This window comes from Vreelandella songnenensis (genome assembly GCF_003002925.1).
Classification (GTDB): Bacteria; Pseudomonadota; Gammaproteobacteria; order Pseudomonadales; family Halomonadaceae; genus Vreelandella; species Vreelandella songnenensis.
The window spans coordinates 344,116-401,786 of record NZ_PVTK01000001.1 but is presented as its reverse complement, the minus strand read 5'-3'; the positions used below and the strand labels follow the sequence as shown (position 1 = coordinate 401,786).

Annotated in this window: 46 protein-coding genes and 1 pseudogene (2 of these 47 only partly in view); 40 read left to right on the top strand and 7 right to left on the bottom strand. The window is 52.5% G+C overall.

Annotated elements, in window-relative coordinates; genetic code table 11:
* Both B0H98_RS01735 and B0H98_RS01730 read right to left on the bottom strand, forming a co-directional pair.
* Nucleotides 1-966: the beginning of an efflux RND transporter permease subunit gene (locus tag B0H98_RS01735; RefSeq protein ID WP_106373345.1), read on the bottom strand. 2,118 nt of this gene lie to the left of the window's left edge; the window shows 966 of its 3,084 coding nt (coding positions 1-966); its start codon is at nucleotides 964-966; its stop codon lies off the left edge, out of view.
* Nucleotides 950-2,077 (bottom strand): efflux RND transporter periplasmic adaptor subunit, encoded by a 1,128-nt coding sequence (locus B0H98_RS01730; protein ID WP_106373344.1) that lies wholly within the window; start codon nucleotides 2,075-2,077, stop codon nucleotides 950-952. Before B0H98_RS01730 ends, B0H98_RS01735 begins: the two co-directional genes overlap by 17 nt.
* Nucleotides 2,078-2,279: 202 nt before the next feature.
* On the opposite strand from B0H98_RS01730, the gene B0H98_RS01725 reads away from it, so the two are divergent.
* Complete coding sequence (locus B0H98_RS01725) at nucleotides 2,280-3,254, top strand: malate dehydrogenase (RefSeq protein WP_106373343.1); 975 nt, start codon at nucleotides 2,280-2,282, stop codon at nucleotides 3,252-3,254.
* Nucleotides 3,255-4,205: 951 nt separating this feature from the next.
* Here the strand turns inward: B0H98_RS01725 and B0H98_RS01720 are convergent.
* Complete coding sequence (locus B0H98_RS01720; RefSeq protein ID WP_106373342.1) at nucleotides 4,206-5,354, bottom strand: GGDEF domain-containing protein; 1,149 nt, start codon at nucleotides 5,352-5,354, stop codon at nucleotides 4,206-4,208.
* Between the two features lie 55 nt (nucleotides 5,355-5,409).
* Nucleotides 5,410-6,066 (bottom strand): histidinol-phosphatase, encoded by a 657-nt coding sequence (locus B0H98_RS01715; protein WP_106373341.1) that lies wholly within the window; start codon nucleotides 6,064-6,066, stop codon nucleotides 5,410-5,412.
* Nucleotides 6,067-6,278: 212 nt separating this feature from the next.
* On the opposite strand from B0H98_RS01715, the gene B0H98_RS01710 reads away from it, so the two are divergent.
* The gene (locus B0H98_RS01710; protein WP_018915529.1) at nucleotides 6,279-6,773 is read left to right on the top strand and encodes an RNA pyrophosphohydrolase; all 495 of its coding nucleotides are present in this window, start codon (nucleotides 6,279-6,281) and stop codon (nucleotides 6,771-6,773) included.
* Nucleotides 6,774-6,859: 86 nt separating this feature from the next.
* Nucleotides 6,860-9,121, top strand: a complete 2,262-nt coding sequence (gene ptsP, locus B0H98_RS01705; protein WP_106373340.1) for a phosphoenolpyruvate--protein phosphotransferase — start codon at nucleotides 6,860-6,862, stop codon at nucleotides 9,119-9,121.
* Here the strand turns inward: ptsP and B0H98_RS01700 are convergent.
* A complete protein-coding gene (locus B0H98_RS01700) occupies nucleotides 9,118-9,876 on the bottom strand; it encodes an NRDE family protein (RefSeq protein ID WP_106373339.1) in 759 nt (252 codons plus the stop codon). The two genes, ptsP and B0H98_RS01700, sit on opposite strands and share 4 nt — an antisense overlap.
* Before the next feature lie 157 nt (nucleotides 9,877-10,033).
* Here B0H98_RS01700 and B0H98_RS01695 point away from each other — a divergent pair, with 157 nt between their 5' ends.
* The 10 genes from B0H98_RS01695 (at nucleotide 10,034) to B0H98_RS01650 (ending at nucleotide 21,915) form a co-directional block, all read left to right on the top strand.
* Nucleotides 10,034-11,215, top strand: coding sequence for a response regulator (locus tag B0H98_RS01695; RefSeq protein ID WP_106373338.1), 1,182 nt, complete (start codon nucleotides 10,034-10,036; stop codon nucleotides 11,213-11,215).
* Nucleotides 11,212-12,009 (top strand): sulfite exporter TauE/SafE family protein, encoded by a 798-nt coding sequence (locus tag B0H98_RS01690; RefSeq protein ID WP_106373337.1) that lies wholly within the window; start codon nucleotides 11,212-11,214, stop codon nucleotides 12,007-12,009. Before B0H98_RS01695 ends, B0H98_RS01690 begins: the two co-directional genes overlap by 4 nt.
* Nucleotides 12,010-12,052: 43 nt before the next feature.
* Complete coding sequence (gene lgt / locus B0H98_RS01685) at nucleotides 12,053-12,841, top strand: prolipoprotein diacylglyceryl transferase (protein WP_106373336.1); 789 nt, start codon at nucleotides 12,053-12,055, stop codon at nucleotides 12,839-12,841.
* A 1,000-nt stretch (nucleotides 12,842-13,841) separates the two neighbouring features.
* The gene (locus tag B0H98_RS01680) at nucleotides 13,842-14,669 is read left to right on the top strand and encodes a thymidylate synthase (protein WP_106373335.1); all 828 of its coding nucleotides are present in this window, start codon (nucleotides 13,842-13,844) and stop codon (nucleotides 14,667-14,669) included.
* A complete protein-coding gene (locus B0H98_RS01675) occupies nucleotides 14,666-15,205 on the top strand; it encodes a dihydrofolate reductase (RefSeq protein WP_106373334.1) in 540 nt (179 codons plus the stop codon). Before B0H98_RS01680 ends, B0H98_RS01675 begins: the two co-directional genes overlap by 4 nt.
* A 19-nt stretch (nucleotides 15,206-15,224) precedes the next feature.
* Nucleotides 15,225-16,028, top strand: a complete 804-nt coding sequence (locus B0H98_RS01670; protein WP_106373333.1) for a ProQ/FINO family protein — start codon at nucleotides 15,225-15,227, stop codon at nucleotides 16,026-16,028.
* 269 nt (nucleotides 16,029-16,297) lie between these two features.
* A complete protein-coding gene (locus B0H98_RS01665) occupies nucleotides 16,298-17,371 on the top strand; it encodes a porin (protein ID WP_106373332.1) in 1,074 nt (357 codons plus the stop codon).
* Nucleotides 17,372-17,609: 238 nt separating this feature from the next.
* The gene (locus B0H98_RS01660) at nucleotides 17,610-18,638 is read left to right on the top strand and encodes a porin (protein ID WP_106373331.1); all 1,029 of its coding nucleotides are present in this window, start codon (nucleotides 17,610-17,612) and stop codon (nucleotides 18,636-18,638) included.
* Nucleotides 18,639-19,231: 593 nt separating this feature from the next.
* Nucleotides 19,232-20,614: an undecaprenyl-phosphate glucose phosphotransferase gene (locus tag B0H98_RS01655; RefSeq protein WP_106373330.1), complete on the top strand. Its 1,383-nt coding sequence runs from the start codon at nucleotides 19,232-19,234 to the stop codon at nucleotides 20,612-20,614.
* Between the two features lie 26 nt (nucleotides 20,615-20,640).
* A complete protein-coding gene (locus B0H98_RS01650) occupies nucleotides 20,641-21,915 on the top strand; it encodes an O-antigen ligase family protein (RefSeq protein WP_244182947.1) in 1,275 nt (424 codons plus the stop codon).
* Here the strand turns inward: B0H98_RS01650 and B0H98_RS01645 are convergent.
* The gene (locus B0H98_RS01645) at nucleotides 21,912-22,799 is read right to left on the bottom strand and encodes a glycosyltransferase family 2 protein (RefSeq protein WP_244182946.1); all 888 of its coding nucleotides are present in this window, start codon (nucleotides 22,797-22,799) and stop codon (nucleotides 21,912-21,914) included. The genes B0H98_RS01650 and B0H98_RS01645 overlap by 4 nt on opposite strands.
* A gap of 463 nt (nucleotides 22,800-23,262) precedes the next feature.
* Here B0H98_RS01645 and B0H98_RS01640 point away from each other — a divergent pair, with 463 nt between their 5' ends.
* The 8 genes from B0H98_RS01640 (at nucleotide 23,263) to rfbC (ending at nucleotide 33,606) form a co-directional block, all read left to right on the top strand.
* Nucleotides 23,263-24,093 (top strand): ABC transporter permease, encoded by an 831-nt coding sequence (locus tag B0H98_RS01640; RefSeq protein WP_106373328.1) that lies wholly within the window; start codon nucleotides 23,263-23,265, stop codon nucleotides 24,091-24,093.
* On the top strand, nucleotides 24,083-25,456 hold the full coding sequence (locus B0H98_RS01635; protein WP_106373327.1) for an ABC transporter ATP-binding protein: 1,374 nt from the start codon (nucleotides 24,083-24,085) through the stop codon (nucleotides 25,454-25,456). The genes B0H98_RS01640 and B0H98_RS01635 overlap by 11 nt, the downstream gene beginning before the upstream one ends.
* Nucleotides 25,453-29,136, top strand: coding sequence for a glycosyltransferase (locus B0H98_RS01630; RefSeq protein ID WP_106373326.1), 3,684 nt, complete (start codon nucleotides 25,453-25,455; stop codon nucleotides 29,134-29,136). Before B0H98_RS01635 ends, B0H98_RS01630 begins: the two co-directional genes overlap by 4 nt.
* Nucleotides 29,120-30,025: a glycosyltransferase family 2 protein gene (locus tag B0H98_RS01625; RefSeq protein WP_106373325.1), complete on the top strand. Its 906-nt coding sequence runs from the start codon at nucleotides 29,120-29,122 to the stop codon at nucleotides 30,023-30,025. Before B0H98_RS01630 ends, B0H98_RS01625 begins: the two co-directional genes overlap by 17 nt.
* 121 nt (nucleotides 30,026-30,146) lie before the next feature.
* A complete protein-coding gene (rfbB, locus tag B0H98_RS01620; protein WP_208623578.1) occupies nucleotides 30,147-31,205 on the top strand; it encodes a dTDP-glucose 4,6-dehydratase in 1,059 nt (352 codons plus the stop codon).
* A gap of 38 nt (nucleotides 31,206-31,243) precedes the next feature.
* A complete protein-coding gene (rfbD, locus tag B0H98_RS01615; RefSeq protein WP_106373323.1) occupies nucleotides 31,244-32,137 on the top strand; it encodes a dTDP-4-dehydrorhamnose reductase in 894 nt (297 codons plus the stop codon).
* A gap of 30 nt (nucleotides 32,138-32,167) precedes the next feature.
* Nucleotides 32,168-33,052, top strand: coding sequence for a glucose-1-phosphate thymidylyltransferase RfbA (rfbA, locus tag B0H98_RS01610; protein ID WP_106373322.1), 885 nt, complete (start codon nucleotides 32,168-32,170; stop codon nucleotides 33,050-33,052).
* Complete coding sequence (rfbC, locus tag B0H98_RS01605; RefSeq protein ID WP_106373321.1) at nucleotides 33,052-33,606, top strand: dTDP-4-dehydrorhamnose 3,5-epimerase; 555 nt, start codon at nucleotides 33,052-33,054, stop codon at nucleotides 33,604-33,606. The genes rfbA and rfbC overlap by 1 nt, the downstream gene beginning before the upstream one ends.
* A gap of 102 nt (nucleotides 33,607-33,708) precedes the next feature.
* On the opposite strand, the gene B0H98_RS01600 is transcribed toward rfbC, so the two are convergent.
* Nucleotides 33,709-35,046 (bottom strand): UDP-glucose dehydrogenase family protein, encoded by a 1,338-nt coding sequence (locus B0H98_RS01600; RefSeq protein ID WP_106373320.1) that lies wholly within the window; start codon nucleotides 35,044-35,046, stop codon nucleotides 33,709-33,711.
* A gap of 291 nt (nucleotides 35,047-35,337) precedes the next feature.
* On the opposite strand from B0H98_RS01600, the gene B0H98_RS01595 reads away from it, so the two are divergent.
* The 19 genes and pseudogenes from B0H98_RS01595 to pgi form a co-directional block, all read left to right on the top strand.
* Nucleotides 35,338-35,751, top strand: a complete 414-nt coding sequence (locus B0H98_RS01595) for a DVU3141 family protein (protein ID WP_106373319.1) — start codon at nucleotides 35,338-35,340, stop codon at nucleotides 35,749-35,751.
* Entirely contained in the window at nucleotides 35,751-37,472 is a 1,722-nt protein-coding gene (locus B0H98_RS01590) for a polysaccharide biosynthesis/export family protein (protein ID WP_106373318.1), read from the top strand. Before B0H98_RS01595 ends, B0H98_RS01590 begins: the two co-directional genes overlap by 1 nt.
* 124 nt (nucleotides 37,473-37,596) lie before the next feature.
* Entirely contained in the window at nucleotides 37,597-38,406 is an 810-nt protein-coding gene (locus B0H98_RS01585) for an ABC transporter permease (protein ID WP_106373317.1), read from the top strand.
* A gap of 3 nt (nucleotides 38,407-38,409) precedes the next feature.
* Nucleotides 38,410-39,507: a KpsE/RkpR family capsule polysaccharide export protein gene (locus B0H98_RS01580; protein ID WP_106373316.1), complete on the top strand. Its 1,098-nt coding sequence runs from the start codon at nucleotides 38,410-38,412 to the stop codon at nucleotides 39,505-39,507.
* A gap of 70 nt (nucleotides 39,508-39,577) precedes the next feature.
* Nucleotides 39,578-40,966 carry an MBL fold metallo-hydrolase RNA specificity domain-containing protein gene (locus B0H98_RS01575; protein WP_106373315.1) on the top strand — a complete coding sequence of 463 codons (1,389 nt, stop codon included), beginning with the start codon at nucleotides 39,578-39,580 and terminating at the stop codon, nucleotides 40,964-40,966.
* Nucleotides 40,967-40,999: 33 nt separating this feature from the next.
* On the top strand, nucleotides 41,000-41,809 hold the full coding sequence (locus B0H98_RS01570; protein ID WP_106373314.1) for an ABC transporter ATP-binding protein: 810 nt from the start codon (nucleotides 41,000-41,002) through the stop codon (nucleotides 41,807-41,809).
* Nucleotides 41,810-41,826: 17 nt separating this feature from the next.
* Nucleotides 41,827-45,237: a capsular polysaccharide export protein, LipB/KpsS family gene (locus B0H98_RS01565; RefSeq protein WP_106373313.1), complete on the top strand. Its 3,411-nt coding sequence runs from the start codon at nucleotides 41,827-41,829 to the stop codon at nucleotides 45,235-45,237.
* Nucleotides 45,237-45,917, top strand: coding sequence for a CatB-related O-acetyltransferase (locus tag B0H98_RS01560; protein ID WP_106373312.1), 681 nt, complete (start codon nucleotides 45,237-45,239; stop codon nucleotides 45,915-45,917). Before B0H98_RS01565 ends, B0H98_RS01560 begins: the two co-directional genes overlap by 1 nt.
* A gap of 9 nt (nucleotides 45,918-45,926) precedes the next feature.
* On the top strand, nucleotides 45,927-46,712 hold the full coding sequence (locus B0H98_RS16935) for a hypothetical protein (protein ID WP_146130227.1): 786 nt from the start codon (nucleotides 45,927-45,929) through the stop codon (nucleotides 46,710-46,712).
* Entirely contained in the window at nucleotides 46,709-47,281 is a 573-nt protein-coding gene (locus tag B0H98_RS01555) for a tetratricopeptide repeat protein (protein WP_106373311.1), read from the top strand. Before B0H98_RS16935 ends, B0H98_RS01555 begins: the two co-directional genes overlap by 4 nt.
* 120 nt (nucleotides 47,282-47,401) lie before the next feature.
* Nucleotides 47,402-47,644, top strand: a complete 243-nt coding sequence (locus B0H98_RS01550) for a hypothetical protein (RefSeq protein ID WP_146130226.1) — start codon at nucleotides 47,402-47,404, stop codon at nucleotides 47,642-47,644.
* A 71-nt stretch (nucleotides 47,645-47,715) separates the two neighbouring features.
* Nucleotides 47,716-48,888 carry a ParB N-terminal domain-containing protein gene (locus tag B0H98_RS01545; RefSeq protein WP_146130225.1) on the top strand — a complete coding sequence of 391 codons (1,173 nt, stop codon included), beginning with the start codon at nucleotides 47,716-47,718 and terminating at the stop codon, nucleotides 48,886-48,888.
* Nucleotides 48,889-48,899: 11 nt separating this feature from the next.
* Nucleotides 48,900-49,664: an acyltransferase gene (locus B0H98_RS16930; protein ID WP_146130224.1), complete on the top strand. Its 765-nt coding sequence runs from the start codon at nucleotides 48,900-48,902 to the stop codon at nucleotides 49,662-49,664.
* A gap of 2 nt (nucleotides 49,665-49,666) precedes the next feature.
* The gene (gene kdsA / locus B0H98_RS01540) at nucleotides 49,667-50,509 is read left to right on the top strand and encodes a 3-deoxy-8-phosphooctulonate synthase (RefSeq protein ID WP_106373860.1); all 843 of its coding nucleotides are present in this window, start codon (nucleotides 49,667-49,669) and stop codon (nucleotides 50,507-50,509) included.
* A 10-nt stretch (nucleotides 50,510-50,519) separates the two neighbouring features.
* Nucleotides 50,520-51,806 (top strand): 3-deoxy-manno-octulosonate cytidylyltransferase, encoded by a 1,287-nt coding sequence (gene kdsB, locus B0H98_RS01535; protein WP_106373308.1) that lies wholly within the window; start codon nucleotides 50,520-50,522, stop codon nucleotides 51,804-51,806.
* Nucleotides 51,807-51,831: 25 nt separating this feature from the next.
* The gene (locus B0H98_RS01530) at nucleotides 51,832-52,779 is read left to right on the top strand and encodes a KpsF/GutQ family sugar-phosphate isomerase (protein WP_106373307.1); all 948 of its coding nucleotides are present in this window, start codon (nucleotides 51,832-51,834) and stop codon (nucleotides 52,777-52,779) included.
* A gap of 190 nt (nucleotides 52,780-52,969) precedes the next feature.
* Nucleotides 52,970-54,049, top strand: a pseudogene (locus B0H98_RS01525) (IS3 family transposase).
* A 168-nt stretch (nucleotides 54,050-54,217) separates the two neighbouring features.
* Nucleotides 54,218-55,813 (top strand): phosphoglucomutase (alpha-D-glucose-1,6-bisphosphate-dependent), encoded by a 1,596-nt coding sequence (gene pgm / locus B0H98_RS01520; protein WP_106373306.1) that lies wholly within the window; start codon nucleotides 54,218-54,220, stop codon nucleotides 55,811-55,813.
* 400 nt (nucleotides 55,814-56,213) lie between these two features.
* Nucleotides 56,214-57,671, top strand: the 5' portion of a protein-coding gene (pgi, locus tag B0H98_RS01515) for a glucose-6-phosphate isomerase (protein ID WP_106373305.1). It continues 216 nt past the right edge of the window; only the first 1,458 of its 1,674 coding nucleotides appear in the window; the start codon lies at nucleotides 56,214-56,216; the stop codon falls past the right edge of the window.

The following is a 57,671-nucleotide window of genomic DNA, read 5'->3' as shown; positions in this document are numbered from 1 at the left end:
CGACTCGTCCAGAATCGTGGTCAGGTGCAGCGCTTCGGGCAGCAGGTCGCCGGCCTGGGCCACGCGTTCATGCACCGCCTCGATCGTGGCGATGATGTTGGCCCCCGCGCGCTTGGAAATCTCGAGCACCACCGCCGGCTGGCCGTCGATGCGTGCAAACCCCTGGGGCTCTTTAAAGGTGGGATGTATCCAGGCCACGTCGCCAAAGGTCACCACCTGGTCGCCGTCGATCTTCACGGGCATGTTCATCACGTCCTCGATCGACTCGATAATCCCCGGGACTTTCAGCGACAGGCGCCCCGCGCCGGTATCCAGGCTGCCCGCCGCCACCAGGCGGTTGTTACGCGATACCTGGTTGAACAAGGCGTCGAAATCGATGCCGTAGCTCTCCAGTACCAGCGGGTCGACCACGATTTCCAGCAGGTCTTCCTGATCACCGGCAATATCTACTTCCAGCACATCGGCAATGCCTTCGATCTCTTCTTTCAGGCGCCGGGCAATGGTGAGCCGTTCACGGGTATCCAGACGGCCGGAAAGCCCGATGGTCAGCACCGGAAACTCGGAGACATTGACCTCCATCACGCGGGGCTCTTCGGCCTCACTGGGCAGGCTGCTGCGTGCAATGTCCACCTGCTCGCGCACATCGGAAAGCGCGGTATCCGGGTCGAAACCGGCATCGAACTCAAGAGTGATGGAGCCATGGCCCTCGCTGGACTGCGCGGTAAACTTGCGTAGCCCTTCAATGCCGCGCAGCTCCTGCTCCATGGGCCGAATCAAAAGCCGTTCGCCATCCTCGGGGCTTACCCCCTCAAGGCTCAGCGAAACGTAGATCATCGGGATGGTAACGTCGGGATTGGCTTCCTTGGGGATCGCCTGCCAGGCGGCCAGGCCCGCAAACAGCAGCCCCACCAGCAGAAGCAGCGTAGTACGGGTATGCGTCAGCGCCGCATTAATCAGTGAGCGCATGGGGGCTTTCCTGGCCAGCGGTGGATGCCTCGTCGGTCACGGCCTGATCGACCATCACCGGGGTGACCTGCTCGCCGGTGGCAACCAGCCCCGCCCCCAGGGTAATCAAGCGCAGCGAGTCGGGCAGGCCGGTCACGTAGGCGCGCTCGATATCGGCACTCACCAGCTGCACCTGGGTCAGCTGCACGCGGTTCTCCTCATCCACGTGCTTGACGGCCAGCTGGCCCTCTTCATCAAGGCTCAAAAGCGCCGGGGAGAGCGTATGCACCTGGCGTGGGGGCAGCGTCGCGGTCAGCTCCGCGCTGCCGCCGGCCAGGTGCATGCGCTGCGGGTTATCCAGCGTCGCTTCGATATAGAAGGTGCGCGTCGACTCATCGGCGCGGTGGCTGACATGGGTTAGCGTGCCTTCAAGATGCTGGCCGTTCAACAGGCGCGCCGTCACCGGCAGGCCAACGCTCAGCTCGCCTACCTGCTGCTGGGATACCCAGGCCGCGCCGGTCAGCCGCCGGTCATCGATTAGCCGGCCCCACTCTTCGCCGGGCTGCAGCAAATCACCTAGCTCTACCTGAACGCGGTCAAGCACGCCGGCAAAGGGGGCCGTGGGGCGGCTGTCATTCAGCTGCTTTTCGAGCTGCGCCACCGAGGCGGCGCTGGCGCTCAGGGCGCTTTGCAGGCGCAGCAGGTCGGGTTGGGAAATCAGCTCGCGCTGGCGCAGGCGCTGGGCGCCGGCATATTCGGCCTGGGCAACCGCCAACTCATCGCGGGCCTGCTGCAAACGCTCGGGCAGGGCGTCGTTATCCAGCACCAGCAGTGTCTCCCCCTCGGCCACGCTCTGGCCCTGCATAATCGGCTTTTCCGCAACAAAGCCTGCCAGGTTGGCGCGCAGCGTGGTTTCGCGCTCGGCTTTCAGATGGCCCTGGATAATCTGCTGGGGAATGAACGGCGTACTCTGCTGTTCGCGCACCTCAACGCGCAGGGTATTCTCCTCGGTCGTGGCAGGAGCATCCGGCGCGGTGGTTTGAAAGCGTTGAAAATCACCAAGCACCAGCCAGATAACCAGCGCCAGCACCAGCACGCTTGCCAGCGCATAAGAGTAGGGGATTCGTCGCATGGGGTGTCTATATCCGTATCAACACAGGAGAAGGCGTGACTGCGCACACCATAGCGTAACTCGCTGTTGACGGCGAGTACCACGCGGGCGGGCGAATGGCTAGTCGCCGCATGTATGATTGAGTTTTTGTATCACTGAGCATACCATCTTGGCATCTTGAGTTCTGTCGACCCACCCTAGGCGAACCAACCAAGGAGCAATGATGAAAGATCCAGTACGTATTGCGATTACCGGCGGTGCCGGCCAGATCAGCTACTCTCTAATTTTCCGCATCGCCGCTGGCGACATGCTGGGAGCGGATCAGCCCGTAATTCTTCAATTGCTCGAAATTCCTCAGGCAATGGATGCGCTGAACGGCGTGGTGATGGAAGTCAACGACTGTGCCTTCCCGCTGGTGCAGGACATCGTGGCCACCGACGATCCGAACGTCGCCTTCAAGGACGCCGACTTCGCCCTGCTGGTGGGTGCACGTCCGCGCGGTCCGGGTATGGAGCGCAAGGATCTGCTGGAAGCCAACGCCGCGATCTTCTCGGTACAGGGCAAGGCGCTCAACGACCACGCCAGCCGTGACGTGAAAGTGCTGGTAGTGGGCAACCCGGCCAACACCAACGCGCTGATCGCGTCCTGCAACGCGCCGGATCTCGATAAAGGCCAGTTCACCGCCATGACGCGTCTGGACCACAACCGTGCCCTGACCCAGCTGGCGCAGAAAACCGGCAAGCACGTGAACGACGTCGAAAACATGATCATCTGGGGCAACCACAGCGCCACGCAGTACCCGGATATCGCCCAGTGCAAGGTAGACGGCAAGGCCGCTAGTGATCTGGTTGAGCGCGACTGGTACGAAAACGACTTCATCCCCACCGTGCAGCAGCGCGGCGCGGCGATCATCAAGGCGCGCGGCGCCTCTTCTGCGGCTTCTGCTGCGTCTTCCGCCATCGACCACATGCGCGATTGGGCGCTGGGCTCCAAGGGCATCGTCAGCATGGCGATCCCGTCCGACGGCAGCTACGGCATCGAAGAAGGCATCATCTACTCCTACCCGGTACGCTGCCAGGGTGGCAAGTACGAAATCGTCCAAGGCTTCGAGCTTGATGAATTCAGCCAGGAAAAGATGAAAGCCACCGAAAAAGAACTGCGCGAAGAGCGCGCCGCCGTCGAGCACCTGCTCGGCTAAACGCGCCCTGGCCCCGCCAGTAACGCAAACCCCGCCAACCACGTTGGCGGGGTTTTTTTATATCTTGATGTGGTGCAGGACCGTAGCGCGTGGTAAGCGCGCCAGGCGCACCCGCGAGAGCAGCGCGGAGAGCGCTGCCGGGGTTGGGTGACGAGGTGCACAATCATGCCTTGGGTGGCACATCCAGGGCGGCTAACCGCCGCCCATCCGCGGGTGCCTTATTTGCTCGTATCCTCGCAAAACGTTACCACGCGCTACGGGTTTGTCGCCGACTCTTGATTTGTTACGAAACCGTAGCGCGTGGTAAGCCGCCAGGCGCACCCGCGAGAGCAGCGCGGAGAGCGCTGCCGGGGTTGGGTGACGAGGTGCACAATCATGCCTTGGGTGGCACATCCAGGGCGGCTAACCGCCGCCCATCCGCGGGTGCCTTATTTGCTCGTATCCTCGCAAAACGTTACCACGCGCTACGGGTTTGTCGCCGACCCTTGATGTGGTGCAGAACCGTAGCGCGTGGTAAGCCGCTAGGCGCACCCGCGGATGCAGCGCGGAGAGCGCTGCCGGGGTTGGGTGATGTGGTGCACAAGCGAGCATGTGTGCCACTGGCCAGGGCGGCTAACCGCCGCCCATTCGCGGGTGCCTTATTTGCTCGTATCCTCGCAAAACGTTACCACGCGCTACGGGTTTGTCGCCGACTCTTGATGTGGTGCAGAACCGTAGCGCGTGGTAAGCCGCTAGGCGCACCCGCGGATGCAGCGCGGAGAGCGCTGCCGGGGGTTGGGTGATGTGGTGCACAATCATGCCTTGGATGGCGCATCCAGGGCGGCTAACCGCCGCCCATCTGCGGGTGCCTTATTTGCTCGTGCCTCGCAAGATTCGTTACCACGCGCTACGGGTTTGTCGCCGACCCTTGATGTGGTGCAGAACCGTAGCGCGTGGTAAGCCGCCAAGCGCTCAAGCGTTCACTAATATCTCAAGCCGGTCCCGGCCGTTGCGTTTGGCCTCGTAGAGGGCGCGGTCGCTTTGTTCCAGAAGGGTGGTGAGGTCTTTAGGAGGGTAGCTGAACAGGGTGGCGCCCAGGCTAAGGGTGACCGGGTGGGGTGTGTTGAAGGCCTTGGCGGCCACTTCACTGAAGCGAGCGCGAAGCTCGTCGGCCACGTGCTGGATCTGCTCTGCTGACGTGTCGCTGAGCAGAAAGGCGAACTCATCACCGCCCAGGCGCGTCTTGAGTGCTCCTTCGGGCAATATCTGACGGGTCAGATCGCTGAGCGTGACCAGCAGGAAGTCGCCCGCTGCATGGCCGTGCAGGTCGTTGGCGAGTTTGAAATGATCGATATCGATCAGCAAAAGTGCTGCAGGATTATCCGCCGTCACGTTTGCCAAACTGCGCCGAGCGCGAACTTCGAAGCCACGGCGATTATAGAGCGATGTCAGCGGGTCGCTCTCGGCCAGGTGCTTGATCAGGCTTTCACGCCGGTAGCGTACCGTGCCGGTCATGGAAAGGGCGATCAGCAGTATGGCCATCACGCCTTCAACCAGCGAAACGCGGATAATGACCCCGCGAAAGATGGAAAGATCGATCAGCGTGCCGGGTATGAGGGGTGTCGCCGCCTTGGCCATATAAAACGCGCCGTGAACCAGCAGCACGTAGTGCAGTTGGCGGGTCCCGACCGTCGCCAGGTCGGGCTCGAGCCTTAACAGGGCGCTGGCCCTGAGCGATACAAGCCCTACCAGCAGCGAATTGACGATCAGATAAAGCTTCGAGCTCTCCGGGCTTTCAGGAAGCAGGAGCAGCAAGCTCCACAGGACAGGCAGCAATGCCCATAAGCGCGACGGTCGCCCACCCACAAAGCGGATGACGCCCAACAGAAACATCCAGTGGGCAAAGATCAGCAGCCCGTTGGCGAACCAGACACCCACTACAAAATAGCCATAGGCACGCAGCAAGGAGAGGCTACAGCCAACGGTAATCGTGGCAAAGCCCGCTGCCCAATAGAGCAGGGCGCTGTCGCGGGCACTGCGCCACTCGATCAGCAGATAAAGCGCTGCTGCCGCTGCGATGGCAATGGTCAGGGTCAGTATCGTGGGTGGATCGAAGGCCATGGCGGGGTCAATCCGTACAGCCAGCGATAGGCGTAGTCAGGCGCATGGGTAGTCGTTAATCTCGCAGGCTCATGATGCGCCACTGTCGCTCTTCGGCGATCTTGCGCAAGGTATCATCCGGGTCAACGACCACGGGGTGGTCCACTACCTCGAGCAGCGGCAGGTCATTGTGCGAATCGCTGTAGAACCAGGCGCCGTCCAGTGTGAAATCCTTGTTCTCGAGCCACGCATTCAAGCGCGTCACCTTGCCTTCCCGGTAGCTCGGAATGCCGGATACGCGGCCAGTATAGCGGCCCTGCTCGACCTCTGGATTAACGGCAATCAGATAATCCACGCCCAGTCGTTCGGCAATCGGCGCGGTGATAAAGCGGTTCGTGGCAGTAATGATCAGCAGTGTATCGCCCCGGGTACGGTGGCGGGCCAGAAGCTCCTCGGCCTTGGGCAGAATATGCGGCTCGATCTTGCTTGCCATGAACTGCTGGTGCCAGGCTGCCAGCTGCTCTGGCGTATTGTCTGCCAGAGGTTTAAGTGCCATTTCCAGAAACGCGGCCATATCCAGCGTGCCGGCGTTGTAGTCGGCCAGAAAGCGTTCGTTGGCTTCACGGTAGGCCACCGGGTCCACGGCACCCTGTTCGAGCAGGAACTCACCCCACGCATGATCGCTGTCGATGGATATCAGCGTATTATCCAGATCGAAAATGGCCAGACTCACGGCGCTCCCCTTATGGTCGGTTATCAAAGGTGATTATTAGGTATGAACCGCTTGCGACAAACGGCAAGACAAAGCGCCGGATTATCGCAGAGTCATGTGTCCTTTCCTACCAATGCCGCCAAGCGTTGGCGAGTTAGCGTTATATTGTATTGATACGCTTGTAGCCCTTGTGGAAAAATGGGGACAACTGAAAATTTAATAAGGTGACGTCCGTGATCGACGCTGACGGCTTTCGTCCCAATGTTGGCATTATCATTACCAACAGCCAGGGGCAGCTGCTATGGGCGCGTCGTGTAGGGCAAAATGCGTGGCAATTCCCCCAGGGAGGCATCAAAGCAAGCGAGACACCACAACAAGCCCTTTTTCGTGAGCTTTTTGAGGAGATCGGCCTGACCGCCGACGATGTTGATATTGTCGCCTGCACCCGGGGTTGGCTGCGCTACCGTCTGCCACGACGCATGATTCGCACACATTCACGGCCAGTCTGTATCGGCCAGAAACAGAAGTGGTACCTGCTGAAAATCCGCTGCCAGGAGAATCAGATCTGCATGACGGCAACGCCCAAGCCGGAATTCGATGGCTGGCGCTGGGTCAGCTACTGGTATCCTTTGGGGCAGGTGGTACCGTTCAAACGAGAGGTGTATCGGCGCGCGTTGAGAGAACTGTCTCCCCGCGTTCAGCGCCTGGCACAAAATGACGAAGGATAACGCGTGCTCCACGGCTCTGGATGAGCGGTGAAAGTCTGTCGAAAAGATCCTCAGCGAGGCAAACAACAGTGAAAAGTAAAACGTCCATGCTTGAGGTACTGCGTCGTGTTATTCAGGAGGTCAATGGCGCGCGCACTCTAGACGCTGCGCTTTCGACGATGGTGCGCCGCATCCGCAAGGCGATGCAAACCGATGTGTGCTCTTTTTATCTGTACGATAAGGAGCTCGAATCGCTGGTACTGATGGAAACCATCGGCCTGCGCACCCAGGCGGTGGGGCGGGTAGTGCTGCCGCTGGGCGAAGGCCTGGTAGGTATGGTGGCCAAGCGCAGCGAACCGCTGAACCTTGAAGACGCCCGCTCGCATCCGCACTTTCGCTATTTTGAATCCACCGGCGAGGAGCGCTACTCGAGCTTTCTCGGCGTACCGATTATCCACCAGCGTCACATGCTGGGCGTGCTGGTCGTGCAGCAGGCTGAAAAACGCAGCTACGACGACGAAGACGAAGCCTTCCTGGTTACCATGGCCGCCCAGCTGGCGGGTGTGCTGGCTCATGCCCTGGCCACCGGCAACCTGGCCCGTCCGGCGCTGCCCGGCGGACAGGCCATGTTCAAGGGCGTGGCTGCCTCCCCGGGTGTGGCCATGGGGGAGGCGGTGGTGATTACCCCGCCCGCGGATCTCAATAGCGTGCCGGATTTGATCCCCAGCGACCAGGAGTACGAAATTGCCCGCCTGAAGGAGGCCATCGCCAAGACCCGCGACGAAATTCGTGCCGCCGCCGAGCGTCTGGTCAACCGTATCTCCTCTCAGGAGCTGGCACTGTTTGATGTTTACCAGCAGATGCTGGGGGAAGCGGCGCTTTCCGAAGAAGTCGAAAAGCGCATCCGTGAAGGGCAGTGGGCGCCTGGGGCGCTGGCCGATGTGGTCAGGCGCCACGTTCAATACCTGGAGCGGGTGGATGACGACTACCTGCGTGAGCGCGCCGCGGATATCCGCGACCTGGGTCGCCGAGTGCTGGCCCATTTGCAGGAAGACACCCCCTCGACACCGGAAACCTACCCGGACAACGCCATTCTCGTCGGCGATGAAATCAGCGTGGCCATGCTCGGGGAAGTGCCGCGGGAAAAGCTCAAGGGGCTTGTGTCGGTGCGCGGTTCGAGCACTTCTCACGTCGCCATCGTGGCCCGCGCCATGGGCATACCTACGGTGCTGGGCATGGTGGATCTACCGCTGCCGCGATTGAACGGCGCGCCGGTAGTGCTGGATGGCCACCGTGGGCGGCTATTCGTGCGCCCGGCGCCGGAGCTCACCTCGCGCTACGAAAGCCTGATTGCTGAAGAGAAGGCCCTGGGTGAACTGCTCGAACACGAGCAGGACCGGCCCAGTACCACCCAGGATGGCCATGAAATGCCCCTGATGGTGAATACGGGCCTGGCCGTGGATGCCTCGGCGCTTCTGAAAAGCCGTATTGCCGGGGTAGGCCTTTACCGCACCGAAGTGCCGTTCATGATTACCGAACGCTTTCCCGGTGAGAAAGAGCAGATGCGCATGTACCGCGAGCAGCTCGAAGGCTTTGCGCCGCTGCCGGTGGTCATGCGCACGCTGGATATCGGCGGCGACAAGGATCTGCCGTACTTCCCCATCGAAGAGGCCAACCCGTTTCTGGGCTGGCGAGGCATGCGGGTAACGCTTGATCACCCGGAAGTGCTGATGGTGCAGCTGCGCGCCATGCTCAAGGCCTCCCTTGGGCTTGACAATCTCTACGTGCTGTTCCCGATGATTACCAACGTCGAAGAGGTGGATGAGGCGCTCAAACTGCTGGATCGCGCGATTGTCGAGCTGGGCGAGGAGGGCAGTGCCATCAAGCGGCCCAAGGTGGGCGTGATGATCGAAGTGCCGGCCACCATCTATCAGATGGACGCTCTGGCAAAGCGGGTCGACTTCTTCTCGGTAGGCAGCAACGACCTGACTCAATACCTGCTGGCGGTAGACCGCAACAACCCGCGAGTATCGAGTTTGTACGATGCATTGCATCCGGCCCTGCTGGGCGCGCTTCAGGAGCTATCCCAGGATGCCAAGCGCCTGAACAAGCCGATTTCGCTGTGCGGGGAGCTTGCCGGCGACCCGGCGGGCGCATTGCTGTTGATGGCCATGGGCTTCACCGCGCTTTCCATGAACGCCCCCAGCCTGCCCAAGGTGCGCGCCGCCATTCGTCGGGTAACGCTGCACGATGCCCAGACACTGTTGGCCGAAATCATGCGTCTGGATACGCCCGCCCAGGTGCACAAGCATCTGAACAAGCGCATGGATGAGTGGCAGCTTTCGCACCTGCTCCCACCTAGAGACTAGATGCTCAGGGTCGTTTCACCTTCGAAACGACCCTGAGACCCGAAGCGCTTCTCGGTAATCGTCACCTGCCCCTGGCGGTCAAGCGTCAGCCACGAAGTGGCGCGCGTGCCGTAGGTTTCCCCCATGATGAACGCCGCCGACAGCTGGCGTTCCAGCATCAGCCCCACGCCCGTATCGGGCAACTGGGAATCCGGCGCCTGATAAGGATCATTGAGCGCTTGCCCGGTAGCCTGGCGCCAGTTGTCGGGTGCGCTTGTTGCCAGCGCATCGCGAACGGCATTGAGCTTGGGCCAGGGGGTATTCAGGTTTGCGTTGGAAAGCCCATGCACGCCAGATGGCGGATTAGTCAGCGTTACGCTCTCCTTGCCGCGATGCAAATGCCAAAGGCGTTTGGGGGTGGCAACTACCAAGTTGAAACCGGCATAGCGCTGCGCCCTGTGGTCGGTAAGCTCAAAGAGCCAGTCATCGATGTCATCACACTCAAGCGCCTGGGCCACCAGCTCGCCCCGGCTAGGTGCGTTGGTGGGCGTGAGAATGGCCGGGTCACGCACGTTGGTCAGCGCAGCGATCCTTCCTCCGCGCGCGGCGGCAAGCCATGAACCGCCTGCTTCGAGGTCGCGTCCGCCCAGCAGCGCCGGGTTATCCTTCCAGTAGTGAAGCGCTTGGGTTGGCCGGTCGTGGCGCTCATCGCGGTTTCCCGCCAGACGTAATGGCGTGGTTGTATCAGGCTGCCAGGCAAAGGCCAATAAACACATCGCGACTCCTTGGGATTCTTTTAAACCGGTCGGCTATTTTTATAAACCCATAGCGCAGCATGACAGCTACGGGGGCATAGTCGTACACTTGTACAGATAATTTAACGTACATCACCGTGCCGGTGGAGTTGATTCAGCCAATTCGGAAGGCGTACCCATGCAACGCGACCACGAAGAGCACTTCTGGAATGCTATTGTTTGGCCTATTCTCTGGCCAATGTTTCTTATCCAGGCAACGCTGATCGCGCTGTGCCTTCTGGTGGGCCTGGCGGTGTGGTGGATGTCGCCAAGCCAGGTGTCGTGGAGCACCACGCTGTGGCTTGCGCTGGCACTGCTGCTGGGTAGCACCATGAACGTGTGCGCGTTTTTGATGCTGGTCAAGATGCGTGCCCGGCAGAAAGACGCCCACTTCATGCAGGAGCTTGCCGAGCTTGAGCGCCACAGCGAATCCTTACGGTTCGCGGCCGTACAGATGCTTCCAGACAAGACCTTCTCGACCCCTGCCATCAGTCAGACGCCGGTACGCCCGCTCAAGCGGCTGGCACGCGTCAATGAAATGCTGGCCGGGCTCGAGCACTATATCAGCGGCGTTCAACGCCTCAAACAAACCACTGAGCCTGCCAAAGAGGACCAGGAGCAGGCGCTGCTGGATGACATTCACCATCAGCAGCAGCAGTTGAAACACCTGATTGCCGGCCGCGACCGCGCCCGAGAAGAGTCGCGTTTGAAAACCGGCTACCTATCGCTTCTGCAGCGGGAAACGGATGACCTGAACAATCACCTGGGCCGCATACTGGAAAGCGATGAGTGCAGGCTATGCCGTCAGCAGATTGTGGATATTCGCGAGCGCCTGGCCGATGCGCGTGCGCTGCTGGCCAACCTGGTCTATCAAAGCGTCAACGATGACAAGGCGGCGCCTGCGGCGTCGGCTGCCAGCCATGCCTTACGCATTCTCGTGGTGGATGATGGCCCAGTGAACTTGATGCTGGCCCGTCAGATGCTGGAAGCCCAAGGGCTGAACGTCGAAGGCGTCAGCAGTGGTGAACAGGCGCTGGAGCGCCAGCAGACTACCCAGTTTGATCTGGTGTTCATGGACATCTTCATGCCCACGCTGGATGGCCTGGAAACCACCCGACGCTGGCGCGCCTTCGAGCAGGCCAGCGGCAAACCGCGCAGTATCCTTGTCGCCTTGACGGCCAATGCCGACAACGCCGGTATTGCCGAATGCAACGAAGCGGGCATGGACGATTTGCTCACCAAACCGTACCAGCCGGAAAAACTGCTGGGCATGATCAGCAAGTGGCTACCTAATACTGCAGGAAAGGCATCGACACAATGAGCGTACTGGTAACACTGCTTGGCTATCTAGGATTGGGTGCCGCTGCTGGCACCATGGCCGGGCTGTTTGGCGTAGGTGGCGGCATCATCATTGTACCGGTATTGGTATTTGCCTTTGGGCTGCAGGGCATACCCTCTGACATCACCATGCACCTGGCCGTAGGCACCTCGCTTGCCACTATCGTGATAACCGGCGCATCTTCTGCGTGGGGGCATTTTCGCAAGGGCAGTATTCACCGGCCCTGGTTCATGGCCTTGTTACCCGGGCTGATGCTCGGGGCGATTGGCGGTGTGTTCATTGCCGGTAACCTTTCCGGCACCGTGCTGGGCACGCTGTTTGGCATTTTCGTGCTGCTGCTGGCGGCCAAGATGGTGCTTGGTCTTTCACCCAAGCCCGGCGCCATAGTGCCCGGCAAGTTCGCCATGCTGGTTGCCGGGGGGGTAGTGGGTGGCATTTCCGCACTGTTTGGCATCGGCGGTGGCGCCATGACCGTGCCTTGGCTTTCGCGGTGCGGCGCCAGCATGACCCAAGCCGTTGGTACCTCTGCGGCCTGCGGGCTGCCCATTGCCGCCGTGGGTGCCATCACCTTTATCATCATGGGGTGGGGCAACCCGCTTCTACCGGCCTGGGCCACGGGGTTTGTCATGTGGCCTGCGTTTTTCGCCATCGTGCTCACCAGCGTTCCCTTCGCCCGTGTGGGCGTTCGTCTGGCGCATATTTTGTCTCCCCGCGTGCTCAGGCTATGCTTTGCGCTTCTGTTGGCGGTGGTTGGGTTGCGCTTCGTATTGGCCTGACCCGCAGTGTCGTGTCTTCTTCTTCAGCAATTAGAGTATTTCCATGATTAATTACCCGGTAATTGACCCTGTGGTGTTTTCGCTTGGGCCGCTGCAAGTGCACTGGTATGGCCTTATGTACGTGGTGGGGTTTGTCGCCGCCTGGTGGCTGGGTTGCCGGCGCGCCCATCAGGTAGGGCTTACCAAGGACGATATCAGCGACCTGCTTTTCTACTGCGCAATAGGCGTGGTAGCCGGCGGCCGGTTGGGCTATGCGCTGTTTTACGGCCTGGGCCAGTGGTCCGCCGACCCGCTATGGATTTTCAAGGTATGGGACGGCGGCATGAGCTTCCACGGCGGCCTTCTAGGCGTGCTGCTGGCTGCCTGGTGGTTTGCCCGCCGCAAGCAGCTGGCGTTTTTTACCCTTACCGATTTCATTGCCCCGCTGGTGCCTATCGGCCTTGGCGCCGGGCGGATCGGCAACTTCATCAACCATGAGTTGCCGGGCCGCGTTACCTCGCTCCCCTGGGGCATGCCGTTCCCCGGCATGGGGCCGGAGCCTCGCCATCCTTCCGCGCTTTATGAGGCGCTGCTTGAAGGTCTGGTGCTGTTCGTCATCCTCTGGTGGGTATCCGCCAAACCCCGCGCTCGCGGCTTCGTCTCCGGCCTGTTCCTGCTCTTCTACGGTATCTTCCGCTTCATGGTCGAATTCGTACGCATGCCGGACGCCCATATCGGTTTCATCGCCTTCGGCTGGGTCACCATGGGCATGCTCCTCACCATCCCCATGATCGCCCTCGGCCTGCTGCTCATGGCCTGGTCACGCACCCAACCGGTCGATGCCAAGGCGTAAACCGCCCTCGCAAAACCTTGCCACCCGCTACGGATTTGCCATCGATATTCGATCAGGCACACCGTAGCGCGTGGTAAGCCGCCAGGCGCACCCGCGGGAGCAGCGCGGAGAGCGCTGCCGATTTGGCGTAAAAGCATGCATTGGGTGCCTTGGCCGGGGCGGCTAGTCGCCGCCCATCCGCGGGTGCCTCATTTGCTCGTGCCTCGCAAGATTCGTTACCACGCGCTACGGGGACTCCACCTTTATGCCTCGTGTGGCCTCACGCTCCGCTCAACGCAAATTGCCCAAACCCAAACCTGGCACACACCGTAGCGCGTGGTAAGCCGCCAGGCGCACCCGCGGATGCAGCGCGGAGAGCGCTGCCGATTTGGCGTAAAAGCATGCATTGGGTGCCTTGGCCGGGGCGGCTAGTCGCCGCCCATCCGCGGGTGCCTCATCTTGCTCGTGCCTCGCAAGATTCGTTACCACGCGCTACGAGGTCTCAACCTTTATGCCTCGTGTAGCCTCACGCTCCGCTCAACGCAAATTGCCCAAACCCAAACCTGGCACACACCGTAGCGCGTGGTAAGCCGCCAGGCGCACCCGCGGATGCAGCGCGGAGAGCGCTGCCGATTTGGCGTAAAAGCATGCATTGGGTGCCTTGGCCGGGGCGGCTAGTCGCCGCCCATCCGCGGGTGCCTCATCTTGCTCGTGCCTCGCAAGATTCGTTACCACGCGCTACGGGGACTCCACCTTTATGCCTCGTGTAGTCTCACTCTCTGCTCCACACAACCCAAATCCAAACCTGGCACACACCGTAGCGCGTGGTAAGCCGATAGGCGCACCCGCGGGAGCAGCGCGGAGAGCGCTGCTGGGGTTGGGTGGCTCACACACCGCGCCATAACACCGCCCCCATAATCCCCCCTCGCGCTAGATTCTCAAGGTCGCCCGGCCTAGAATACGTCTCCACATAGCCTGCAATTTTGGAAACCCTGTGACCGTTACAACGTCTACGTCAAATATGACGACGAACGCCAGCGCCCAGCCCGCGCTTGAACAGCCGTATTTGGATCTCATGCGTACCGTTTTAGAGCAGGGCGTTGACCGAAACGATCGTACCGGCGTGGGCACACGCTCCGTGTTTGGTCATCAAATGCGGTTTGATCTCTCGCGTGGTTTTCCATTGCTTACCACCAAGAAGCTGCATCTGCGCTCCATCATCCACGAGCTTCTGTGGTTTCTGAAAGGCGATACCAACATTGCTTACCTCAAGGAAAACGGGGTACGCATCTGGGATGAATGGGCTGATGAAGACGGCAACCTGGGCCCGGTATACGGCTACCAGTGGCGCAGCTGGCCCGACCTCAAGGGCGGAAGTGTCGACCAGATCGCCAAGGTACTTGAGCAGATCCGCACCACGCCCCAGTCGCGTCGGCTGATCGTATCGGCCTGGAACCCCGCGCAGGTGGATGAAATGCAGCTGCCCCCGTGCCACTGCCTGTTCCAGTTTTATGTAGCCAACGGGCGCCTTTCCTGTCAGCTTTACCAGCGCAGCGCGGATATCTTCCTGGGCGTGCCGTTCAACATTGCAAGCTACGCGCTACTGCTGTGCATGGTGGCGCAGGTAACCGGGCTTGAGCCGGGCGAGTTCATTCACACCCTTGGCGATGCGCACTTATACAGCAATCACGTTGAACAGGCCCGCGAGCAGCTCAGCCGCGCGCCCAAGGCAGCGCCTACGCTTACGCTCAACCCTCAGGTGAAAGACCTGTTCGATTTCACCTTTGACGATATTCAGATCGACGCGTACGACGCCCACCCCCATATCAAGGCCAAGGTAGCGGTATGAGTTCCTATAACAGCGAGATCGAGCCTTTGGTGTCCGTGGCCATGATCGTGGCCATGTCGAAAAACCGTATCATCGGGGTGGATGGCAACCTGCCATGGCACCTGTCCGAAGATCTCAAGTTCTTCAAGCGCATGACCCAGGCAAAACCGCTGGTGATGGGGCGTAAAACCTTTACCTCGATTGGCAAGCCGCTGCCTAACCGGCTAAACATAGTAATAACCCGCGACAAGACATTCGCGCATGACGGCGTACGAGTCTGCCATGAGCTAGCCGATGCCCTGACCCTGGCCGATCAGCAAGCGACTATCGATGCCGCTGAAGAAATCATGGTGATGGGCGGCGGAGAGATCTACCGCCAGGCGCTACCCTATGCGCAGCGGCTGTATATCACCGAGGTGGATATAGAGGTAGAAGGCGATGCTTCCTTCCCCGAGCTTGCCGCCGGCGAATGGCAGGAGGTACAGCGCGTTGCTGGAACGCCCGCTGAAGGTCAGCCATCGTATGACTTTGTGGTTTATGAGCGCACCGCCGACTGAAGAGGTTTAAGGAGAGGGTATGACCGCTAGTGTATTGCACCTATTAGATAGCCTGGAGTCTCGCCTCGAGCAGGCTCAAGCGGAATTGCATACCCTGCGTATGGAAAACGCGCAGTTGAAGCAACAGCTGGTAGGGCAGGCCGCCACACTGCAACGAACGCTTGATCAACCATCTGTCGCTATGCAAAGCGCCCCTGATGCTCAGGCACAACCGACTCAAGTCGCTGAAATAGAACCACCCGTCATGGAAGGGTCTAGGCCGGAGCCTGTCCAACAAGCAGGTGACCCGGATGCAGTTGAGGCGGAAATCACGGAGCAAGAAGATCCTGCCGCTGCGCCACCATCGCCACACAGCCTGTTGAAAGAGTGGTATCAGCGTTACCCGGAAGCCTTCTTCAAAGGGCATACCAAGCCACTAAAAGTAGGTATCCATCAGGATCTGGCCGCCCGCGAACCGTGGTCTGGAAAGCTGATTCGTCGCACGCTAGCCAACTATGTGAACCTGCCTCGCTACCTCAAGTCGGTACGCGAAGGAGTAGATCGCATTGATCTGGACGGACAATCAGCAGGAAAAGTGGATAAAGAAGCGGCTCTTCATGCCGCACAAAAACGCAAAGAGAAGCAGGGCGATGTTGATGTAAAATCCGAGCGCCAACCAGGCCAAAAAACGCCGTCTAAAGAAAGTGCTTATAAGGCTAAGCAGCAGCCGAAGCCTGAATTTACAGCGCCTCGAGCGGCGATAACCGAAAAAAGGGAATCGAAAAAGCCAATAAGCCTTGAAGATAAATTGAAAGGCCTTCAGCAAAAATTTGAAGGGCACTGAGACATAATCTATATCCATGGGTTCACTAAAAACGCTGAAAACATAAAAAAACACTGTTTTTTTCTATTGCGTTAACGGGAATCCCGGTATAGAGTTTGACGTGCGAGCATTGGACTATAACAAGGCTTGATTGAGGACATGCCACATACCGTTGGGAAAAACCAGCGGATGGGAAAAACGAGCATGGCCCGCTAGCCAACTGCTGAAGGCTCTTCAAAAAAGCCCGGCAGCTACGATCGAAACAGTAAGCTAGTTAAGGAACCTATATCATGAAAAAGACACTTTTAGCGACTGCTATCATTGGTGCCCTGGGCGCCTCTGCTGCCGCTCAAGCAGCTACTGTATATGACCAGGACGGCACCAAGCTGGACATCTACGGTCGTATCGCCATGGGTATCGCCGGTGGCGGCCCCGAGTTCAACGACGCTGGTCAGGAAATCGATGACGGTGCCGAGTTCGTAGACGTTTACTCACGTCTTGGCATGCGCATGAGCCAGGAAGTCACCAGCGACCTGACTGCTTTTGGTCGTCTTGAGTGGCGTTTCCGTGCGGACGAGCGTCGCAACGGCGAAGCTTTCCGTGAAACTCGTCAAAGCTACCTCGGCCTGCAAAGCGCCCAGTACGGTACTTTCCAAGCGGGTAACTTCGACAGCTTCTACAACCAGTTCGTTTCTCTGCCGTTCGATGTTTACATCGACCAAGGCCTCGAGTTCGCTGGTCACCCGAAACAGTCGCGTGGCGACTCTATCGGTTACTACACGCCTGACCTCGAAGGCTTCACTGCCTTCCTGCAGCTGAAACACTACAGCGAGCGCGGCGAACTTGAAGGCGTAACGACTACCGAAGAAGGTTCTGTCGTTGCACCGCAAGGTGGTGTTCGTTATGCACAGGGTCCGGTAACTGTAGGTCTGGGTTTTGTTGAAGACGTACAGCGTGGCGGCGGTAACGGCGAGATGATGTACGGCCTGATCGGTCAGTACCAGTTCACCGACCAGTTCTCTGCTCGTCTGGGTTACGAAACTCGTGACAACAACAGCGGCTACGACCTGCGTACTGCTAACGACGAAAACGGTTACGACAAAGTTGGCCTGGGTGGTACTTTCACCACTGGTCCTTGGGCGTTCACCGGTGACTTCTACAACATCGAGCGTGACGGTGCAGAAACCAGCAAGTCCTGGGCTCTGGGCAGCTACTACAAAGTTTCCAGCGCATTTGACGTGTTCGTTGAAGTTGCAGACGCTGATGCTTCCAACCGCATCAACAGCGACACCAATCTGGGCGACGTAATCCCGGATCTGACCGACGACGTATACTGGCTGACAGGCGCTCGTTACCACTTCTAAGCTTGGCTTAACTGCCACGCTTTGTAGGTAACCTGCCTAGCAGACCTAATAGAACCGGCCTCTTTCGAGGCCGGTTTTTTTATACCCACAGCTTGCTTATTGGCTTGATATAAATGAGAATTATTTTTCTTTTATGTATATTAAGCAATGTTATAATGTTTCATATATTGTAGGTTGTTACTACAAATGGTAGAAACAAGATTTTCTCGTTAATAAAAGCATCAAGGGATCATTAATAATGCAAAAGAAGCTGTTGGCTACTGCTATTACCGCCACGCTGTGGGCATCTACTGCCGAGGCAGCCAGGGTGTACGATCAGGATGGCTCTTCTCTGGATATCTATGGACGTATCTCCATAGGCGTTGCAGGTGGCGGGGCTGATTTTAATAGCAGTGGTAACAAGGTAAGCAAGAGCGCCGAATTCGTAGACGTATACTCGCGCCTTGGGTTTCGCATGAGTCACCAGTTAACGCCGGATTTAAAAGCATTGGGGCATCTCGAATGGCGTTTCGCGGGCGATGAGAACACCGAGCAAGGCTTTACTGAACTCCGCAAAAGCTATATTGGCCTGCAAAGCCATCAGTACGGTACGGTGCTGGCCGGCAGTTTTGATAGTGTCTACGCTCAGTTTGTTTCGCTGCCCTTTGATGTCTACCAGGACCGTGGGCTGCTTTTCAAGTCATCGGGCATTCAGTCACGCGGTGACTCACTCGCTTACTACACGCCAGAGCTTAACGGCTTTACTAGCTTCGTACAGCTCAAGCACTATAGCGAGCGTGGCTTGACGATTGATGAACAGAGCAGGGAAGGCAGCGTAGTGGCCGCACAAGGCGGCGTGCGCTATCAGCAGGGGCCATTGACCGTGGGCTTTGGTGCAGTGGAAGATATCGTGCGTGGTGGCGGTAACGGTGAAATGCTTTACGGCCTGATTGGTGCCTACAAGTTCTCTGACCTGTTCACGGCGCGCCTGGGTTACGAAACCCAAGATGAAAGCAGCGAATACGGTGGCGGCTTCGACACGGTTGGCCTGGGCGGCTCGATAGCCATGGGCCCCTGGGCGTTCACCGCCGACTACTACAACGTAGAACGCGAAAGCCGCGACAACAGCAACGCATGGGCCGCCGGTGCCTACTATAAGGTGAGTTCGTCGTTTGACGTACTGCTGGAGCTGGCGGATGGTGATGCCCCGCGTATCAATCGTGAAACCCAATTAGGTGAGCTGAGCGACAATGTATACTGGCTGGTAGGGGCCAGGTATCTGTTTTAATACCTGCTGATAAATTCTCATCTGTATGTAATGGATAATCTAATTAGCGAGCCTATTTTCAAGTTGATAAATGGCTAGCACTCAGGCCCGCACCTGTGACATGAAAGGTGCGGGTCGATAGCATCTAGAGATGTCAATATGTTATTCGCATGGCTAAGCGCGAGATCGCATGTGCAGGAAGAGTCATCTGGAGAAAATTACCCAGCGACAGAGGTCAATTGAAATTAGCAAATTTAAACATGCTACTCAGCAGCCTTAGAGTATGTCCGCAAGCTATTGAAATTAAATAGAATACTCAATCATTTTCTAATGTCATCGGCCATTTTTCTTCACAAGAAAGGCTTTCTTGCCACAAGATTTTCTTCTACAGGATAAGGTGTCTGGTATTCTGCTCTGGTATAATCTCTGGGTGAGAATTTTGCTAAGATAATTTAAATAGCTATTTATAATATGATGTTAGCTATTTAATAATGTGATTGCTCATTTAATTTTATTTAATAAGACGGTGGCGGTTTTAAAGGGGCTGCTTGCTAATAATCAATTATTGATTACACTAATTTAACAGTGTATCGCACATAAGATTGCCGTGACTCATGGATAGAAGATCAATAGGTATAGTTGAACGTTATCCGGCACAGATAATAGTGCCTATAGTGGATATTTTTTCCTTGTTGATTGCAGGGATGCTTGCTTACTTTATTCGGTTTCAAACATTCAATTTGCATGATAGATACTGGCTTGCCTTAGTGGTGATGGCTTTACTTGTCTTGCTTATAAATACTAATCGAGGCGGCTATATACGCTGGCGTATCGTTAATTTTTCAACACTTTTGCTTAATTTAGGTATTGTCTGGATTGCAGTGGCGATACTGATATCCTCCATAATCTATTTTGCACATGCATCGGGTGAGTATTCTCGGTTATGGATAGGATATACTCTGTTTCTTTCTTTTATAATAGCGGCAACACTTAGAGTGTCTGCTCAGCTGTTGCTTAAGTATGCAAGAAAGATAGGTAAAGCTAAACGACCAGTCTTTTTGATAGGTCCTTCGTTGCAAATAGTTCATGTAGGCAAAGGTATGCGAGATGCACCCTTTGAAGGATACTATATTGCCGGCATTGAGCGATTACGTGATAAGCCCGATGCCTTGTTTTACGAGAGATTGATAAAGCGTGTTATCGAGTCAGGTGCGCGTGAAGTCTGGATCTGCGTACCGCTGGAAATGGGCGGCTTGGTACGGTCTATATTCTACGAGCTGCGTTACCATACAGCAGAAGTGCGTTTTATACCCGACTTCGAAGGGATGCAGTTGCTAAATCACCGTATGAGCGAGGTGGCAGGCCATTTGGCAGTTGATCTCAGCGTTTCCCCACTGGATGGTGTGAATCGGATCGTCAAACGTATGGAAGATCTGATACTCGGTACGTTAATTAGTATTCTTATATTACCCGTCTGCCTGGTAATAGCACTTGTTATTAAATTAACTTCTCCAGGTCCTGTTCTTTTTAAACAATACAGAACGGGTGCTAATGGAAAGTTTTTTAAAGTTTATAAGTTCAGAACTATGTACGTTCACCAAGAGCCTGATGGATGGGTAACCCAGGCAAGCCCTGGCGATGAAAGAGTAACACCAGTAGGCGCTTTTCTTAGAAAGAGTTCTTTGGATGAGTTGCCCCAGTTTTATAATGTCCTGCAAGGCCGCATGTCTATTGTTGGTCCGCGTCCTCATGCATTGGCGCATAATGATTATTATAAAGATATTGTAGAGTCTTATATGAAACGCCATAAAGTAAAGCCTGGTATAACCGGGTGGGCGCAGGTGAATGGGCATAGGGGGGGGACCGATACTATTGAAAAAATGGAGAAGCGAGTAGCACATGACTTGTGGTATATCGATAGCTGGACGTTAGGTCTGGATCTGCGGATTATTTTCCTGACTGTTGTTAAAGGTTTTTTTCATAAAAACGCTTATTAAGTTACTGCTTCAAGGTGCTCGTATTAATGCTGATGCGTAATGATCTGTTTAAAAATCAAAATACTTCTTTTAGTAGCTTGGTGTGTATTTATATTACGGTTTCCATTTTTTTAATGGGGAGTGTGGCGCTTGTCATTCCGACAGGTTACTCAGTAGGGCCCATGCTTCTGCTGCTGGCCAGCATTTGCCTGGTCTTTTTAAAGCCTTCTTTTCAATTAAGCAGGCAGGACTACTGGGTGATAGGCGCGTTGAGTACTTATGCTCTTGTAGTAGGTGGTATGTCGGTATTGGAGGATGGTGCACGTGGTGCAGACCGGCCCCTTCGGTTTTTGCTGGCTATCCCTGTCATGCTGTTGATCATTCGTTTTCCTCCCAGACTTGGAGCAATCTGGGGTGGTTTGGCCGTAGGCACCTGTTTAGCGGGAGGATGGTCTATCTGGCAGAAAATCATAGAAGGAGTAGGGCGTGCAGAAGGATATACTCACGTTATCCAATTTGGAAACCTGAGCATGCTTATGGGCGTCATGTGCTTTGCAGGCGTTGGCTGGGCATTGATGCGGCCGCATTATCGGGTTGCCTGGTGTGCATTACTCGTTGTTGGCGGAACAATGGGCATGTTTGGATCTTTACTTTCTGGAAGTCGAGGCGGTTGGATAGGCCTCCCAATCGTTGCTTTCATACTTTATAAAGGCTATGGGAAAAAACTGTCTATCGCCTTGAAGGTCCTTGTCATCGGCAGTGTAATGGCCGCTGGCTTAGCCGTTTATGCTATCCCTCAAACTGGGGTTCAAGGGCGATTTCATGAAGCTTTTAATGATCTTTCCCACTACTTTTCAGATGAAAATCGTGACACTTCGCTAGGGCTGCGTTTTGAAATGTGGCGTGGCGCCAGTCAGTTGATTCTGGAACGGCCTTTGCTCGGATGGGGCGATTCAGGCTACCGCGAGGCAATGTCCGAGCTAGGTGAGCAGGGCCAGATTACCTACCAGGCATCCCAGTTTGGTCATGCGCACAATGAGTATATTGATGCATTTGCTAAACGTGGAATCCTGGGGGTGGCAGCGCTGCTCGTTCTTTACCTCATTCCACTGCGTTTGTTTGCCTCTGGGCTAAAGCATTCAGACCTCGAAGTACGCTCACTGGCCATGGCGGGAACGCTTCTAGTGGTGGGCTATATCGATTTCGGACTCTCACAAACATTTTTAGCGCACAATAGCGGCGTCATGTTCTACCCATTCTGGCTGAGTGTCATTTGGGGGTGCTATAGCCTACTAATTAAGCGAGATTTACGCCAAGACTAATGCCAGAACCTGGAGTGCATGGAAAGCTTCTTTTTCAGCCATAGCGGCAGTTGAGTCTCATGACGCCCTAGCCGGTACCCTAAGTATTTTGCAAAGGTGCGTAGCAGCGCACCTGGAATTGCGAGCGGTGCATGGTGCAATAGGTAATGAGCTTCTGAGCACACAAAACGCATACCTTCACCTTCAGCATTGCCTAGCCACTTCAATAGCCATGTTTGCTGTGTATGAAAAGCGCCAATGTCAAAATAACGTTTGAACTCTTCGCGTACCAAATAATTATGTGAATGGTAGACGCAAGCCTCGCCGTTATAAGCAAGCTTCCATCCGCGCTCCAACAGCCTGGCGCCGGCCATCATATCTTCCGATAAAATGACATTGTCAGGAAACCCGCCTGCGTCCAGCAGCGCTTGCCGGCGGTACGCAGCGAAGGAGTTGGAAAGAAAAGCAGTCTTGATGCCTAATCTGGGAATATCAGTCTGATCGACAACACGGGAAGTGGCTGGATAGTTGAAAAGCCTGGCATGCGAAGCAATAGGGTTAGCGTTCCTGTGCGGAAGCTGTCTTCCAAACGCAGCACCTATTGCTGGGTTTTCAAAAACAGATACGAGTTTTCTGAGTGAATCCACATCCGTTACCAAGGCGTCCTGAGTCAGAAACAACACGATGTCGCAGTCATTCAAATGATGAAGCGCTCGCTGACGCGTGGCACCATGGTTAAAGGTCGAGCGGGGAATCGAAAGCACTTCAAGTCCTGCATCTTTTGCTGCATCTGCTGTCGCGTCATCTGAGGACGAGTCCACTACCAAAATGCGGAATCCCGCGGCTGCCGGGACCGTGCGTGTTAGCCATTCATTCCACAAGGCACCTGCATTCAATGTGGGCACACAGAGCCCTATGCTATTGACCACTATGCTCTCTCGCCTGTTTAGGGTGATACCTCATTGTAATACGACCCAATAAAATTACATATTTTTAATAAGTTGCGTCAAAGCAGGAAGAAAATCGTAATGATATTTATTTTCTTTTGGGAGCAGGTACACATCGACTGAAATCATGAAAGAGATCTACGCGGCCAGAAAAAAGCTGAGAATTCTCAAAAAACTCCTGCTGCTGTATAGTAGCCAGCTACTAGCTAGCGGCTCATACCTGAGTTTTTATCAATTTTACCATGGATGGCGTATGAAAATTTTCTTACCCAGCTTCTCGCTGATGAACTGTATACACGGGGTGAATGCTAGAAAAAATACCTTTTCAGCATGATGGCGAAAACTAGTAACTATCTATTAAGTCTATTTCAGTTATAGCTAGACGATAACTATTTGCCTGAGACGATAAGTTGAGGATTTGATGAACCCCCACTCTAACCAACCAGTATCATTTAGATCGTTGCTGAAAAGTTTATGGCAACACCGTGATCTTATTATAACGATGACCAAGCGTGATGTCGCTGGTCGTTATAGAGGCTCTGTTTTAGGGCTTTTTTGGTCATTTCTAAATCCCGTTTTTATGCTGCTAGTATACACATTTGTATTTTCAGTGGTATTCAATGCACGTTGGGGAGTCACTGAAGAAGAGACAAGCACTCAATTTGCAGTTGTCCTGTTTGCGGGGCTTGTCGTACATAGCTTTTTTGCCGAAGTGTTGAGCAAAGCGCCTGGCTTGATACTGGGAAGCTCAAACTATGTCAAGAAAGTGGTGTTCCCATTAGAGATTCTACCCGCTATTGCATTGGGGGGAGCCATATTTCATACCGCCATAAGCCTGCTCGTACTACAGGTTGCGTACCTCTTTTTTACGGGCATTCCTCCATGGACAATCGTATTAACCCCTTTCGTTTTCTTTCCATTGGCCATTCTCTCACTGGGTCTTGCCTGGATGCTGGCCGCTTTAGGTGTATTCCTGCGTGATATTGGTCAATTTATTGGTGTCATCATAACGGTACTACTATTTCTTTCGCCTATTTTCTTTCCTATTGATAGGTTGCCGGAAGAGTATCAGATATTGATTCTTCTAAATCCCCTGACCTTTATAATTGAACAGGCAAGGGAAGTATTGATTTGGGGACGCTTGCCCGATTGGACAGGGTTGGCTATTTACACCTTCTTTTCTACAGTCTTTGCCTGGGCAGGATACGCATGGTTTCAGAAAACCAGAAAAGGATTTGCAGATGTCCTCTAATGAAACAATAATCAAAGTTGATAATATCCATAAATATTATCAGGTTTACGATAAGCCCAATGATCGTCTAAAACAATTTATTGTTCCACGGTTGAAAAAGCTGATAGGTCAGGGTGGCGCGCAGTACTTTAAAGAGTTTAAAGCGCTCAATAACGTTTCCTTTGAAGTTAAAAAGGGGGAAACGGTTGGCATCATCGGTCGCAATGGCTCCGGTAAATCGACGCTGCTGCAGATGATTTGCGGAACACTTACGCCTACACAGGGTAAAATTGAAACCCGTGGCCGCATTGCAGCCCTTTTAGAGCTTGGCTCAGGATTCAATCCAGAGTTCACGGGGCGTGAAAACGTCTATATGAACGCGACCGTCCTTGGCCTCACTACCGACGAAGTCAGTGATCGGTTCGACAGTATCGTGGAGTTTGCCGATATTGGCGACTTCATTGACCAACCGATCAAAACCTATTCAAGCGGTATGGCTGTAAGACTTGCCTTCGCAGTCATTGCCCATGTAGATGCCGATATACTGGTCATCGACGAAGCCCTGTCGGTTGGTGATGCGTTTTTTGTTCAAAAATGCATGCGTTTTTTACGCAAATTCATGGAGAACGGCACTGTCCTGTTTGTAAGTCATGACACCGGCGCCATCATTAATCTTTGTCAGCGAGTTGTATGGCTTGATAAGGGTGAGATCAAAATGATAGGTGAGCCAAAGGACATCTCGAAAGAGTATCTAGCCGCAATGTACATCTCACAGCAGGACGGTACTGCGCCCATGTCAGCTGCTAAAAATGCAAGCACAGCTGGCCTGGAACAGGAAGGCTCTGTTGAAGACGCAAGAGATATGCGCCTGGATTTTATCAACACCACTCAGTATCGAAATGACATCGAAATAGTAAAGTTCGATGAAAATTCCGAAGGCTTTGGTAGTGGCGGTGCGATCATCAATTCAGCGCACCTTTTAGATGAAAATGGCGAGCGTCTGGCTTGGGTGGTAGGTGGAGAAAACGTTACGGTACGAATCGAATGCACCTCTAATACATACATGACCAGTCCGATTGTCGGATTCCTCGTCAAGGACCGGTTGGGCCAGCATCTGTTTGGTGACAACACTTATCTGACATACCTGGAAGAGCCGGTACACATCGCCGAAGGCGAAGTATTTGTCGCTAGCTTCCAGTTCAGAATGCCAGTGTTACCCATGGGGGACTACTCCATGACGGTCGCCATCGCTGAAGGCAGCCAGCAGGGGCATGTGCAGCATCACTGGATGCACGACGCCATCGTCTTGAAATCGCACAGCAGCAGCGTCAGCACTGGACTAGTCGGCGTCCCTATGAAAAAGATTGAGATGACCAGTTTATGAATATTTATCAGCAAATGTTGAAGTCTTCGTTTGTCTCGAAAGAGCCTTCGAAGTTTCCCAGTGCATGGTTTGGTCACATTCCGTTCGGGGCGTGGCTGGTTGAAACCGTTAAGCCCGACTGTCTGGTGGAGCTAGGAACCCACTATGGGCATTCCTACTTCTCTTTTTGTGAAAGTGTCGATAGAAACAGGCTGCCAACTCGTTGTTATGCGGTAGATACCTGGGAAGGGGACGAGCACGCCGGTTTATACACTGAGCATGTATTCGACGTGGTCAGACAGCACCATGACGAAAACTACACTGGCTTTTCTAAACTGCTGAGAATGACCTTCGATGAAGCAGTAGATAACTTTGCAGATGGCGACATCGATTTTCTGCATATCGATGGTCTGCATAGCTATGAAGCCGTAAAGCACGATTTTGAAACCTGGCTGCCAAAGCTCTCCGACCGAGCCGTGGTACTGTTTCATGACACCAACGTACGCGAGCGAGATTTTGGCGTCTGGAAACTGTGGAGTGAGCTAAAAGATCACTATCCGCACATTATCTTTGAACACTCCTTTGGCCTGGGTGTGCTGTTTGTCGGCAAGGAGCAGCCTGAAGCCGTTCTAGAACTGGTCAAGGAGTGGTCGCAGCCTGAAGGTCATGCGTTCATACGCAAGTATTTCGCCAAGCTAGGCGAAGTGATCGAGCAGCAGTGGGTCATTACTCAACTCCATGAGGCTGTGGCGAATGCCAACCAGGAAATTGCCAAGCGTGATGACCTGGTTAATGAACTTAACACGAATATTCGGGAACGAGACCGTGTTATACAAGAACAGGTAAACGCTGTTAGGGAACGAGACCGCGTTATACAAGAGCACGTAAGCGCTGTTCAGGAGCGGGATAGTGTCATTGAAGCGACGCAAAAAGCGTTGGCGGAAAGAGACAGCGAATTCGAGCTGTTAAGTACAGATATTGACGATCGCAATACTTCGCTTCTGGAGCGTACGCAGCACCTGGTCGATAAGGAGCGCCAGCTGGCGGAAGTATTGAGTTCCAAAAGCTGGAAGCTGACCAAGCCCCTGCGTGATGGTAATGTCTTCATAAAGCAGTGCCTGCGCGCAGCAAGGCTGGTCAAGCCTGCAATACAGCGGGGCGGCGGAGTGAAAAGCACGGCGCGCAAAGCTGTTGCCATCTACCGCCGTGAAGGCTTCGCAGGCGTCAAGCGAGGCTTTCGATTGGTAGAAGCAACATCAGCCGTTACCATGCCTCACGTAACGGACCCCGTCTACCTGGGTGCTATGAGCCATCCGTCACCGGAGTACTTGGCGCCTCGGGTGCTGATCGTTGCCGAATTCAGTATTCCGCAGTGCAAGAAGTATCGTGTCACTCAAAAACAGAAAATGTTCGAGCACTTGGGGGTCGAGTGTACCGCTATCGACTGGAACGAGGCTGAAAAAGCGATCAAGGCGCTGCAGACGCATTCCATGGTGATCTTTTACCGTGTTCCAGGCTTTCCGAATGCAATCAGCATTATTGAAGAAGCCAAGCGTCTGAATATCCCAACGTATTGGGAAGTCGATGATCTGATCTTCAACCGCGATGTATTGCTTAACAGCAAGACATTGGCAGGCTTGGGGCAAGATGATTTTCAGGGGCTTCTAACAGGAGCTGAGCTTTATTTAAAAGCCATGCTCAGCTGTGATTACGGCATTGCGTCTACCACAGGTCTTGCAGAAGCCATGCGAGAGTCTGGCATGAAGAGCGTCCAGGTGATAGAAAACGCACTGGACGAACAGACATTGGTCGTGGCTGAAAAGGTAAACGAAAAGCGCAAGACCGCGGTTAAAGACGACACGCTGCGTATCGTCTACGGTTCTGGTACCAATACACATAACGTCGATTTCCAGGAAGCCGTGCCGGCACTGCTCGACATTCTTGCTACCCATGACAATGTGCATTTTCGATTGATCGGCCTACTGGATCTGCCTACCGAGTTTGATCAGTTTGAGTCCCGTATTGAGCGCATTCCTGTCTGCTCCTATGAAGAGTATCTAGAGAGTCTGGCCGAGTGTGATATCAGTATCGCGCCCCTGGAACATTACGTATTCAATGACTCCAAGAGCAATATCAAGTTTCTGGAAGCTGCCGCTGTACGAGTGCCCTCTGTCTGTTCGCCAAGGGCCGCCTTTACCAGCGCTATTACGCATGGTGTCGATGGCTTCCTTTGCGAAACCGACGACGAGTGGAAGGATGCGTTTTCGCAATTGGTCAACAGCGCTGAGCTGCGTGAAGAAATGGCGGCAAATGCCCATGCATTCGTACTGCAAGCCTACTCGCCTGAAAATATCGCCACCCAGCAATTAAAGCCCTTGTTGCATGACTTCTCCCAACTCGTAATCAACGAGGCAGAGCCTAAAAAGCTCAGGGTTTTGGGGGTTAATTGCTACTACAAGCCCCGAGCTTTCGGTGGAGCAACGGTGGTAGCGGCAGAGATGAATACGCGCCTCAACCAGCGCGATGATTTCGACATGCACATGTTTACCGCAGTGCCTACCAATGTCGCTGAGGCCTATCAGGTTCGGCGCTACGAAGCGGATGGCATCAATGTTTACGGCATGGGTTTGCCTGATGGTCTGGATGACAGGGCGCAATTCGACAATCCGAACGTCGTACAGGCGTTGAGCGATGTGCTGGATGTGGTCAAGCCAGATATCGTGCATCTGCACAGCATTCAGGGGATAGGCCTGCCGATTGTTGATCTCTGCAAAGAAAAAGGTATCAAGTACGTCATTACCCTTCACGATGCCTGGTGGCTGTGTGGCCGCCAATTCATGATTGACCGGCATGGCAAGTTCTGCGGGCAGTACGTGATTGATAGAGGGGTATGTGCCGTTTGCGTAAACAACGCAAGTCTTAACAACGAGCGTCTAGACAAGATGGACGACGCGCTTAGAGGTGCATCAGCACTGCTGGCACCCAGCCGCTTCTTTGCCGATTTCTTTATTGCCAACGGCTATTCAGACAAGAAGGTGCTGGTCAACAAGAACGGTGTCCGCAGGCCAAGCCCCATGCCCAAGCTGCAGCACGATGGCCCCGTGCGGTTTGGCTACGTCGGCGGCAATACTGAAATCAAGGGCGTGCACCTTGTCAGAAAAGTCTTCACCGAGCTCAACGGTGAAGATGCAGAGCTTGTGATCGTTGATAATGCCATGAATCTCGGATTTTCAACCTACGATTCCGGCACATTCAAGAACATTGAAAAGGTAGAAATCGTACCGGCCTACACCCAGGAGACGATCGATAGTTTCTTTGCCAGTATCGATGTACTTCTGTTCCCGACGCAGTGGAAAGAGAGCTTTGGTCTTACCGTCAGAGAGGCGCTTGCCCGCAATGTCTGGGTCATCGCAACGGACGCCGGTGGCGTCGTCGAAGACATCATTCCCGGTGAAAATGGTATCGTCATACCCTTCACCGATGAAGGGGTGGAGTTGAAGAAAGCGGTGCTGGAGTCCATTCGCGTATTCAAGAACTACCAGCCCGGCGATGAAATTATTCTGGAAAAAGGCCAGCTTACGTATTTCGAGGATCAGGCAGCAGAGCTTGCAGATATGCTTGTCAATGTAGACAGCGGTCTTTACTCATCGGAGGGTAGCATCATCCAAACCAGTGAGTATCGGCATGCCAACCCAAGCTGACATGGCTAATCCAGAAACGACTGCCATCATCGTTACCTATCACCCGGCACTAGACGTGCTGGGTCAGCTAGTTGGCCGGCTTAAAAACCAGGTAAAAGCTATACTCATTGTCGATAATGGTTCGGATGAAGACATTGCCGCCTGGAATAAAGCCCAGGGACTTGCCGCCGATCACGTTATCGCCTTGAATGAAAATGTAGGCATTGCTGCAGCCCAAAACGCAGGTATTGAATGGGCGAAACAGCAAGGTGCAAGCCATGTGCTGTTGATGGATCAAGATAGCCTGCCCGCCCATGATATGGTGGCCGAACTGCACGCTGCGCTGATCGATAAGCCAGCGGCGGCCTCCGCTGGCCCAAGGTACATGGATAGCCGCCAGAAGAACCCACCGCCGTTTCTGCAAATTCGTAACTGGCGATTGTTCCGACATCGCTGTGAAACGGGCTGCGATGTTTTACCCGTTGATTACCTGATTGCTTCCGGGTGCCTTATTCCAATGCCGGTGCTAGAGCAGGTAGGCGATATGCGAGATGATCTATTCATCGACTATGTGGATATAGAGTGGGGGCTACGGGCAGGGCACCATGGATTCCAAAGCTATGGCGTATGCAGCGCACATATGGAACATAGTCTGGGCGAAGCGCCGATTGAGTTCCGCGGGCGAAAGATTCCTCTGCACAGCCCGCTACGCCATTATTATCACTTCCGCAATGCCGTGCTGCTTTATCGCACAGGCTGGGTGCCATTCCAGTGGAAGTGCGTGGATGCATGGCGTCTTCTGTTGAAGTATGGTTTCTACACGCTATATGCCAAGCCTCGCCGACAGCATTTCATGAAAATGACCCAGGGATTGCTTCACGGCATCATGGGAAAGGCAGGCAAGCATTAAGTACGTGGCTTTCAGGTAGAACCGTTTAACGATAGCGTATTTTGTATATGTGCCACATGCAGGAACGGCAAGATTAATCAAGGATCGATGCTAGAAAGATCCGCAAGAGTGGTGATTGATGATGAATATTTTAGTAACAGGCGGCGCAGGCTTTATCGGTTCAGCGGTCATTCGCTACCTGATCGAACATACCGATCATGAAGTCGTCAACGTGGATGCGCTGACCTACGCCGGTAATCTTGAATCACTGACAGCGATTGAAGACAGCGAGCGTTACGCCTTCGAGCAGGCCGATATTACGGATGCAGGCATCATGGCGGCCATCTTTGATCGCTACCAGCCAGATGCTGTAATGCACCTGGCGGCCGAGTCCCATGTCGACCGCTCCATTGATGGCCCGGCAGCGTTTATTCAGACCAATATTGTAGGCACCTACACCCTGTTGGAAGCGGCTCGCCATTACTGGAAAGCCCTGCAGGCAAGCGCGCCGGAAAAGGCCGATGCATTCCGCTTTCATCATATTTCTACCGATGAAGTGTATGGCGACCTGGAAGGTCCGGAAGATCTTTTCACCGAAGAAACGCCCTATGCGCCCAGCTCGCCTTACTCGGCCAGCAAGGCGAGTTCGGATCATCTGGTACGCGCTTGGCACCGTACCTACGGTCTGCCGGTATTGGTGACCAACTGCTCCAATAACTATGGGCCGTATCACTTTCCGGAGAAACTCATCCCGCTGATGATCTTGAATGCGCTGGCGGGGAAAGCGCTGCCGGTTTATGGCGATGGCCAACAGGTACGCGATTGGCTATATGTAGAAGACCACGCCCGTGCGCTGGTCAAGGTAGTAACCGAAGGTGTCGTGGGGGAAACCTACAACATTGGCGGGCATAACGAAAAGGCCAACCTTGAAGTGGTCGAAACGCTGTGCGACCTGCTGCAGGAGCTGGTGCCGGCTGAACGCAGTTACCGTGACCTGATCACGTTCGTACAGGATCGCCCCGGCCACGACCTGCGCTACGCCATTGATGCCGACAAGATCGAACGCGAGCTTGGCTGGCGTCCTGAAGAAACGTTTGAAACCGGGCTGCGTAAAACCGTTCAATGGTACCTTGATAACCGTAGCTGGTGGCAGCGTGTGCAGGATGGAAGCTATCAAGGCGAGCGTCTGGGTAGCTTGTAATCCCGCCGACTGACCACTGTGACCTAAAGGAATTGGTTATGAAGATTTTCGTTACTGGCGGCAATGGCCAAGTGGGATTTGAACTCAAGCGGCAGCTGGCAACGCTAGGCGCCGTATTGGCGCCTGGCAGGGCAGAGCTGGACCTTTCCGATGCCGATGCCGTCAACGCGTATCTAACGAAGCAACAGCCCGATGTGATCGTGAATGCGGCGGCCTATACAGCGGTTGATAACGCCGAGTCCGACCAGGCCATGGCTGCACGGCTAAACGCTGAGTTACCCGCACAGCTGGCTCAGTATTGCCAGCAGCATTCAATCTGGTTGATTCACTACTCCTCGGATTATGTGTACACCGGGGAAGGCAATACACCCTGGCAGGAGGACGATGCCACCGGGCCGTGCAACGTTTACGGCGCGACCAAGCTGGCAGGGGATGAAGCAGTCGCTGACAGCCACTGCCAGCATCTGATTTTCCGCACCAGTTGGGTATATAGTGCCTTCGGCAAGAGCTTCCTGGCCACCATGCTGCGCCTGGGTGCCGAGCGCTCGGCATTAAGCATCATCAGTGATCAGATTGGTGCGCCAACGCCTGCCCGCCTGATTGCGTTGGTGGCCCAGCAAGCGTTAACTAGATTGAGCAGTGATGGCGTAGGCCTGAAGAGCGGTGTCTATCACCTGGCCCCGCGTGGAGAAACCAGCTGGCACGGCTTTGCCAACGAGATCTTCAAGTCAGCGAAAAAGGCTGGGCTACCGTTGGCAATTGCTCCCGAAGGTGTTTCAGCCATCCCGACTACCGAATATCCTACACCGGCTGCGCGCCCATTGAATTCACGGCTGGCAGTCGACAAGCTAGAGAAGGCGCTGGCGATTAAGATGCCCAGTTGGCAGAGCCAGCTGGCGCTTACCGTGGAAGAAATAGCAAGCTCGCGTTAGTCGCCGAGCAACAAGCAAGGAGCAACAACGATGCAACGCAAAGGCATAATTCTGGCGGGCGGCAGCGGAACCCGCCTGCACCCCATTACCCGGGGCGTTTCCAAGCAGCTGCTGCCCATCTACGACAAGCCGATGATTTATTACCCCATCTCGGTACTCATGTTGGCGGGCATCCGTGAAATTTTGATTATCTCCACGCCTGATGACCTTCCCCAATATGAAAACCTGCTGGGGGATGGCAGCGCGTTTGGTGTGCGTTTTGAATACGCGGTTCAGCCAAGCCCGGATGGCCTTGCTCAGGCGTTCCTCATCGGTGAAGAGTTTATCGGTGATGCTCCGGTTTGCCTGGTGCTGGGCGACAATATCTTCCACGGCCAACACTTCTCCGAGCAGCTCAAGCGTGCCTCCGACCAGGCCAGCGGCGCTACTGTTTTCGGGTATCTGGTAAAAGATCCCGAGCGCTTTGGCGTGGTAGAGTTCGATCAGGACGGCACAGCGGTTTCCATCGAAGAGAAGCCAGAAAAGCCTAAATCACCTTACGCCGTGACCGGTCTTTACTTCTACGATAACGACGTAGTAGAGATTGCCCGCCAGGTGAAGCCTTCAGAGCGTGGCGAGCTGGAAATCACCAGCATCAACAACGCCTACCTGGAGCGCGGCGACCTGCGCGTTGAGCGGTTAGGGCGTGGCTTTGCGTGGCTGGATACCGGCACCCACGACAGCCTGCTGGAAGCCAGCCAGTACGTGCAGACCATTGAACACCGCCAAGGCCTGAAAGTGGCCTGCCTGGAAGAAATTGCCTGGCAGCATGGCTGGTTGAGCGATGAAGCACTGCGTGAAAGCGCAACGGCCCTCGCCAAAACAGGTTACGGTCAATATCTGCTGCACCGTTTAGATGCCAAAGGAGGCCAGTGATGCAGGTCGAAAAAACCTCCCTGCCCGAGGTGGTGATTCTAATCCCCAAGGTATTTGGCGACGAACGCGGTTTCTTCATGGAAAGCTTCAATCAGCAGGCCTTTGAAGAAGCCACCGGCTGCAAGCGCAACTTCGTGCAGGACAACCACTCACGCTCGCGCCAGGGTGTACTGCGCGGCATTCACTATCAGCTTGAGCAGGCCCAGGGCAAGTTGGTACGTGTAGTGCAGGGCAGCGTATGGGATGTAGCCGTCGATCTGCGTCGTGATTCCGCGCAGTTCGGCCAGTGGGTAGGCGTTGAGCTTTCCGCTGAAAACAATCGCCAGCTATGGGTGCCCGAAGGTTTCGGCCATGCCTTCGTGGTGCTTTCAGAAACGGCTGACTTCCTGTACAAGACAACCGATTTCTATCACCCGGAATCCGAGCGCTGTATCCGTTTCGATGACCCGGACCTGGGTATCGAATGGCCACAGCTGCCGGTGCCGTTTGCCCTCTCCGAGAAAGACCAGGCGGGTAGCGCCTTCTCGGCAGCAGAAGTCTATGAACACGCTTAAAGCGATCATGGGCTGAGCAGAAAGCGTATGAAATAAAACCCCGGATAGCCTGGCTATTCGGGGTCTGCTTTTACGGGCTAGGCCTGATGGAAAGGCAACACGTTACTGTGCCATTGCAAGATTACTGCGTCCAACCCCCACATACCTCAAGCCTGCGTTACTTAATGCCTCGGGGCGGTAAAGGTTACGCCCGTCTACCACCAGTTTGTCGGTTAGCTGTCCTGCCAGCCAGTTAAAATCCACGCTGCGAAACATCTTCCACTCGGTACAAATAACCAGTGCATCGGCGCCCTTAACCGCCTGGATCCGGTCTCCGGCAAGCATCAGGTCATCGCGCTCACCATAAAGGCGGCGGCACTCACTCATGGCTTCCGGGTCGAATGCCTGAACGCGGGCACCTGCTTGCCAAAGCGCTTCCATCAGTGTGCGGCTAGGTGCTTCACGCATATCATCAGTGTCAGGTTTGAACGCCAGTCCCCATACGGCAATCGTCTTGCCGTGCAGGTCGCCCAACTGCTCGCTGAGCTTGGTGAACAGCGTCTGCTTCTGACGCGTATTTACCGCTTCAACCGCGCCCAGTAGCGCTGGCTCATAGCCCAGTTGACGAGCCGTTTGCTCCAGCGCTTTGACATCTTTAGGAAAGCAGGAGCCGCCATACCCACAGCCAGGGTAAATGAAGTGGTAGCCGATGCGGGGGTCACTTCCTATGCCACGCCTGACATCTTCGATATCAACCTCCAGGCGCTCAGCCAGGCAGGCAATTTCATTCATGAAACTTATTTTAGTGGCCAGCATGGCATTAGCTGCGTACTTGGTAAGCTCGGCGGCCCTCACACTCATGAACATCAGCTTGTCATGATTGCGGTTATAGGGGGCATAGCACTCCCGCATCAAGGACTTCACCTGCTCGTTTTCTGTGCCGACGATAATGCGGGCGCCGCGGGTGAAATCCTCGATGGCCGCACCTTCTTTCATGAATTCAGGATTGGAGCAGACATCAAAAGGGTGCTCAACGCCGCGCAGGCGCAATGCCTCGGTAACCGTCGCCGTCACTTTTTCAGCGGTACCCACCGGCACGGTCGACTTATCGACAATTAGCTTGTAGCCCTGCATGTGCTCGCCGATGCTGCGTGCAACATTGAGTACATAGCGCAAGTCGGCGGTACCGTCTTCATCCGGCGGGGTACCAACGGCAATGAAGAGTATATCGCCACTGGCGACCGCCTCGGCGGTATGGGTGGTAAAACGTAGCCGGCCAGCCGCTCTATTCTGTTGCAGAATGGCGCTCAAGCCTGGCTCGAAGATAGGGTTTTCACCGCGCTCCAGCTGCTGGATTCTCTCCGGATTGATGTCCATGCAGGTTACCTGATGGCCCACCTCGGCCAAGCAAGCACCAGCCACCAGGCCCACATAGCCGGTTCCAAAGACGGTAATGTTCATAATCCTGTATCTCGCTTAGCCGAACGTTAGCAGGAGCTTACCATAGGGTAGTGATTGTTAAGCGTTTATGACACCGCGTAGAGACAAGCGCCGAATTCGGCCAAGACCCCCCGAAAATAGGTATGCTTCGCGTATAGGCAAGCAGTGTAGAGGGTTAGCGAGTAATCCCTTACAATGGCGCGTGCAATTTCTGGTAGCACAGGTTATGAAATTTCATCCGCACAGCGTAGGGCAAGGGAATACGCCCGTTACAATCCCTGGGCGGTAGCGTGCCTTTTTTTGGAAATCCTTATGTCAAATACCCCTTTTCTAATAGCGCGGCCGGCTCGCATGCTGCTGGCTGCGTTAAGCGTGGCCTTGGTAACCGGCTGCTCCTCCTACCCGAAGAGCAATGCCCAGGAAGCCCAGTATGTACTCAACAACGACCCCGCCACGCTGCTTCAGGATGAAAGCCTCAACGACTTTCTTTCCAAGTCGCCAGCAGGGGCGGTGCTTAACGTAGCCCGTAGCCCCTGGGGCCATAACGTTGAAGTAGTGGCTGATGCACCGTACCTGGCGGCCAGTGGGCGCGAATGCCGCAAACTGCGCGTCGTGGAAATGGGCAACAATGCGCGCACCGCCCTGGTATGCCAAACGCCTAACGGTTGGGTAAATCAGCGCGTCGTTACCCAAATGGATTCAACCGCAACGCAAGGGCGCTACTAATGAACGTTTTCCGCATACTCAAACGCCCGCTTGCGGTAGTCGCCCTGGCCGTCGTCGGCAGTAGCGCCGCAAGCGCGGTATGGGCGCAAAGCATCAGCCTGCCCAACAGCATTTTACCTGCTCAGCAACAAAGCCAGCAGCAGGGTCAACAGCAGGAAGAAGTAAATGATACCCCCCGCGCTGACTGGCGCAGCGGCACTTACGGCCCCGTCAGCCAGCCCCCGCGCGACCCGGATATGCTGCCCCCGTTTGGCGCCAACCTGTTCACCGGCGGCTTTCGCGGCGCCATGGGTGATGGCCTGAATTCCGACTACCAGGTAAAACCCGGCGACCAGGTCACTGTTCGTGCCTGGGGCGCCTTCGATTTCGACCGCGTACTGCCGGTCGATGCCCAGGGCAATATCTTCATCCCCGGTTCAGGCCCGCTCAATATCGAAGGCCAGAACAGCCAGCAGGTAGACAACAGCGTGCGCGGCGCCATTACCTCGGTGTACCCGGATAACGTAGAGGTCTACACCAACCTGCAGGGGGTGCAGCCCGTAGCCGTGTTCGTGACCGGCTATGTGGAAAACCCCGGCCGCTACGCCGGTACACCCAACGATTCGCTGCTCTACTTTCTCGATCAGGCCGGCGGCATCGACCAGGATTTAGGTAGCTACCGCCAGATCCGCGTGCTGCGCGATGACCGCACCGTTGCCACGGTGGATCTTTACGACTTCCTGATCAACGGCAGCATCGCCCGCCCGCAATTCCAGGATGGCGACACCATCGTGGTGGAAGAGCGCGGCCCGGCGATTGCCGTGGGTGGCGATGTACAGCGGGAACACCGCTACGAGCTGCTGGGCAACCAGCTAAGCGGTGCCGAACTGGTCAACCTGGCGCGCCTGAAAAGCGGCGTTTCCCACGTGCTGCTGCGCGGCAACCGTGAAGACGGCCCCATCGCTCAGTACTACCCCCTGGACATGTTCAACGGCCAGACCATTCGCAGCGGCGATGAGGTGCTTTTCAGCGCCGACAAGCGCAGTGAAACCATCGTGGTGGAAGTGGAGGGCAGCTATTACGGCCCTTCGCGCTATGCGCTACCCCGCAATGCCCGCCTGAGCGAGCTGCTGGACGCCATCGCCGTGCCCGAGAGCATGACCGCCGTAGAAAGCATCTCACTCCAGCGCGAAAGCGTAAAAGAGCAGCAGCGCCAATCCATGGAAGACAGCCTGCGCCGCCTGGAAACCACCTACCTGAGCGCCTCTTCAAGCACCAACGAAGAAGCCCAGGTGCGCGCCCAGGAAGCCGAGCTGATTCAGAACTTTGTAGAACGCGCCCGCGAGCTCGAGCCCAGTGGCCGCATGGTCGTGGCCTACGATGGCCGCATTTCCGATATCCGTTTGCAGGATGGCGATGTCATCACCATTCCTGAAATCAGCGATTCCATGCTGATCAGTGGTGAAGTGCTGGTACCCCAGGCCGCCGTTTACCGCCCGGGCATGAACGTGATCGATTACATCGAAAGCGCTGGTGGCTTTACCAACCGCGCCGACGACGACCACATCCTGATCGTTCGCCAGAACGGCGCGGTCGAAAACGCCCGCAAGGTGAACCTGCGCCCGGGTGATGAAATCCTCGTCATGCCCGCCGCACCCACGCACAACCTGCAGCTGGCCGCCACGCTCACACAGATCCTCTACCAGGTAGCCGTCGCCACTCGCGTTGCGGTTGATCTGTAATCGTGAATAGTCAATGGTAAGCGCGGTGCCCCGTAGCGCGTGGTAACGAGCAAAGCGAGGCACCCGCGAGTGGGCGGCGTAAGCCGCCCCAAGTCTGCAGCAGCAAAACCGTAGGATAACCCCAATGGCCGATAACCCAACGGCACCCCGCGGCGCCCGCTCCCCTTGGCAGGTCACTCGCAGCGTGTGGTACGCCATGTTCATGCGTGAAGCCATCTCACGCACAATGAGCGACCGCATGGGTTGGTTCTGGATGATTTTTGAACCGGTAGCAATGGTTGGCATCATGGTTGCCATTCGCAGCTTTATTAGCGGTGACAGGCTCATTATCAATGCTCCCTTTATCCCTTGGATGATTACGGGGTTAATGGGATTTTTCCTCGTTCGTGAAGGCATGCTGCGTGGCATGGGGGCGATAGAAGGTAATAGTGCGCTGTTTGCCTATCGCCAGGTACAGCCGGTAGACCCGGTGCTGGTGCGCAACTTTCTGGAAGGCATGCTGCGTACGTTCGTTTTCCTGCTGTTCATCGCCGGCGGCTTGATGCTAGGGCTCGAGATGTACCCGGATAACGCCATACGCGCCATGGCGGCGTGGCTTTCGCTGTGGAGCCTGGGGCTAGGGCTTGGGCTGTTTACCTCGGTTGCTGCAACGCTAGTGCCTGAAATAGGCCGCGTAATCCGTATGCTTTCGCTGCCCCTGCTGATTATCTCCGGTGTGATTTTTCCGCTTAATCAAATGCCTCACTGGCTTTTAGAGTATTTAATGCTCAATCCCATTCCCCACGCATTGGAAACTCTACGCCTTGGTTTTTTCGAAAACTATAAGGTCATCCACGGTACCAGCATGCTCTATTTCTGGCTGGTTACGCTTTCGCTGAATGCTCTGGGGTTACTGATGCACTTACGTTTTGTTGATCGATTAAAGGCTAAATAATCCATGCAAGGCTCAATCACCCGGTTTGTTAAAAGATCGCCCCAATGGGCAGTCGCCTTGATCGCCATCCTGCTTGTGAGTTTTTATTGGTTCGTATGGGCGCAGGAGCGCTATGTCTCACGAGCAACCGTTGTACTCGAAAGCCCGCAAGTAGCTACCCCCGAGTTGAGCCTATCGTCACTAATGGGAGGGGGTGCTGGCAATACAGCGGATTTGCTTTTGCTTCGCGAACACCTTTTGTCGGTTGATATGCTGCGGCTTCTGGATAAGCAGTTGGGTCTTCGCCAGCACTACAATGAACACGGCGATTTTTTTGCCAAGCTGCGTAACGCTAATGTGCCCATCGAAGAGTTGCACAAATACTACCTGCGCCGTGTAGAGGTCGAGCTTGATGAGTACGCAGGCGTACTGAATATCCAGGTGCAAGCCTATACGCCCGAGTTTGCCCATGAAATGACCTCGCTACTGCTGCAAGCGGGCGAAAACCACATGAACGAAATGGGCCACCGCCTGGCGGATGAGCAGGTACATTTTCTGGAACGGCAGATGGTGCGCCTGGACGAGCGCTTCACGGAAACCCGTCAAGCACTTCTGGAGTACCAGAATGAGTACGGGCTGGTATCGCCTACTGATACAGTCGCCAGCATCAATCAGGTAGTAGCAACGCTTGAAGCTGACCTGGCCCGCCTGCAGGCCCAACGAAGCGCGCTTTCCAGCTTCCAAAGCCAGCAATCGCCAGAACTGCGTCAGGTAGAGCGCAATATATCAGCACTGCGGGACCAGATCGTTGAGCAGCGAGACCGCATCGCGCAAGCATCTGGGGATTCACTCAATAGCGTTTCCGCTGAATACGAAACATTGGAATTGCAAGCGCAGTTTGCTCAGGAAACCTACTCAAGCGCGCTTGCCGCCCTTGAAAATACCCGCCTGGAAGCGGCTCGCCAGCTCAAGCAGGTAAGCGTGCTGCAAAGCCCGCTGATGCCGGAATACCCAACCGAACCCAACCGGCTCTATAACAGCACGGTTTTCGCCATTATCACCATCTTTCTGGCTTTTATCCTCAGCATGATCATCATGATCATTAAGGATCACCGCGATTGATCGGAAAATGGTAAGGGCTAATTCGCCACCCGACTGAAGACATTCAAACGAACTAAAACCGGAGAGCGGTATGCTCGATATCATTCACCACGGCGGTGCCACCGGGGTAACCGGCAGCTGCCACCAATTGATATTGAACAACGAGCACTCGTTACTGATTGATTGCGGTTTATTCCAGGGCGAAGACGCCCCTGAAGACACGTTTGAACAGCTGAAAATCGAGTTCGATATCAGCACCGTTCAGGCACTCGTTATCACCCACGTGCATCTTGATCACGTAGGGCGGTTACCGTACCTGCTGGCCGCAGGCTTCAAAGGCCCTATCATCTGCTCGGAGCCCTCCGTCAAGCTGCTGCCACTGGTGATCGAAGACGCGCTCAAGATCGGCTTTACCCGCAACGCCCAATTGATCGAACGCTTTCAGGAACAGCTAAAACAGCAGATCGTCAGCGTGCCTTACGGCAAGTGGCACCGCGTTGCTTATAACACTATCGGCACCGCACGCATAAAACTTAAGCGGGCAGGGCACATTTTAGGCTCAAGCTACGTAGAGGTAGCCTACCAGAGCGCTGATGGCGGCGAAAAACAGCGCATTGTATTCTCGGGCGACTTGGGGGCACCGCACGCGCCATTGCTACCCGCGCCCAAATCGTCCAGCGGCTGCCACCAGTTGGTACTCGAAAGCACCTACGGCAACCGCACCCACCCGGACCGCCGCCAGCGCCGTGCCGTACTCAAGCGAGCCATCGAACAAGCGCTGACGAACGGCGGCACGGTAATGGTGCCGGCCTTCAGCATCGGCCGCACCCAGGAACTGCTCTATGAGCTGGAAGGCATCATTCACGATGCCAAAGGCAGCCAGTGGAAAAAGCTTGAAATCATCGTCGATTCACCGTTGGCGGCCCGCTTCACCAAGGTATACCGCGAGCTAAAACCCTACTGGGATAAAGAAGCCCAAAGCCGCCTGAAAAAAGGCCGCCACCCACTGAATTTTGCCAGCCTCCACACCGTGGAAAGCCACACCGAACACGAGCAAACCGTCGAGTACCTGGCCAACAACGGCAGGCCCGCCGTAGTCATTGCCGCCAGCGGCATGTGTGCCGGCGGGCGCATCATGAACTACCTGAAAGCCATGCTGAATGATGCCCGCCACCAGGTATTGTTCGTAGGCTACCAAGGCGCCGGAACACCAGGCCGCGCTATACAGCAATACGGCCCGCAGGGCGGTTGGGTAGAACTGGACGGCCAGCGTATCGATATCAAGGCCGGGGTTACCAGCATCAGCGGTTACTCCGCCCACGCGGATCAAAAAGACCTGCTCAACTTCGTAAAACGCATGCGCCATTGGCCCAGCATCATCCGCCTGGTGCACGGTGACCAAACCGCCCGAGAAACGTTAAAGCATGAGCTTGAAAACCTCTATAAGCGCAAAGGCAGGAGCGTGACGGTAAAAAGTTAAGTGCTTATCCTTTACCCGTCATCGAAAAAACCAATGATCGAAATCAAGCACCTCTACAAGCGCTACCACAACCACCACGGCAGCGACTGGGTACTCAAGGACATCAACCTGACGATTCCCACCGGGGTAAGCGTAGGATTGATTGGCCCCAACGGCGCAGGTAAATCCACCCTGTTGCGCCTTATCGCTGGCATGGACACGCCCGATAGGGGAGAGGTAATACGCCACAGCCGTGTATCTTGGCCGGTGGGACTATCGGGCGGCATGCAAAACAATATGACGGGGCGGCAGAACGTCAAATTTGTGGCAAGGGCGCAAGGAAGTGATATCGAAGAGGTTCAGCGAGTCATTCGGTTCGTACAGGATTTTGCGGAAATAGGCAGTGCCTTTGACGAGCCCGTGCGTACCTATTCATCGGGCATGCGTTCGCGGCTATCCTTTGGTTTATCTCTGGCCTTTGATTTTGATGTCTATATTTCCGATGAAGCAACTTCGGTAGGTGATCTGCGCTTTCGTAAAAAAGCTACGTCTGCTTTCAAAGAGAAGGTAGGCAAGGCTAGCATTATTATCGTGTCGCATAGCGAAGGCATACTCCGCGAGCTATGTGATGCAGGCATATGGATCGATCACGGCAATGCGGTCTGGTACGACAATGTTGATGATGCGATTAAGGAATACCATGACAGCTTGGCAGATCAAGAAACGAAAGATACTCAAGGAGCGAGTGACAATGCTAACGAACAAGATGTGTTAGCGGCGAAAAAAGAAATGGAACTAGCACGAACAGAATATCAGAAGCTGCGTGACCAGTACGCAGCCCTTCGTGATTCATATTTTGATTAAATATAGTAGGTGGAAAATTGAGTAAGCTGACAAAGTTTTTTAAACATCCCGTCATGTTTTTTGAAGATGCTGCCAAGAATAAAAAAATGAAAGAAGGAAAGCCCAAGATTTTTGTAGTAGGTTTCAGTACGTGGAAAACCTACCTACGCATGTACTTTTCAGAATATGATTTGATCTTTCTACCTAAAGATATTAAGAAAAGCCAATTCAACTCACAGTACCGCAAGAAAATTCTCTCGCTAAAAGAGTCATGCCAAGTATTTATATGGGGCTTCAAAGCGCCGGAATATATATTGGAATTTTTGAGAGAAGAAAAAGTATCAACAAAGTTTGTAGAAGATGGGTTCGTGCGCTCCGTACAACTAGGCGCCACCAAAGCACCGCCCATGTCGTTGTGCTTGGACAGTAAAACACCTTATTTTGACGCAACGCGTCCCTCAGATCTTGAAGACTTGCTTAATAATTTCGATTTTACAAGTAAGGCGGAGTTATTAGATCAGGCCAAAGAAGGCATCAAACTGCTACTCGAAACAGGAGTAAGCAAGTACAATAATAGTCAATCCGTCAATATCGAAAAAATATATGGGCCCAAGACCAAAAAGCGTATTCTGGTTTTAGGACAAGTAGAAGACGATGCTTCTATTCAGTATGGGTGTGAGAAAAAGCTTACCAATAACGATATGGTACGGTTAGCGGTAAAAGAGAATCCAGATGCTCAAGTGATCTACAAACCGCATCCCGATGTAATGAACGGTCACCGGCCTTATCAGTCAGATCCATCAGACGTTGAAGATGTTTCTTTAGTTCTGACTAAAGATATTCCTTTAGCAAACTCTTTTGAAACTGTAGATCATGTCTACACTATTACATCGTTGGGTGGGTTCGAGGCTTTATTGCGGGGTATTAAAGTTACAACTTTAGGTTGCCCTTTCTATTCGGGGTGGGGGCTAACTGATGACAGACAATCTAATACGCGTCGAAAACGAACTTTAAAATTAGAAGAGATTTTTGCTGTATCATATCTCATTTACCCTTCTTATTATGGCATAGAAGATGGTCGCGTTTTAGAGTTTAAAGACGTAGTTAGATTGCTCGCAAAGCCAGTAAAACAGTTGGTAGATAAAAAACAAGCTTCCAAAAAAGAAGTAAGTGATGTTGTTCCTAAAAAGCCGTCGCTTAAAAATAGCAAGAAAGTAGAGGTGCCAGCTTGGTATAATCCTATCAGTCATGAGTTTACTGAAAGTGGGCTAATAAAAAAACCTATATTTTTGTATATGCCATGGATTCCTGAACATGGAAACACGCTGATTAGTAAAATAAAGAATGATGAAGCTTATGATATAGTTCCATTCGATCTTGTAAGGGGGAGCGAGCCCGGAGAATATAGAAGGGATATTCTAAGATTTGCACTGAATAATCCTATTCTTTATCGAAAAATGGTTGCGAAAAAGCTAATACCTCTAAAGGGAAAGGTTTCAGCATTTATATTTACATTTGACTGGTCACCTGTCATGAGGATTATCGTTTCTGTCTGTAAAGAATTGGACATAAGAACAATCTTAATTCCACATGAATCGGTCTTTGCTGATAGAAATAAGTACTATTGGTGTCCTAAAACACATGCTATGCTTCCATCTGTGGATCTTATTCTAGGTTGGGGGCAGCTGCAAAAGGACATTTTTATTGAAAGAGGGTATCCAGAAGATAGATTTATAAAAGTAGGAGCGCCAAAGTTTGATGCTTATAAAAACTATCTTCCGATGTTATCAAGAGAGCAATATTGCCAGTTATTTGGGCTTGACCCGAATAGAAAAATTGCTTTGTTTGCATCTCAGCCATTAGATTCACAGTTTGATGTCAATAAAGCACGTGATTCACAAAGGAAGGCTGTCGAAGATTTGTTCGAAATATGTATAAAGCATAACCACCAGCTTTTGGTACGTTTACCACCTTCCAAAGATAATATTCTTGGTGAAGATTTAGTGGAAAAGTTAACGAGGTCAGAGGATGCTGCGATTGATGATGCTGATTGCTATTTTGTAAATGCAGAAGAAACAATTCATCATGTAGATATAGTTACTTCAGTAAACAGTACAATGCTATTTGAAGCGGTTTTAGCAAAAACTCCCTCTTTTTCGATTAAATATGTGGATTTTGACCAGATATGGAAAAAGGTAGGTATCCCCTTTGCCACAGATATAAAGTCTATCGAAGACCAGGTTGTTAGTATAGATAATGGCTCATATTTGATACCTGAAAAAGGTTTTAATTGGGCATCTGACATGTTTGGTGTTGGCGAGTTTGATGGCTTAGCTGCAAGCCGTATAACTAATCAACTTAGCAAGCTTGCATCTAAAGAGACTGTTGTCAAACCAATAGCATCTCCTTTTGCTAAGATACTAAGTAATCAGAGAATTGATATTATGGCTATTCCAAGCAACCTAAAAGTTTGGAGTGGTGTTCAAAAGCACGTGCTCGAAATGCTGAATGCTCGGTTGAAAATCAATAGTAGCGCTGGTCTAGAATCAGCAAATGAGCTTTCGTCTACTGAAGCATATTTCCAATGGGGTATTGGCAATAATGAAGGTAAATCAAGCCAGAGAATGCTTGCTAGAGCATTGGGTAAACCAATTATAATCCTGGAAGATGGTTTTATCCGCTCTCTTGATATTGGACTTTCTGGAGAGCCTGCTTTATCTATAATTATAGATGATCTAACTTCTTACTATGATGCTACAAAGCCGTCAAGGTTAGAGAAGTTGTTAAATTCCAACATTGTTTTAAACCAAGAAGAGTTGCACAGAGCCAAGAGTGCAATTCAACAAATAGTTAATGCGAGAGTTTCTAAATACAATCATGCCCCAGATATTCCACTGAATATTGGAAAGCCGGGGAATTATAAAATATTATTATTGGATCAACGATTCGGTGATCAGTCTGTAGAGTCTGGACTGGCTAGTGAGCAGTCGTTTGATAAAATGCTTAAAGATGCAATTATAAAACATCCGAAAGCAGATATAATTATTAAGCAACACCCTGATGCAATAAAAGGTGGTAAGTCAAGCTACTTTAGCGATGAGAAGTTGGCCTTTTCGCAACATGTAGATAATATCTTTTGTGTCAACTACGATATAAACCCATACGCACTGTTTGATATTGTTGATGAAGTTTATGTGGGGACTTCCGGAATGGGCTTTGAAGCTCTTTTGGCTGGAAAAAAAGTTACCTGCTATGGAGTTCCTTTTTATTCTGGTTGGGGCATTACAGAAGATAAAACTACTGTTTCTAGACGTGACAATTCTCGTTCATTGGAAGAGATTTTTTACTTTTCTTACCTATACCTCAGCAAATATTACGATCCAGTGAGTCAAAGCGTTTGCGAACTTGAAGATCTAGTGAACTATATCGCCAATATGAAAGGAAAATAATGGATATAAAATATAAGCCAGCTCATATTCGTGGTGAATTAATGGCGGAATCGCCCAGTAGCATTGCTGCTGTCGTAAAAGGAAAGTGTGCGATTGGCTATATGTCATACATAGGATCACAATCAGAGCTATATGGAGGTACACAAATTGGCCGTTTCTGCTCAATTGCGGCCAATGTTGTTATTGCACCTACGAATCATCCATTAGATCGGCTTTCGACACACTTATTTGCTTTTTCAAATAATGGCCCCTTTAAAAATTCTCAAGAATTTCAGGGATGGAAGAGGGGGAATATTTTTCAAGAAAATCATTCTGAAACCACTATTGGCAACGATGTTTGGATTGGTAGGAATGTAACTATTAAGAGGGGAGTGGTAGTTGGCGATGGTGCAGTGGTGGCTGCCGGTGCTGTCGTTGTCACTGATATTCCACCTTACGCAATATTTGGTGGCGTTCCAGCCAAATTAATAAGATATAGATTTTGTGAAGAAACGATAAAAAGTCTCTGTACGCTTAAGTGGTGGCAATACGATTTGTCTTCAGGAAAAATAAAATTAGATGTAAATGATGTTCTTAGCTGCATTGATGAGATCAGAAGCTATCTGAAAGATGGTCGAATAGAAGTTCTTTCGCCGTCAGTTTATCAACTTACAGCTCAGAATTCTATTAAAGTAAAATAGGGTGTATTTATGCAAATTACTACTTTCGGATCTTGTTATGCAAGATACGTAGCAAATCATTTTGCTATGCTTACTAATAGTAGGCTTGTAAGTTGCACATACCACAATAGGAGTGATTTTTTCGTTGATAAGTATTTCAATAACAAGTATACGGATGATTTTTATGATCAATTAATACAGCTTTTAAGTGATTCGTCAGATGAATCCCGCAAAATTGATCCAGACTCTAGTGTAGTTAACATAATAAAAAATCAGACATCTCATAGCTCTGGTGCGCATAGACTATCTTCGGGTAAAAATTTTTTTCAGTGTATTGAAAACACAGACCTCATTATTATTGACAACTACATGGATGTCTCTGCGAAATTGTTTGCAAATAATGATAACGTTGTTTTCTTTAATTCACGTGATCCACTGGTCAAGAGTTATTTAATAGAGCCAGGCCATGTAAGTCTTGATCATGTTACTGAGCTCTTAACTGCAAATGCTTCTTTCAAAAATTTTAACTTAATTGTTAATTATGTGAAGAGAAAGAACCCGAATGCATTTGTTGTGTTTCTAAATTTCCCCTTTAACACGTATTTTGAAAATCCTACTAGAGTTAAAATAACTAAAGAGTTTGAGAAGCTTTCTGTAGGTTTGGGTTCTGATCTGGTTTTACCATCACTAATGGTTCCTAAGCAACTGCAAACACATCAGAAACAGCATTTTAAAGCCGCATTTTATTCTTATGTTGCTGGACGCATTTTGGAAAATATTAATTTTAAAATGGCTTTAAAAAATAAAATTTTATGAAAAAATTAAATAAAATTATAATTAGCAACGCTCAAGAGGCATACATTAATAGGGAATGGGCTGTAGTGGCGCCGTTGTATGATGAGCTTAGCCAAAAAGGGTGTCAACTCCCTGAAAAAAACAAAGTCCAATGGGTTATTTCCCTCAAAAAAATACAGGATTACAGCTCTGCATTGAGGCTAATCTCATTGTTTTTGAGCATGAATAATACAAGCTCTATTGGCCTTTGGTTGTTTCATTCAGGCGAGTGCAAGCAAAGCTTAGGTGAGTATAGTCAAGCAATTGATTGTTATGAAAAAGCTTTGGCATCTTATCAAAATAAAAAAACAATTTTTTATAGACTTTCTCAGTGCCACGAAAAACTGAGAGACTATAAGTCTGCTCTGATTTGTATTGAACAGGCATCCTCGTTGAGCCAGAGTCTTCTTATAAATGCACAATTAGCATCTGTGCATTATAAACAGAAGAATTGGTCGGCTTGCGCTAAAGTCTTTGAGGAGTTATTTGAACGCTTTAGTATTGAATCTTTCAGACCCCAGTGGGTTTATTGCTATGCAGATAGTTTGTGAAATTTGTTAAATTATTCTAAAGCGTCTAAATATTTCAAAATTCTTTTTGAGATGGATAGCTCTAAGTCTAAGTGTTTGTTTAAGTCTTATTTGTGTTTTGTGAAAAATAGTGAGCTGGATTTGGCTGAGGCAGCTATATCTAAAGCTTTAGAGTTGGATAAGGAAAATGCTAACTTCCATCTAGAAATGGCCAGGTTGTTTTCATTGAAAGGAAGTGCTGATCAGGCTAGAGAGTTTTATGAACAGTCATCTGCTCTAGGGAGTGCTATTGCGCAGCATGAGCTTTTAAGTTTTGATGAAAGCAATCGTTTTGAAATGCAACTTGGTCATTTGTTTACATTTAAACGTTTGATCTTGTTTTAAAGACATGTTATGCCAAAACTTTGATAAATGGTTTTACAGGGAATTCTGGTATTAATTGGCATGATTTATACTTGCGTCATATTTATCTCAGAAACAAGGCGAAAGAGCCAGGTAACTCCTTAAAGCATAGCTTGCTAGACTACAATGATTTTTTTTCGTCTCTATTGTTTAATATTAAAGAGAATGGTTTTGACCCGTATAAATCAATTCCACTATCAAAAGATGGTGGGATATTGAACGGAGCGCATAGAATATCTGCAGCAATGGCTCTTGGGTTGAAAAAAATCCCTGTGGTTCTTTCTAAAGAAGAGCGAGGTGTTGATCGGGATATTAACTGGTTTATAAATCGTGGCTTTAATAGCCATGAGATTCATGAGCTGATTTATAATTGGGTGTTAAGCTCATTTTGTAAACCATATATAGCGATCCTTTGGCAGACAGTATATGATCATTGGGAGCAAATAGTTTCTGATATTAGCGGCAAAGTTGATATTGTGTTTTCAAAAACAATGAGCTTTGACTCCGTTGGTTTGCAAGAGTTTATTAAAGATGTTTATAGTTTTGAGCAGCCAGCAGACTTTAGTGTAAAAATTACGAATAAAGCTGAAGTTTTGGTCAATTGTGGTTGTGCTGTGAAAGTTTTGCTTTTAGATAATAAAAATGGTTTCTGTGGGGTGGTGAAAAATTATATAAGAGAAAAGTATTGTCATCTGTTTGCGTATGACCCTCTTTTTATCATACATGTTTCTGACACAGTAGACGAAATGTATCATATGAATAGCATGCTTTTTCATTACGAAAATTCTATTTTTTTACAAAATAGGTCTGTGGCTCTTACTGATGATATTGCTAGATGGATTAAAGAACTGAAGCTAATTCTTGAAAAATTAAGCTTATCTTCTTCAGATGTGTGTGCGGTAGGTGGGGCAGTGCTCAATATTTATGGTTTAAAAAAAGCGGATGACTTAGATGTTGCAGTGACAAAAAAAATAAGAAAAGAAAAGTTTTCAGATAGTGCTGAGTGCATTGGCGATAATGTTGATATCGTCGCTAAGGATTACTTTAGGACAATCGGTTATAGTGTTTCTGATGATTCTTTGATTTATGATCGATCTATGTTCGTTTATGTTCGGGGTTTGAAGTTTGCGGATATTGATGTTGTGCGTAAACGTAAGATGTTTTCTCTAAGAGATAAGGATTTAAAGGACTTAGCCCTTATCGGAGATTATTATGTCAAGAAATAGGTGTATTTATTATGAATAATGTTTTTCTTCTCTTGCGATCTTTCTTTTGTTTCAAGGACAGCATAGGAAAAACTAACACTTCAATTAAAAGCACTCCAGGTTCATCAGGCTCTCAAGTTCGTTGGAAAGAAAATGTTTCCTCAACTGGCTCTGGTAATATTATCAATCTTGTTTCGGCTTTTAAGAAAATTGGCTCTTTGACCATAAAGGGTGATGGCAATAAAGTTTTCTTTGGCGCTGGCTCAACTTATGTGGGAAATATTTCTATTCAAGGGAATAATAATAAGATTGTAATTGGGGAGGAAGCTGTTATTAGAAGTAGGGTTTTGATTAAAGGAAGTAATCAAAAAGTTGTTTTTGGCAAGCATACAACCACTCAGTCTTGTTATATCTTGTGCCAAGAGGGCTGTAATATCGAGATAGGTGATTGGTGCATGTTCTCACGAGACATTGAGATTCGAACCACTGATGCCCATTCAGTAGTCGATGTTAAAACTCGAAAGCGTGTTAATACGCCGAGTTCAGTGAAAATTGGAAACCATGTATGGGTAGGCGTTGGTAGCTTAATTAGCAAAGGCTCTCAAATCCCCAATGATTCCATCGTGGGTGCATATTCTTTTGTAAATAAGGAATTTACCGAGGAAAATGTGCTAATCGCAGGGACTCCTGCAAAAATTGTCAGGCATGGAGTGACCTGGAACAGGGGCCGTAAGCCCAAGTTCACCCAGGCACAGCTTGAACATTGGAAAGAACCACCATCAAAGACGGAATTATGATCATGAATTTGAACGGCTACAATATCTCTATCGCGAACGATAAGACATTTACCCTGTTGGCAGGTATCAACGTACTCGAATCGCGCGACCTGGCGATGACTGCCTGCGAAAAATATGTAGAAGTATGTGGCAAGTTAGGCATTCCTTACGTATTCAAAGCTAGTTTTGATAAAGCCAACCGTTCTTCCATTCACTCTTACCGTGGCCCCGGTCTGGAAGAGGGCATGCGCATTTTTGAAGATGTAAAAAAAGAGTTTGGCGTGCCGGTGATTACCGACGTTCACGAACCCTGGCAGGCGGCCCCTGTGGCAGAAGTGGTGGATATCCTTCAGCTGCCGGCTTTTCTTGCTCGCCAAACCGATTTGGTCATGGCGTTGGCTAAAACAGGCAAGCCTATTAATATCAAGAAACCTCAGTTCTTGAGCCCTGGGCAAATGGTCAACATTGTCGAGAAGTTCAAGGAAGCGGGTAATGATCACCTAATGCTGTGTGACCGCGGCACCAGCTTTGGTTACGACAACCTGGTGGTTGACATGCTGGGCTTTGGTGTCATGAAAGACACCTGCGGAAATCTGCCTATCATCTTTGATGTGACCCATGCGCTTCAGCAGCGCGACCCGTTGGGCGCTGCATCCGGTGGCCGTCGTAAGCAGGCCCTTGAGCTTGCCCGTGCGGGTATGGCGGTTGGTATTGGCGGCCTTTTCCTGGAAGCCCACCCAGACCCGGATAATGCCAAATGCGATGGCCCCAGCGCATTGCCACTGCATCTTCTAGAACCTTTCCTTACTCAGATTAAAGCTATTGATGATGCTGTGAAGGCTATGCCAGCACTGGAAATCGACTAAGGAGTTGGCTGTGTCTGAATCACGCCGTGTGGCATTAGTAATTCCTGCGCGTTATGGCTCCAGCCGTCTGCCGGGTAAGCCATTGGCCGATCTGTTAGGTAAGCCAATGGTTCAATGGGTGTTCGAGAAGGCCCAGCAGGTTCCTTCAGCGGATACCGTTGTCGTGGCCACTGATGATCAACGCATCGCTGATGCTGTAAAAGCCTTTGGCGGTAATGTCGTACTCACCTCCCCGAACCATCCATCCGGCACTGATCGGTTAGTAGAGGTAATGGCGCAGGTAGAGGCCGATATCTACATCAACCTTCAAGGTGATGAACCTCTTGTTCGCCCTGAAGACGTGGAACAGCTTGCGCAAGGCATGCTGGCGGATACTTCCGTGGATGTAGGCACGCTGTATCATGCCATTGATGATGAGGAGGCCCTGAACCCTAACGCCGTCAAGGTAGTGCTGGGCCATGAGGGCAACGCGCTCTATTTTAGTCGCTCGCCCATTCCTTATCCTCGTGAGAAAGATAAGCACCCCGGTTTCAAGAAGCATGTGGGTGTGTATGCCTACCGTAAGCGTATTCTGGAACAGTATGCGCATTTGCCAGCATCAGCGTTAGAGCAGACAGAACAGCTGGAGCAACTTCGCTTACTGGCTGCCGGTTTACGCATTCGCGCTTTTGAAGTAGCCCCGACAGGGCCGGGAGTAGATACTCCTGAGTGCCTGGAAAAGGTGCGTGCGTTATTGGAGGGTAAGGCGTATTCGCCGGTATTGCCCTTAGCCAACGTCAAGCTGCTGATTACGGATGTAGACGGCGTACTTACCGATGGTGGGATTTATTACGATGCCACAGGCGAGTGCTTGAAGCGTTTTCACGTGCGTGATGGGCTGGGCATGCGGCTACTCGAAGAGAGTGGCATTCGCGTGGCTGTGCTATCAGGGCGTGATTCAGCAACACTACGTAAACGTGTGGCGGACCTTGGTATTGAGCTTTGTGCGTTTGGCGTAAAAGATAAATATGCCGCCTGCCTGGATTTGATGCAGCAAGCCGGCGCCAGCCCGGCGCAAACGGCATGCATAGGCGATGACTCTATTGATTTACCTGCCTTTGCTGCCTGCGGGTTTTCCTATGCCGTAGCGGATGCACCAAGTTACGTGAAGCAAAAGGCGACCGGTGTTTTGACCTTGGCAGGGGGGCAAGGGGCACTTCGTGAGCTGGCGGATGTCATACTGACGGCACACGGCAAAGCCGATGTTTTTAATTCAGCAGAAGGGTTTCACGCGGTTTCAAGCGGAGCGGCCCAGTAACGTGAAAGAAAAGGAATGTAATCGCATGTCGAGTATCAGTGTCGGGAAAGAGGTTTTTAAAGTTCAGGCTCAGGCATTGGAAGCAACGGGCAACCGACTGGATGGTGCTTTCGATAACGCTGTGAACATGATTCTTGAAACAACAGGACGCGTAGTTGTTTCAGGCATGGGGAAATCGGGCATTATTGGTAACAAAATAGCGGCCACGCTTGCCTCTACCGGTACGCCCAGTTTTTCCGTTCATCCTGCTGAGGCATACCATGGCGATTTGGGTATGTTTACGGCGACAGATGTCGTTATTCTGATTTCATACAGTGGTGAAACGGAAGAAGTCATCCGTTTGATTCCTTCGCTTCGTCATTTTGGTGTAAAAACGATTGCCATGGTAGGTAATCCTGATTCCACCCTCGGCCGCAATTGCGATCTGGTGTTGGACGTTTCCGTTGAACGTGAAGCGTGTCCTAACAACTTGGCGCCCACCACTTCGACCACTGTAACGTTGGCGATGGGAGATGCGTTGGCCGTAGCTTTGATTGAACGCCGTGATTTCAAGCCCCAGGATTTCGCTGTGTTCCATCCTGGCGGTAGCCTTGGCAAACGCCTCTTGACGCGAGTCAAGGATGTAATGCATTCAGAGCTGCCAATCTGTGCGCCCAACGACAATATGAAAGAAGTTATCATGACCATTACCCAAGTAGGTTTGGGCATTGCCGTCGTGGTCGATCGGGGTACCATTAAAGGCGTCATTACCGATGGCGATTTGCGCCGCGCTCTTTTCAACCATAATAGTTTCGATGGATTGACGGCTGCGAATATCATGACGCCAAACCCGTTAACCGTGAATGAAAGCGAGATGTTCGCAGATGCAGAAAACATCATGTTTAAAGCTAATGTGACATCGTTGCTTGTGGTTAGTGATGATAGCGCATTGTCTGGAGTTCTTAAGCTTCAAGATGCTGGAAAATTAAGCTGAGCTTACTTAATCGATAACTCGTGAAAGCCAACCATTCGGTTGGCTTTTTTATTTGTAAATAATGAATTTTTCATCATTAATGCTTTGCACTAAATATTGAAATAATTTTTTAAAATTGACCTTTCCGCCTAAATTAACACCATGAGCTCGATGAGATTTACCGCTAATCTTGGTTAATGGAGATCTCACTATGAAAAAGACACGCTATACCGAAGAGCAAATCATTGGTGCTGTCAAGGAACATGAGGCAGGTGCCAATGTGGACGACCTGTGCCGAAAATTAGGCATCTCCAGTGGCACCTTCTACAACTGGCGCAGCAAGTATGCTGGCCTGGAAGTGAATGAAGCGAAACGCCTACGGGAGCTTGAAACGGAAAACAATAAGCTGAAAAAGCTTCTCGCTGACAAGCTCTTGGAAGTGGAGGCCATGAAGGAGGTCCTGTCAAAAAAGTGGTAACGCCGACAGCCCGTAAAGCGGCTGCTCGACATCTGGTTGATTACCACCAGATCAGCGAGCGTTCCGCCTGCCAACGTGTAGGCATTTTCCGAACGGCGTACCGGTACCCAGCTCAGGGTAACCAGAACGGCGTGCTTAGAGCACGCCTTAAAGAACTGGCTACACAGCAGTCTGCTTATGGTTACCTGCTGTTGCACGCGCTTTTAAAAGCGGAAGGCCTGGTCATTAATCGAAAGCGCACGTATAGAATTTATACCGAAGAATGCCTGCAAGTACGTACTAAACGGCGTAAAAAACTCCATCGCCCACGGCAGCCCCTAAAGATGCCCACAAGCGTCAATGAGCGTTGGTCAATGGACTTCGTTGCTGATCAACTGGCGAATGGGCGACGTTTTCGGATACTGAATGTTGTCGACGACTTTTCACGCGAAATAGTGGGCCAACTGGTCTCCGTATCGATTAGTGGACTTCAGGTGGCTCGGTTTTTAGAGCAGTTGTGCGAAGCAAGAGGTAAGCCTCACAGGATTATTTGCGATAACGGTACCGAATTTACCAGCAAAGCGATGTTCTTCTGGAGCAATTAAGCGATGGTGTCGCTGGGTTTTATTCAACCGGGTAAGCCTACTCAGAATGCGTTTGTGGAAAGCTTAAATGGTAAGTTCCGAAACGAATGTCTCAACCGTCACTGGTTTAGGACGTTGCATGAAGCAAGAGCAGAGATAGACGCGTGGCGAAACCATTACAATCATGTTCGCCCTCACAGCTCACTCAATTATCTGCCCCCCCGTTGAATATGCTCACAGGGCGGCGTAATGTGGAAAATCTCATTGAGTCAGCGGTACTAATCCAGGGGAAAGGTCAGAGTTCTGTTTAGTATCAAGATTTAAAAATTTTTTAATGCGATAATTTGTTCACTATTTCCAACGCAATTGTTTTATTAATTGTTATATACATATGAATAGTTTAAGCATGGAGGCAATGATGAAAGCAATATTACAGGCATTTTATGCAGAAAAACCCGACGCCAGCGTAGCGAAAGAGCAGGTGGCCTTTGGCACATCCGGCCACCGCGGCCGCGCCACCGAGCGCACGTTCAACGCGTCCCACATCTACGCCATTACCCAGGCGGTAGTGGACTACCGGCTGGATGCCGGCTACCAGGGGCCGCTGTTTCTGGGGTTCGATACCCACGCGCTTTCCCGCCCCGCCTGGGAGTGCGCGTTGCAGGTGCTGGCCGCCAACAAGGTGCCGGTGCTGGTGGAAAGAGATTATGGGTATACCGCCACGCCGCTTGTCAGCCACGCCATCTTGCAGCATAACTGCCCCGAAGGGCAGCCGCTGCCCACTGCGGCGTTGGCCGATGGCTTGATCATTACTCCTTCGCACAACCCGCCCGAAGATGGTGGAATCAAATATAATCCCCACCACGGCGGCCCGGCGGATACCGAAGCTACTACCTGGATCGAACAGCGCGCCAATGCCTACCTGCTGCGTGGGCTTCGGGAAGTGCCGCTGGTCTCGCTGGAAGAGGCCCAGGGCCACGCCGAGGAGTACGACTTCACCGCGCACTACGTGGCGCAGCTTGGCAAGGTGGTGGATATTGCCGCTATCCAGAAAGCCAACCTGACGTTGGGAGCGGACCCCATGGGCGGCACGGCCTTGCCGGTATGGCAGGCGGTGGCCAGCCACTACGGCTTGAACCTTGACGTGGTCAACACCCAGGTGGATGCAGGCTTCAGCTTCATGCCGCCGGATCACGATGGCAAGATCCGCATGGATTGTTCGAGCGCTGCGGCCATGGCGAACCTGCTCAATATAAAAGACCGCTTCAACGTGGCCTTTGGCAACGACCCGGATGCCGACCGCCATGGCATCGTGGATGTCAATGGCCTGATGAACCCCAACCATTTTCTGGCCGTGTGTATCGATTATTTGATTACCCACCGCCCGGAATGGTCAGCGTCACTCAAGATCGGCAAGACGCTGGTGTCCTCTTCGATGATCGACCGCGTGGTGGCGTCCCATCAGCGTGAGCTTTATGAAGTGCCGGTAGGCTTCAAGTGGTTTGTAGATGGCCTGCACGAAGGCTGGCTGGCCTTTGGCGGCGAAGAAAGCGCGGGCGCAAGCTTGCTGACGCTGGACGGTAAACCGTGGTCCACCGACAAGGACGGCATCGCGCTCTGCCTGCTGGCCGCGGAAATCCTGGCTGTCACCGGCAAGACGCCCAGCGAGTATTACCGCACGCTGACCGAGCGCTTTGGTGAGCCCTTCTACAAACGCGTGGATACCGCCTGCACTCCAGAAGAGAAAGCCGCCTTCAAGAAGCTGGATAGTGAGAGCGTGACCGCCCAGGCGCTTGCAGGCGATGCGATCACCGCCGTATTGGTGGCCGCGCCGGGTAATGGTGCCAGCATTGGTGGTATCAAGGTCACCACCGAAAACGGCTGGTTCGCCGCCCGCCCCAGCGGCACGGAATCGCTCTACAAGGTGTACGCCGAAAGCTTCAAAGGCCCCGAGCACCTGGACGAGCTGATCGAAAGCGCCACCGCCTTGCTTGCGGATGTATTGAAAGGCTAGCGCCAGGGTTGGGTGATGGGGTCAAATAGTATGCTTGGATGCCACCATCGGGGCGGCTAACCGCCGCCCATCCGCGCCGGGCCGCCGCTGCTGGTGCCTCATTTGCTCGTGCCTCGCAAGATTCGTTACCACGCGCTACGGGTTATTGCCGATGCATAATGTGGTGCGAAACCTGTAGCGCGTGGTAAGCCGCCAGGCGCACCCGCGGGAGCAGCGCGGAGAGCGCTGCCGGGGTTGAGGCTTTAACATGAGAAGATGCATTTTTAACATTGTTGCACTACGCAAAATCCGCAAATTCGTCATATGGTAAACTACCGGTTGTAGGAACCGTGAAGTTGGCTTGAAGATTGCTTTATTCAAAATGGATGTGCCAACAGGTTTTACGTTCAAGGAAGAAGTCATGAACATATCTGCACTATCACGTACCGCGCGTGCCTATACCCCCGTGAGCGAGCTGCATGCCCATGCAGAGCAGTTGCAGGCGCAGCCGCTGAGCGACCTGCTCAATAGCGATTCAGCCTCCGCTCAAAAGCGCGCCAGTAGCCTGGCGTTTACCTTCGGCACGCTGCATGTGGATTTCAGCAAGCAGCGGGTTACCCCGCATACCCTCAAGCTGTTGATTGATTGGGCGCGCAGCTGCGGCGTAGAGCCCAAACGGGCGGCGCTGTTTGCGGGCGAAAAGGTGAATACCTCGGAAGGGCGGGCGGCCCTGCATATGGCGGCGCGCTGGCCGAAGGGCAAGATGCCGCCACGGGGCATGGAAACCGCTGCGCTTTTTTGTCAGCAGCAGCGGGCCCGTCTGGCGGATATGGTTTCCCGTGTGCATGAAGGGCAGTGGTTTGGTGCTACGGGCCAGTCCATCACTGATGTGGTGCATATTGGCGTTGGCGGCTCTGATTTGGGGCCAAAACTGATCAGCGAAGCACTGGCCGACCGGCCAAGCCATGCCAAGGTAGGCGTTCACTACGTATCCACCATGGACGGCGCCCAGCTACTGCCGTTGATGGAGCACCTGAACCCGGCGACCACACTGCTGGTGCTGGCTTCCAAATCATTTACCACGGCGGACACCCAGTTCAACGTGCGTACGGCGCTGGCCTGGTTGAGCGATGCGCTGGAAGTGGATATCCCCACCGTTTGCCGCTACCAGCTGGTAGGGGTGTCTTCCAAACCCGAAAAGATGACCGAATTCGGCGTTCCGCATGTTCATCAACTGGTGTTCAAGGACTGGATTGGCGGGCGCTTCTCTATCTGGTCGCCCATTGGCGTCAGCGTTGCCATGCAGCTAGGCATGAAAGCATTCGACGAGCTGCTGGCCGGCGCCCATGCCATGGACAAGCACTTTTTAGATGCGCCGCTTGAAGAGAACCTGCCTGCCTTGATGGCACTGGTCGGCGCCTGGAACTGCCAGTTTCTGAATATCCCGACCCACGCGGTGCTGCCTTACGATGGCCGACTGAAAAGCCTTTCGGCCTACTTGCAGCAGCTGGAGATGGAATCTAACGGGAAAAGTGTGGGGCTTGATGGCCGTTCGGTGGCGCACGCTACCTGCCCGATCATCTGGGGCGATGTAGGCCCCAATGCCCAGCACGCGTTCTACCAGCTGCTGCATCAGGGCGTGCATACCGTCAGCGCGGATTTTGTGGCCGTGGCTAGTCGTGATGTAGACGCTCCCGAGGAAGTCAGCGAAGCACTCGCTGCTCAGGAGCAGCTGACGCTTGCCAACTGCCTGGCGCAGTCGCAGCTTTTCGCACTGGGTGATGACGCCATTCCGCCAGCGCTTAGGGGGCATATGGCGCAGGGGTATCGAGGAAACCACCCTAATTCGCTATTATTGCTCAAGGAGCTGAGTGCCTGG

Bases quoted from the DNA above. Each gene is read 5' to 3' on its own strand.
- B0H98_RS01600 (WP_106373320.1), bottom strand. From the start codon at position 35,046: ATGAACATTACCGTCTTTGGAACCGGCTATGTGGGCCTGGTGGCTGGT.
- B0H98_RS01660 (WP_106373331.1), top strand. From the start codon at position 17,610: ATGCAAAAGAAGCTGTTGGCTACTGCTATTACCGCCACGCTGTGGGCA.
- B0H98_RS01695 (WP_106373338.1), top strand. From the start codon at position 10,034: ATGCAACGCGACCACGAAGAGCACTTCTGGAATGCTATTGTTTGGCCT.
- B0H98_RS01530 (WP_106373307.1), top strand. From the start codon at position 51,832: ATGTCGAGTATCAGTGTCGGGAAAGAGGTTTTTAAAGTTCAGGCTCAG.
- B0H98_RS01595 (WP_106373319.1), top strand. From the start codon at position 35,338: ATGTCAAATACCCCTTTTCTAATAGCGCGGCCGGCTCGCATGCTGCTG.
- B0H98_RS01665 (WP_106373332.1), top strand. From the start codon at position 16,298: ATGAAAAAGACACTTTTAGCGACTGCTATCATTGGTGCCCTGGGCGCC.
- kdsA (WP_106373860.1), top strand. From the start codon at position 49,667: ATGAATTTGAACGGCTACAATATCTCTATCGCGAACGATAAGACATTT.
- B0H98_RS01640 (WP_106373328.1), top strand. From the start codon at position 23,263: ATGAACCCCCACTCTAACCAACCAGTATCATTTAGATCGTTGCTGAAA.
- B0H98_RS01590 (WP_106373318.1), top strand. From the start codon at position 35,751: ATGAACGTTTTCCGCATACTCAAACGCCCGCTTGCGGTAGTCGCCCTG.
- rfbC (WP_106373321.1), top strand. From the start codon at position 33,052: ATGCAGGTCGAAAAAACCTCCCTGCCCGAGGTGGTGATTCTAATCCCC.
- rfbD (WP_106373323.1), top strand. From the start codon at position 31,244: ATGAAGATTTTCGTTACTGGCGGCAATGGCCAAGTGGGATTTGAACTC.
- B0H98_RS01720 (WP_106373342.1), bottom strand. From the start codon at position 5,354: ATGGCCTTCGATCCACCCACGATACTGACCCTGACCATTGCCATCGCA.
- B0H98_RS01725 (WP_106373343.1), top strand. From the start codon at position 2,280: ATGAAAGATCCAGTACGTATTGCGATTACCGGCGGTGCCGGCCAGATC.
- pgm (WP_106373306.1), top strand. From the start codon at position 54,218: ATGAAAGCAATATTACAGGCATTTTATGCAGAAAAACCCGACGCCAGC.
- B0H98_RS01575 (WP_106373315.1), top strand. From the start codon at position 39,578: ATGCTCGATATCATTCACCACGGCGGTGCCACCGGGGTAACCGGCAGC.
- B0H98_RS16935 (WP_146130227.1), top strand. From the start codon at position 45,927: ATGCAAATTACTACTTTCGGATCTTGTTATGCAAGATACGTAGCAAAT.
- B0H98_RS01630 (WP_106373326.1), top strand. From the start codon at position 25,453: ATGAATATTTATCAGCAAATGTTGAAGTCTTCGTTTGTCTCGAAAGAG.
- B0H98_RS01650 (WP_244182947.1), top strand. From the start codon at position 20,641: ATGCTGATGCGTAATGATCTGTTTAAAAATCAAAATACTTCTTTTAGT.
- rfbA (WP_106373322.1), top strand. From the start codon at position 32,168: ATGCAACGCAAAGGCATAATTCTGGCGGGCGGCAGCGGAACCCGCCTG.
- B0H98_RS01700 (WP_106373339.1), bottom strand. From the start codon at position 9,876: ATGTGTTTATTGGCCTTTGCCTGGCAGCCTGATACAACCACGCCATTA.
- B0H98_RS01690 (WP_106373337.1), top strand. From the start codon at position 11,212: ATGAGCGTACTGGTAACACTGCTTGGCTATCTAGGATTGGGTGCCGCT.
- B0H98_RS01655 (WP_106373330.1), top strand. From the start codon at position 19,232: ATGGATAGAAGATCAATAGGTATAGTTGAACGTTATCCGGCACAGATA.
- B0H98_RS01585 (WP_106373317.1), top strand. From the start codon at position 37,597: ATGGCCGATAACCCAACGGCACCCCGCGGCGCCCGCTCCCCTTGGCAG.
- B0H98_RS16930 (WP_146130224.1), top strand. From the start codon at position 48,900: ATGAATAATGTTTTTCTTCTCTTGCGATCTTTCTTTTGTTTCAAGGAC.
- B0H98_RS01580 (WP_106373316.1), top strand. From the start codon at position 38,410: ATGCAAGGCTCAATCACCCGGTTTGTTAAAAGATCGCCCCAATGGGCA.
- rfbB (WP_208623578.1), top strand. From the start codon at position 30,147: ATGAATATTTTAGTAACAGGCGGCGCAGGCTTTATCGGTTCAGCGGTC.
- B0H98_RS01625 (WP_106373325.1), top strand. From the start codon at position 29,120: ATGCCAACCCAAGCTGACATGGCTAATCCAGAAACGACTGCCATCATC.
- ptsP (WP_106373340.1), top strand. From the start codon at position 6,860: ATGCTTGAGGTACTGCGTCGTGTTATTCAGGAGGTCAATGGCGCGCGC.
- B0H98_RS01635 (WP_106373327.1), top strand. From the start codon at position 24,083: ATGTCCTCTAATGAAACAATAATCAAAGTTGATAATATCCATAAATAT.
- B0H98_RS01560 (WP_106373312.1), top strand. From the start codon at position 45,237: ATGGATATAAAATATAAGCCAGCTCATATTCGTGGTGAATTAATGGCG.
- B0H98_RS01680 (WP_106373335.1), top strand. From the start codon at position 13,842: ATGACGACGAACGCCAGCGCCCAGCCCGCGCTTGAACAGCCGTATTTG.
- lgt (WP_106373336.1), top strand. From the start codon at position 12,053: ATGATTAATTACCCGGTAATTGACCCTGTGGTGTTTTCGCTTGGGCCG.
- B0H98_RS01670 (WP_106373333.1), top strand. From the start codon at position 15,225: ATGACCGCTAGTGTATTGCACCTATTAGATAGCCTGGAGTCTCGCCTC.
- B0H98_RS01730 (WP_106373344.1), bottom strand. From the start codon at position 2,077: ATGCGACGAATCCCCTACTCTTATGCGCTGGCAAGCGTGCTGGTGCTG.
- B0H98_RS01675 (WP_106373334.1), top strand. From the start codon at position 14,666: ATGAGTTCCTATAACAGCGAGATCGAGCCTTTGGTGTCCGTGGCCATG.
- B0H98_RS01570 (WP_106373314.1), top strand. From the start codon at position 41,000: ATGATCGAAATCAAGCACCTCTACAAGCGCTACCACAACCACCACGGC.
- B0H98_RS01555 (WP_106373311.1), top strand. From the start codon at position 46,709: ATGAAAAAATTAAATAAAATTATAATTAGCAACGCTCAAGAGGCATAC.